This window comes from Rhizobium sp. BR 250 (assembly GCF_047445855.1).
Classification (GTDB): Bacteria; Pseudomonadota; Alphaproteobacteria; order Rhizobiales; family Rhizobiaceae; genus Agrobacterium; species Agrobacterium tumefaciens_I.
Genome location: NZ_JARWKW010000009.1, coordinates 169135 through 225606, shown reverse-complemented (window position 1 = coordinate 225606; position 56472 = coordinate 169135). Strand labels below are relative to the sequence as shown.

Below are 56472 nucleotides of genomic sequence, written 5' to 3'. Positions count from 1 at the left end.
ATCAACCCCGCCGCCAACAGCAATATTGCCGCGTGCAACGCCGTGGTGGATGGCGAGCGCTTCCTTCAGTTCGAAATTTTCCGGATCGCTGTACATCCAGGTGTCTGCCGCCGCATCGCGCATGGCCAGAAGCACGGAAGGGGCGGGGCCGAAGCCGCTTTCATTGGCGCCGATTCGCGCTTCCACCTTGAGGCCCCGGCTGCGCTCGATGGCTTCCGGGCCAACGAAAGGAACGGTTGAAGGAAGTGAGACGGCAAGCGGCGTGAGGCGAGAAAAGGCTGACATTGTTAAATCCGATATGCGGTTGGAAAGGCCGGTCCTGATCAAAGGCCCAGTTTGTCACAATGGGTCAGATTTCCGACGGTTTGGGAACCCCTGCATGCCGGAATTTGCGCCCCTGTTGTAGTGCCGCTGCGTGGAAAATCGAGCAGTTCGGCTGGAAGACCCTCGCGGGGAAGCGATCGACGGCGGTGATATTCCGTTCTTTCCGCAAAACCTTGTTGCAATTAATTCCTAATTGCAGAATATGAATCGGGTGATGATGTAATTATATTTTGCAAGTAATTCTTATTAGCAACAAGGCGAACGAAATCGTCGGTTTTCACGACACTCGCCGCCACAAGAGATAAACACGGAAAGAAAGTCCCAAATGGAGAAGAAGTCACCAACGCAACCCGTGAGCGAATTGGTCAGCCGCAGAGGGCTGCTTGCCGGTGGGCTGGTCGCCGCAAGCGGGGGAGCGTTTCTGGCAACGAACGCTTCCGGCCAGACAACGCATTCAGGCCACGCGACAAAGACGGCCTCCGCCGCGGCGAATGGCGCGACACCAGCCCACGGCGCGCATGGATCGATGATGACGGTCGGAGAGGTCGATCCGCAAACCAATGGTTTCGACCCTCACATTATGCTGGCGGATTGGGAGACCGGCACGGTGGAACGCACCGCCGACGGCCGCACCCTTCGCACCTTCGAGATTACTGGCGAAGACAAGGACATCGAGGTTGCGCCCGGTGTCGTTTTTCCGGCCTGGACCTATAATGGCCGTGTACCGGGGCCGACCCTGCGCGCCAAGGAGGGCGACCGTATCCGGGTGAATTTCAAGAATTACGGCTCCCACCCGCATTCCCTTCACTTTCACGGCATCCATTCGGCACGCATGGATGGCATTCCCGGCACGCCGGGTATGGTCGATCCGGGCGGCGAATTCACTTACGAATTCGACGCCAAACCCTTTGGTTGCCACCTTTATCATTGCCATAACGTGCCGCTGCGCCGGCACATGCACAAGGGCATGTATGGCGCCTTCATCATCGATCCGGATCCGGACCGGCATCCCGAACATGCCGATGTCGCACGCTCACGCCTGCTCGGCACGCCCGAAAATGCGGACTGGCAGGAAATGGTGATGGTGTCGAACGCATTCGACACCAATTTCGACGAGGAGAACGAGTTCTACGCCGTCAACACCGTCGCGCATGCCTATGCCAAAAAGCCGATCAAAATTCTCCGCTCAAAGCCGGTGCGCATCTATCTCATCAATGTGCTTGAATTCGATCCGATCAACTCGTTCCATCTCCATGGTAATTTCTTCAACTATTTCAATCAGGGAACGACGCTGACGCCGACATTGCGGACCGTCGACCTCATCACCCAGTGCCAGGCTGAACGTGGCATTCTGGAGTTTACCTTCGCCGAGCATGAGCCCGGTCTTTATATGTTCCACCCTCACCAGACTGAATTCACCGAACTCGGCTGGATGGGCATGTTCGACGTCGTGGAGTCGCTGTGATGAATGTCCTGGAAACGAATACAACCGCATCTGCCCGCTCCGGCCTCAATCTTGTCTGGATCATCCTGCCGCTTCTGGCGCTGGCCGCCGCCATCGCCTGGATTTTTACTGCCAATCCGGTGGCGCGGCTCAATAATGGCGCGCCCCCCATCGAAAATCTCACCTTCGAGCGCACCGTCATCAACGACAAGGGTCTACAATTGCTGGTTCGCGCCGGCGGTTCAGAGCCGATGACGATCGCCCAGATACAGGTGGACTCTGCCTACTGGACATTCACCCAGTCGCCTCCGGGGGAAATTCCAAGGGGTTCGACGGCCTGGCTCAATATCGATTTTCCGTGGAATCTCGCCGATACCCATGCCGTCACAGTCATGACCGGTTCGGGGGTAAGCTTTGAGCATGAAATCGCCGTGGCCGTACCCACTCCCACGGCGACAGCCGGACAATTGTGGGCACAGGCAATGGTCGGCATCATTGTCGGCGTCGTGCCCGTCGCCATCGGCTTGATGTTTTATCCTGCCCTGCGCAATGTCGGTCAGGGCGGCATGAATTTCCTCCTGGCGTTGACGATCGGCCTGCTGCTTTATCTTCTCATCGACATGACGGAAGAGGCGCTGGAAATCGCCGGTGCGACGGCCGCGCTGTTTCAGGGACGGGTGATGGTGGTGCTTGGGGCCTTTGCGGCCTTCCTGATCCTGATGGCGGTCGGCCGCCGGCACGGCACGCCCACGGGGCTGGCGCTCGCGACTTACATAGCACTCGGCATCGGCCTGCATAATTTCGGCGAGGGGCTGGCGATAGGCGCGGCCTTTGCCGCTGGCTCTGCGGGTCTCGGCGCTTTCCTCGTGCTCGGCTTTGCCATTCACAACATCACCGAAGGCATCGGCATTGCTGCGCCGATCCTGAAAAAGCGGCCATCATTGTGGGTATTCGCCGGATTGACCCTTCTGGCCGGCGGCCCGACGGTGCTTGGCATGTGGCTCGGCAGTCTCGCCTATGCGCCGCAATGGACGGCCTTCGCGCTGGCTATCGGGGCCGGAGCCATCCTCCAGGTGATCGTCGAGGTTTCGGCCTACATGGTTCGCACCAACGCGCGGAACTTCACATCTCTGTCCCTGTCTCCCGCAGTCCTTGGTGGCCTCGGAGCGGGAATAATGTTCATGTACGCCACCGCGACAATCGTGAAGTTATGATGGCGAACGCCCTCATCCTTTCGGCCTTTGGTGGAGATCGAAGTCAACCGGAAGAGCAGGGCGACAATCGATACAGCGAAGTGGCGGTTACGCCGCTTCGCATTCTCATTCCTCGAACCGCGGTTTTGTGGTGACCGTCACGATGTCTCGAAGCTGAGACGCCTTACATGGTGCAGGAATTCCGCATCGATCAGCATGTTGAAACCGATGGTGACCTTTTCTTCCTCCCGGCGGATCAGCGTGCAGCCGATCTCATCGCGAATGCCGAGAATCTCCAGATAGAAATTGGCCGGCATTTCCAGTTCGGGGTTCACATCCAGTTCCGCGCCATAGAGGGAAATGGTGCGCACCAGGCAGCGCATGGTGTTCCTGGCGCTGAGATGATGCCCGATGAAGGTGATCTTGCCGGGTCGGTCGATCTGAAATTTCTCGTACATCTCGTCCTGCGGGACGCTCTGACGGGGATCCATATGTAAAGCCATGACAACCTCCCGGATTGCCTCTCTTGGTGTCGATTTTAACGCGGCTTCCTTGCCAGTACATGAAGGAAATCCGCGCAATTCTCTCTAGTCTGTGTCGATCTCGACCAATCTTCCGTGGGGAAGCCGATGTTTCCACTCGTGAAAATGCGTTCGGCTCCCTGCGGTTGCAGCGGCGCCGCAGCCTATGCAGATAATGTGTCACGCTTGCACAGGGCTGGTGTCGCTGCGCGGTTGACTGGAGCCGTACTTGGCGTTACGCCTGATCCCTGCAATATGGCTTCGCGAAGTGCGGCAGGATCGGCGCTTCGTGATTCTTCTGGGAGTGGACTGTGACGGGAAGGCTGGTAATCGTCGGGGCGGGGCAGGCCGCTTTCGCGCTGGCGTCGAAGCTTCGGGCGCTGAAGGACGAGCGCCCCATCACCATCATCGGCTCCGAGGATGCCTATCCCTACCAGCGGCCGCCGCTCTCCAAAAAATACCTTCTCGGCGAGATGAGCTTCGACCGGCTGATGTTCCGCCCTGAAGAATGGTATGCGGAGCATAATGTCGATATCCGGCTCTCCACTTGGGTGGAGGAGATTGACCGTACTGCGAAAACCGTGCGCACGCAGGATGGCAGCACGCTTTCCTACGACAAGCTGGTGCTGGCGACCGGGGCGGCACCCCGTCTTTTGCCCGCCAGCATCGGTGGCGATCTGGAAGGGGTATTGACGGTTCGTGACAAGCGCGATGCCGACCGGCTGATGGAGGAGATGAAGCCGGGGCGCAGGCTGCTGGTGATCGGCGGCGGTTATATCGGCCTCGAGGCAGCGGCGGTTGCCCGCAAGCTCGGCCTTGAGGTGACGCTGATCGAAATGGCCGACCGAATTCTGCAGCGCGTGGCGGCGAAGGAAACCGCCGATATCATGCGCGCCATCCATCAGGCCCAGGGCGTCTCCATCCGCGAAAAGACCGGCCTCGTGCGCCTTGTCGGCATGGATGGCCGGGTGGCCGCTGCCGAACTTTCCGACGGTTCGACGCTTGATGTCGATTTTGTCATCGTCGGCATCGGCGTGACGCCGAATGACCGGCTTGCCCGCGAATCGGGCCTCGATGTCGGCAATGGCATCGTGGTGGACCACTATACCCGTACATCCGATCCAGACATTCATGCCGTCGGCGATTGCGCCATGTTGCCGTGGCGCGGCCAGCATGTACGTCTCGAATCGGTACAGAATGCCGTCGATCAGGCTGAGTGCACCGCTGCCGTGCTGGCCGGCACCGAAACCGCCTATGAGGCGAAACCCTGGTTCTGGTCGGATCAATATGACACGAAGCTGCAAATTGCCGGCTTCAACCTCGGTTATGACGAAACGATGCTGAGGCCCGGTGCGCGTGAAGGCAGCTGGTCCGTCTGGTATTTCCGCGACGGGCGATTCGTGGCGGTCGATGCCGTCAATGATGCCAAGGCCTATGTCGCCGGCAAAAAACTGCTCGATACCGGCGCGGAGCCGGATCGTGCCATCCTGGCGGACGCTACCGCCGATCTGAAATTACTGCTTTCCTGAGGATATCATGCCCGCTCCCGAAAACCGTTTCAAAACCGCCATCCATGCGGGCAAACCGCAGATTGGCCTCTGGCTCGACATGGGCGAGGCCATCACGGCGGAAATCGCCGGCACTGCGGGTTTCGACTGGCTGGTGATCGACGGGGAGCATGGGCCGAACGATCTGCGCAGCATCATCGACCAGCTGCGGGCGCTTGCCACGTCGCCGGCCGAGCCGGTGGTGCGCGTGCCCGTCGGTGAAAGCTGGATGATCAAGCAGCTGCTGGATGCGGGCGCACGCACGCTCCTCGTGCCGATGGTCGATTCGGCTGATGAGGCCAGAAATCTGGTCAGCGCCATGCATTATCCGCCGCGTGGCATTCGCGGCATGGGTGCTGCCGTGGCCCGCGCATCGGCGTTCAACACCATCGCCGATTATGCCGACAGCGCTTCCGATGGCGTCTGCCTGCTGGTGCAGGCCGAAACGCGGGCGGCGATCGATGATCTCGACAATATTCTTGCGGTGGATGGCGTGGACGGCGTTTTCATCGGCCCGGCCGATCTCGCCGCCGACATGGGGCATCTCGGCCGGATCGACGAGCCGGAGGTGCAGGCCGTGATCGAAGCAGCGATCGTCAAGATCGTCGCGGCTGGCAAGGCTGCCGGTATTCTGACCTTTAATGAAACCTATAATCGCCGTTATCTCGAGCTCGGCGCGTCCTTCGTGGCGGTCGGTGCCGATGTCACGGAATTCGCCAATACGCTTCGCGCGCTCTCGGCCCGTTACAAGGGCGGAGCGGCACCGCAGCCATCCCGGTCGGGTTATTGATTCAATCGTCGTTGCTGGCGTTCAGCTTTTCCGGCGGAATGCCTTCTTCGCCGGAGGCGAGATAGCCGGTGTTGATAAGGGCGGCGCGAATGATGCGCTGGATGGCTTCATCCCTGTCCAAGTCGTGATCTCTCGCAAAATCCGACAATGCCGTTTCAAGATCGTCACTGAACCGCATATCCACCCCCATTTTCATAGCGCTTCAAACCCATAGGCAAAGGCAAGGCAGGAATGACCCGCCTTGCCTGACTTTCAATCTATATGGCGATCAGCGCCAGCGATACAGGCTGCTGTTGGACGAGCTCTGCTGGGTGCTCGTGCCGACCGCATAACCGATCGCAAAACCGAGTGCGCCGACGATCGTCAGCAACGAAGTTGCCGTGCCCGGATTTTCCTTGACGGCTTCCACCACGTTCTGGCCCTGGGCGCGGACATTATGCGCGGCCTTGCGAACGCGGCCGCGTGCCTCGTCCAGAAATTCTGACGCATCCTCGCTGACGCCCTCCGCGCGGGCGGAGACGGATTTGGAGAGCGACGCAATTTGCGAGCGCAGCTCGGCAATCTGGTTTTCGATCGTGTCTTCGACAACATTCAGTTTGGTCTGAGCCATTAGAACACCTCTTTTGTTACCGAAGCCAGAACGCCCGGTGGGTGAAGAAGTTCCCGAAAGCCCGCAAAGTTTCACGGAACCATGTTCCGCCAACAGCTTTTTCGGCTTATTGGCGAAAAAGCCTTGCATTCATTTTTTTTACGCAATAATCAGGCCGCACCGGAGAGGTGGCCGAGTGGTCGAAGGCGCTCCCCTGCTAAGGGAGTATACGTCAAAAGCGTATCGTGGGTTCGAATCCCATCCTCTCCGCCACTTGCCAAGTTTATCCCCACAGATTGAAACACCACACGTCAGTAGCCCGGCCGCTGGCTTCCCCCGGCGACGTCGAATATGGCTCGACTGCGATGCCTTGTGGTGTCCGCGCGGTGGGTTTGCTGAAGGCAAATCAATTTGCCAAATCACCGATCTGTCCGGCCCGTCGAATCGTTGCCCGGTGAATCAGTCCGGGGCCGAAAGAGCTTTTCCCGCGGTTTCCTCGCATGCGCATCTGTGTTGTGCCTCGGGACGGGATAGATCAAAGCAAAAAATTCCCACATCTTCGAATGACAGAGCAAGGGATGGCCGAAAACGCCGGTAGTTTAGAAAGACCTTGTTAACTCAACTAACTAACGGATTTTCAAGGGAATTCTTAACACATTGTAAAAGCCGCAATCGGCCGGCGGGGCGCTGTGTGTTGTTTCCGCAACAAACCGAAATGAAGCATATACGTAAATGCTATTTATCGGATGTTGGCGATTGCAAGCGGCGAAACCTTTTGTATTTTCACCACCAGAAGCGAGGCGGTGGATCGTTTGGCTTCTAAGAACACGGGAATGGGGCAGGGAATGCTGTCCTTCAGCGAAAGTACCCAGACCCACTTAAAAACTTTGACTGGAGGTCAACCATGAACATCAAGAGCCTTCTGATCGGCTCCGCTGCGGCTCTCGCAGCAGTATCCGGCGCTCACGCTGCCGACGCTATCGTCGCTGCTGAGCCTGAGCCCCTGGAATACGTTCGCGTTTGCGACGCTTTCGGCACCGGCTTCTTCTACATCCCCGGCACCGAAACCTGCCTGAAGTTCGACGGTTACATCCGTTTCCAGACCGACTTCGGCCGCAACAAGTCCGGCACGTCTGACTGGGATTCGTTCACGCGCGCTCAGTTCAACATCGACACCCGCACCGACACCGAGCTCGGCGCTCTGCGCGGCTACATCGGTTTCCGCGGTCAGGCTGACAACGACAGCAACCGTGGCGTTGTTGTTGACCAGGCCTTCATCGAACTCGGCGGCCTGAAGGTCGGTTACTACTACAACTGGTGGGACGACGGTCTCTCCGGCGAAGTTGATAGCCTTTCTTCGAACGTTACCCGCCTGAACGCTATCCGTTACACCTACGACGCTGGCTCGTTCTACGTTGGCGTTGCTGTTGAAGAACTGGAAGGCCAGCGCGGCTCCTCCAACATCTCCAGCGACTTCGCAAAGGGCGGCTCGTTCGAAGGCCCGAACAACGTTGGCATCTCCGCTATCGTTGGTGCCAAGTTCGGCGGCGTAAACGCTAACATCCTCGGCGGTTACGACACCGACCAGGAAGAAGGCGCAATCCGTGGTATCGTAACGGCTGACATCGGCCCGGGCACCCTTGGCCTCTCCGGCGTTTGGGCTTCTGGCGCAAACAGCTACTACGAAGAGTCCGAGTGGACTGTTGCTGCTGAATACGCAATCAAGGCAACCGACAAGCTGACCATCACCCCCGGCTTCCAGTACTTCGGTACGATCGACATCGGTGCTGACAACCAGTTCGTTGGCGACCGCGACGCATGGCGCGCTGGTGTAGCTGTTGGCTACAAGATCACCCAGGGCCTCTCCACGCTCGTTTCGGTTAACTACCAGGACGTCGACGGCACCGAAGGTGTTGACACCGGCGCTGGCGACAGCTGGGTTGGTTTCGTTCGCCTTCAGCGCACGTTCTAATCTGATCTGACATTGTCAGTGATGGAAACCCCGGCAGAAATGCCGGGGTTTTTCTTTTGCAATGCCGACTATGGCGCAAAGCAGTATCGGCGCACGGATCGATGCTTCGCCCGGTTTTGCGATCTGGCTGCCGTTCGTCTGGTGATTCGCTATCAGGGGAAACTCACACTGGAAGCCGCAAGAGTTGCTCCGCGGATTGATTCTCTTGGTGTGGACGAAGGGCTGAGTCTCAGGCGCTGCAATCGTCTTTTGGACAATTTCTCATGGCCCGGTTGTGTCAGGATTTTGGAGAAGGGATTGGCTTTAGGCTGCCAGGCTAGCGGTTCTGCTCGTTAAGTGTTTGAAAAGCATTATTTATTAACGGTTTTTTAAGGAATGGGGTCCGGTCGATTAGAATTGTAGCTATTTCGCAACAATGAGAAACTAAGGACACCTTACTGTCTTCCTTCTGTCATGATTACGATTGCCTGTCCGGCCGGTTTTGGCTCTAATCATCTCCATAAGCGGCACGCATTTGTAAGTGCTTTCCCACCCGCTGCTTAGAAGATTAAGCGTTTGACTGGAGGTCAACCATGAACATCAAGAGCCTTCTCATCGGCTCCGCTGCAGCTCTCGCAGCAGTATCCGGCGCTCACGCTGCCGACGCTATCGTCGCTGCTGAGCCTGAGCCCCTGGAATACGTTCGCGTTTGCGACGCTTTCGGCACCGGCTTCTTCTACATCCCCGGCACCGAAACCTGCCTGAAGTTCGGCGGTTACATCCGTTTCCAGACCGACTTCGGCCGTAACCAGTCCGGCACGTCTGACTGGGATTCGTTCACGCGCGCTCAGTTCGAAATCGACACCCGCACCGACACCGAGCTCGGCGCTCTGCGTGGCTTCATCGGTCTGCGCGGTCAGGCTGACAACGACAGCAACCGTGGCGTCAACGTTGACCAGGCCTTCATCGAACTCGGCGGCCTGAAGGTCGGTTACATGTACACCTGGTGGGATGACGATCTCTCCGGCGAAACCGACATCCTGTCTTCGAACTCCACCCGTTCGAACGCTCTGCGTTACACCTACGATGCCGGCTCCTTCTATGCAGGTATCTCGGTTGAAGAACTGGAAACCGCGCTTGACAGCGTTTCGAACCTCGGCATTACCAAGGGTGGCTTCATCGAAGGCCCGAACAACGTTGGTATCAGCGGTATCATCGGTGCGAAGTTCGGTGCAGTTAGCGCAAACCTGCTTGGTTCTTACGACACGGACCAGGAAAACGGTGCAATCCGTGCAATCGTCACGGCTGACATCGGTCCGGGCACGTTCGGCCTTTCCGGCGCATGGGCTTCCGGTGCAAACTCTTACTACGAAGAGTCTGAGTGGACTGTTGCTGCTGAATACGCAATCAAGGCAACTGACAAGCTGACCATCACCCCCGGTGCACAGTACTTCGGTACGGTTGATATCGGCGCTGACAACGACTTCGTTGGCGATCGCGACGCATGGCGCGCTGGCGTAACGCTTGACTACCAGATCACGCAGGGCCTCGCTACCAAGGTTGCTGTTAACTACCAGGACGTTGACGGCACCGAAGGTGTTGACAGCGGCGCTGGCGACCAGTGGACCGGTTTCGTTCGCCTTCAGCGTTCGTTCTAATCTGATCTGACATTGTCAGTGATGGAAACCCCGGCAGAAATGCCGGGGTTTTTCTTTTGCAAGGCGGAAAGCTGCTTTGTCAGGTAATGACAATAAAAAAGCACCGGGCCAGCCGGTGCCTGAATGCTCTGACGATGATCGGACGGTGAGTTCCGGCCTTTACCCTGCGCGCCCGTGGCGCAGGTCATCGACGATGTCGGCCTGTTGTCCGAGCCGTGTCTTGTAGACCTGATAATTCTCCATCACCCGCTGCACGTAATTGCGTGTTTCAGGGAAGGGGATGCGCTCGATCCAGTCGACCACTTCATCGATCGGCTTGCCGCGCGGGTCGCCATAACGGGAGATCCATTCCGGCACGCGCTTTGGCCCGGCATTATAGGCGATGAAGGTGAGGATATAGGAACCGCCGAAGCTGTCGATCTGCTCACCGAGATAATGCGCGCCGAGCGTGGCGTTGTAGCCCGCATCCGTCGTCAGCATTGCCTGCGTGTAGGGCAGGCCGTGGCGTCCGGCTACGCCCTTGGCCGTTCCGGGCAGCAATTGCAGCAGGCCGCGGGCATTGGCGGCGGAGATGGCGGCCGGGTTGAAGGCGCTTTCCTGCCGGGCGATGGCATAAGCAAGCGCCTTGCCGGAGCCAGCAATATTGGCGCTGGCCGGAATGACGCCGAGCGGATAGGCGAGGGCTGCCGCATCGATGCCACGACTGAAGGCGGTCTTGCCGATCTGCAGCGAAACCTGGTGGTTGCCGGTACCTTCCGCACGTGCTGCCAGAATGGCAAGTTCGCCGGGGCTGTCGAGCTGTTCGGCAAGCGACCGGTAAAGGCTGTCGGCACGCCAGCCGTATCCAGCCGCCTCCAGCCGGTCGATGGCGCGCACCGCCTCGCGGCCGGCGAAACGGTCCCGGTCTTCATTGCTGGGGTTCGGGTAGGTCACATTCAGCGTTTTGGCGCCGATTCGCGCGGCGGCAAGCTGGCCATAAAATGTGCCGGGATGGGCTGCCGCCTTGGTGAAGAAATCACGGGCATTGCCGGGCCCGCCGGCTTCCGCCGTCCGACCGAGCCAATAATAGGCACGGGAAGCCGAAAGCGGGCGGTTCGAGGTTTGCAGCAATGTATTGAAGTGGCGCGAAGCGGCCGCCGGATCGCGCAGCGCCCGCAGCGCATACCAGCCTGCGTGGAACTCGGCATCGGCGATATCCACGGAAGAGGTGGCCGAATGATTGGCGACGATGCGATAGGCCTCGGCAAAATCGCCGAGATCGGCGACGCCGCGTGCGATGATGCGTCGTTCGTTCCACCATTCGCCGGGATTGAGAAGCCTGGCTGCCTCCTTCGGCGCCTGCCGGAGGAGGACGGCAGCTTCCGTGTATTTTTGCTGGTTGCGCAGGTTCTCGATGCGCGCGAAGAGATAGGTCGGATCGCTGCGCCAGGAGGCGTCGACCTTGCCGAGCAATGCGCCGGCATTGGCGGAGCGCTGCAGCACGGCCGCCCAGGCATTATAAAGCGACTGCGCCTTGCCGAGATCGCCGAAACGCTTCGCCTGGCTGATGCGGCTGCGGTACATCAGATAATCCATGCGCGCCTTGTGATCAGCGGGCGTCAGATAGGCAGGAAATTCGGCAAGCACACGGTCTTCCATGTCCTTGTCCATGCCTTCGCTGACCCAGAGCTGGCGAATGAGGTTCTGGGATTCTGCCATTTTACCGGAGGAGGCAAGCGCCTTGGCAAGCACGACGGTTCCTTCCGCCGTTTCCGGGCGACTGCTGCCGAAGGCTGAAAGCACCTGCGCGGCCGCCGGATCCTCGCGGTAGAGCGCTTTTTCGGAATTGGCTCGCAGGGTGGCCGCACCCGGCCAGCCGGAAAGCTCCCGCTGGGCGGCGGCGATCTCGGTGGAAGGCACATCCTTCTGGCCGGAAACGGCGATTGCCCAGGAGAGAATATGCCTGTCGAGGCTGCCGGTCGGCATGGTGTTGCGCAGGGCAATCGCCCGGGCCGCGTCGCGGCTGGAAAGCGCGTCGAGGCCGGCCTTCAACTGGCTGGTATCATCGGGGCGGTTGAGGCGCGGTATCGCGCCGGTGATCTCGGGCGAGGCCGGCATGAAGGCCGGAACGGTCGGCGCATTCGGCTTGACATAGGGAAGGGGCGCCGCACCCTCAGGCAGCGGCCCGGCCAGCGCATTCCACACTGTTGCGGCAAGACCCGCCGCCATCAATCCCCAGACTGTCTTTTTCATGCCGTTCTTCATCGTGTAATGGAGTTGCCGACTTTCTTGTAATATCGCTTCATTGCAGCGGGATTGCCGAAACGGTCGCAAGTCCCACCTGGAAATCTTGGGATTTCAGGCTTAATGAAATCTTAATGGCCGCCTTGCAATTCAATCAACTTTTATTCACCGGCCCGCGAGCGACGTTTCTTTTCGGCACTTGCTTTTCATGCCTGCCGATCACGGTGCAAAGACTGTCACACTTCCGACAATTTCGGACAAAATAGGCTGCCTTTGCGCTTGTCGGCGCCAAGGGCTGGCACTAATGTGTGCCGGTTTTAACCATCGAATGCGGCCGAAGCATGAACCGGCTCGGCGCCAGGAGCTTTGCATGTTCAAGGGATCTATTCCCGCCCTCATTACCCCGTTCACGGACAACGGCGCCGTGGACGAACAGGCCTTTGCCGCCCATGTGGAATGGCAGATCGCCGAAGGCAGCAACGGCCTTGTGCCCGTGGGCACGACGGGGGAATCCCCGACGCTTTCCCACGACGAACACAAACGGGTCGTTGAACTGTGCATCGAGGTAGCGGCGAAACGGGTTCCGGTCATCGCGGGTGCTGGCTCCAACAATACCGATGAAGCGATCGAGCTTGCCCTGCATGCGCAGGAAGCCGGCGCGGATGCGCTGCTGGTCGTCACCCCCTATTACAACAAGCCGACCCAGAAGGGCCTGTTTGCCCATTTTTCCGCGGTTGCCGAAGCGGTGAGACTGCCGATCGTCATCTACAATATCCCGCCGCGCTCGGTGGTGGATATGTCGCCGGAAACCATGGGCGCGCTGGTCAAGGCGCATAAGAACATTGTTGGCGTGAAGGATGCGACCGGCAAGCTCGACCGCGTTTCCGAACAGCGCATTTCCTGCGGCAAGGATTTCATCCAGCTTTCGGGCGAGGATGGCACGGCGCTCGGTTTCAACGCCCATGGTGGCGTTGGCTGCATTTCGGTCACCGCCAATGTCGCACCGCGCCTCTGTGCGGAATTCCAGGCGGCGATGCTGGCCGGTGATTACGCCAAGGCGCTGGATTATCAGGATCGCCTGATGCCGCTGCACAAGGCGATCTTCATGGAGCCCGGTGTCTGCGGCACGAAATATGCGCTGTCGAAGACGCGCGGCGGCAACCGCCGGGTTCGTTCGCCCCTGATGAGCACGCTGGAACCGGCAACGGAAGCGGCGATCGATGCGGCGCTGAAACATGCCGGCCTGATGAACTGAGACAGGCCTGAAAAGCCCTGAAGGCGCGCCATGGACCGCTTCGAGACAGAAGCCGTTCGGCGCGCCTTTTCTTTTTGCGGCGACGATACTAAATAGAGCATGTATCCCAAAAGTGAGCACCGGTTTTGGGATAAGGACATGCGGAAAAGCAAGAACGACATATCGAAAACCGCTCCGGCCGAAAGGCTGCGGGCGCAATAAGAAAAACAAGGGATTAAAAGATCATGGCCCCCAAAGGCAGCCAGCGCGTGGTGAACAAGATCGTTGCGGAAAACCGCAAGGCTCGCTTCAACTACGAAATCATCGACACCTATGAGGCGGGGCTGGTGCTGACCGGCACCGAGGTCAAGTCGCTGCGCGAAGGCAAGGCGAATATCGCCGAGTCCTATGCCTCGGACGAGGGCGATGAGATCTGGCTCATCAATTCCCACCTGCCGGAATATCTGCAGGCCAACCGCTTCAACCACGAGCCGCGCCGCCGCCGCAAGCTGCTTTTGAACAAGCGAGAGATCAACCGCCTGCGCGCCGGCATCAACCGCGAAGGCATGACGCTGGTGCCGCTGAAGGTCTACTTCAACGATAAGGGCCGTGCGAAGCTGGAACTGGCGCTCGCCAAGGGCAAGAAGCTGCACGACAAGCGCGAGACCGAGAAGGAACGCGACTGGAACCGGCAGAAGTCGCGGCTCTTGAAGGGTGGGGCGGCCTAAGTCGCAGTGAGTGGCGGGGAGGGGGKGTTACTGCGCTCTCGCATCTTCCCTCCGTCTGCCGGACTAGATCCGGCATCCAGTCACGGCGCGTCTGCGCCGTAAGAAGGGTTTATTCAGCCCAAGGACTTGGGCTGGCTGGATTCCGGCTCGAGGCCGGGATGACGAGGTGGATGTAGCCAGGTCGTCTTTCACGCCGCCCGGTACGTCCGCTCCACATGCGCCCTTGTTGCCGAAACGCTGAACCGGCTGACAAGTGCCGCCAGATTGGCGCTGACATCACTCAGATTATGCGTCGCCGCATTGGTTTCTTCCACCATGGCCGCATTCTTCTGGGTCAGATTATCCATGCTGTTGATCGCAGCACTGATTTCCTGAATGCCGACGGACTGTTCCTGCGCCGCCTTGGTCAGCGAGGCGATATGTTCCTGGATGTGATCCACCTTGTTGCCGATCGTATTCAAGGATTCACCCGTCTTGTTGACCAGTGAAACACCCTGCATCACATCTTCGGAAGACTTGGCGATCAGCGTCTTGATTTCCTTGGCGGCGGTGGCGGAGCGCTGTGCGAGTTCGCGCACTTCCTGGGCGACGACGGCAAAGCCCTTGCCGGCCTCTCCGGCACGCGCCGCTTCCACGCCGGCATTCAGCGCCAGAAGGTTGGTCTGGAACGAAATCTCGTCGATGACGGAAATGATCTGGGTGATCTTCTGCGACGATTCCTCGATGGCGCCCATGGCCTTCACCGCATCCGTCACCACATCGCGCGAGCGCGCGGCTTCGACGGCGGAGCTTTCGACGATGGCCTTGGCCTCTTCGGAGCGTTGCGCCGAGAGTTTGGAAATGGTGGTGATTTCCTCGACGGCGGCGGCGGTTTGCTCAAGGGCGGCCGCCTGCTGCTCGGTCCGGCGCGCCATGTCGTCGGTCGCGGAGGTGAGTTCACGCGTATTGCCTGAAACCTTGTTCGCTTCCTCGATGATCTGCGCGAAGGTGCCGGAGAGATTGCCGACGGCGGCGTTGAAATTGGCGATCAGCCCTTCGAATTGCGGGGCGGTCTTTTCGCTGATGCCGGTGGCGAGGTCGCCATCTGCCAGCCTGCCAAGGGCGCTGTTGAGCAGTTCCAGAACATGCTCCTGCTCCTTCTTCATCTGCGCCTGCTCGGCCTCCACCTTTTGCCGCTCAGTGGCAAGCACATCGAGATAGACGGAGATGGAATAATCCATGTCGAGAAGGGCGGCCTTGATGGTCGCGGACAGCGCATCCCTGGTTTTTCTGGCCTTCTTCTCCATGAAGATGCCCTTCACACCGGAATCGATGATGGCCTTGATGATGCCGTCCAATATCAGCGCGTAACCACCAATATACCATCTCGGCTCCAGACCCAGCCGCGCATGGGTGCGGCCGATGGTCGTCACCGCATTGGTGTAATCGGCGTTGAAGGTGCCGGAAGCGATTCGTTCCCAATGTTTGAGCTGCATGCTCTTGGCGTGCTGAATATGCGCTTCGTTGGCGAAGAACTTCGCCGTTTCCGGCACGGCACGCGCCTTTGCGTAGAAGCGATCGAGAGACGCATCGAGAGAGCCGACAATGACATCCTTCACATCCGAAAGATTTTGCCGTTGTTCCTGGCCAAGGCCCAGAAAATCCAGTCTTTCATTGAGTTGGTGGTCGGTTTTTGCTTGGCCGTGCATGTCTTGTCATCCTGCTTTGGCACCCAAATAACGTCTCTGGTACCGTTGCGTGATTTAGACACGTCTAAAATTAACCAAGGTATAATTTTGACTGGCCTGATTTGATGTTTGTTAATTTTAAAAGGAATTTTTGCCTTGCCGGAAAGGCTTCAAACAAAAACGCGCCCGTTTTCAGACGGGCGCGTCAGGGTAATGTCGGCGATCAGAAAAGCCGGATCAGACCGTCTCGGGGCCTTCGGCGTGACGAACAGGGCGCTCGTTCGGGTCGCGCCCGATTTCGGCCTTCAGTGTCATCAGATCGATGAAGTGGTCGGCCTGCCTGCGCAGATCGTCTGCAATCATGGCGGGTTGCGTTGCCATGGTGGAGACAACGGACACCTTGCGGCCCTTGCGCTGCAGCGCGTCCACCAGCGTGGTGAAATCGCCGTCGCCGGAAAACAGCACCAGATGATCGACGGTCTCGGATTGCTCCATGGCATCGACTGCCAGTTCGATATCCATGTTGCCCTTGATCTTGCGGCGGCCGAGCGCGTCGGTGAATTCCTTCGCCGGCTTCGTCACGACCTTGTAGCCGTTATAGTCCAGCCAATCGATCAGCGGGCGGATCGAGGAATATTCCTGATCTTCGATGAGTGCGGTATAATAATAGGCACGCAGCAGGTATCCACGCTTCTGAAACGCTTTCAGAAGCTTGCGGTAGTCGATATCGAATCCCAGGCTTTTCGATGCTGCATAAAGATTGGCTCCATCTATAAAGAGCGCAATTTTCTCCCGTGGATCGAACATTCCATCCCATTCCTTTTTTTGGAAAGGCCATTATCTGGCTTTTATATCCGGTCGATGACGCGAAAAATCATTGTCGTATCAACGAATTTCGCGCAAAGCCGTTGCGATTTAAGTAAGCTACCTTCCCCCGTATTCCAAGACAATTCTTCTGGACATTTTGTTCATCAGACGCCAAACATGGTGAATAAGGTGTCAAAAGACGCCAAAGACAGGAAAAACTTGAATTCCGCGGCCAATGGCTGTATCGGAAGCTGGAAAGCTTCGTCGCGAAAAATCGCAAGTGTTTTTCGCAAGGCACGAAGCGCAGATTCAATAGGTTAGAGCAACCCTTGTGCATCCTGAAGACCGCACGGCGCTCTGATCCACGACATTACGACCCGCAAAGGACAGGCAATGGCCCGCGTCACAGTTGAAGATTGCATTGATAAAGTAGACAACCGTTTCGAGCTCGTGCTTCTCGCCAGCCACCGTGCGCGCCAGATTTCCCAGGGCTCTTCCATCACGGTTGACCGCGATAACGACAAGAACCCGGTTGTGGCGCTGCGCGAAATCGCCGACGAGACGCTGTCTCCCGACGACCTGAAGGAAGACCTGATCCATTCGCTGCAGAAGCACGTGGAAGTTGACGAGCCCGAGCCCGATCCGGTCACGCTCGCTGCCTCCGCCATTGCCGATGGCGAAGACGACGACCAGCCGGAAACCGTCACTTTCGACCAGATGTCGGAAGAAGAACTGCTGGCCGGTATCGAAGGCCTTGTGCCGCCGGAAAAAAATGACGACTATTGATAGGATTTTATGATGCCTTTGGCAGGCGGCGGTTACCGTCTGTCAATAGTTGCCGTCATAATCTGATCCCTATTGATGCAGCATTGTGCGCCGACCCTCAGGTTGGCGCGCTTTCTTTTTGTGGAATATCGCATGATGCGGCAATACGAACTCGTTGAGCGGGTTCAAAAATATAAACCGGATGCGAATGAGGCCCTGCTGAACAAGGCCTATGTTTACGCGATGCAGAAGCATGGCCAGCAGAAGCGGGCCAATGGCGACCCCTATATTTCGCATCCGCTGGAAGTTGCCGCCATCCTCACCGAAATGCACCTCGACGAGTCGACCATCGCGGTGGCGCTGCTGCACGATACGATCGAGGACACCACCGCCACCCGCGCTGAAATCGATGAACTGTTCGGCGAAGACATCGGCAGGCTGGTGGAGGGGCTCACCAAGCTCAAGAAGCTCGATCTCGTCACCCGCAAGGCCAAGCAGGCCGAAAACCTGCGCAAGCTGCTGCTCGCCATTTCCGACGATGTGCGCGTTCTCCTGGTGAAGCTCGCCGACCGCCTGCACAATATGCGTACCATGGAATACATGCCGGCTGACAAGCGCAGCCGCATTTCCGAGGAGACGATGGAAATCTATGCGCCGCTTGCCGGCCGCATGGGCATGCAGGACATGCGCGACGAGCTGGAGGACCTGTCCTTCCGTTATCTCAATCCGGAAGCCTATGAGACGGTGACCAACCGCCTGCAGGAACTGGAAACGCGCAATGAGGGCCTGATCAAGAAGATCGAGGACGAGTTGCGCGAGCTGCTGGTGGCAAACGGCCTGCTCGGCGCCAATGTCAAGGGGCGGCAGAAGAAGCCCTATTCGGTGTTCCGCAAGATGCAGTCGAAGTCGCTCTCCTTCGAGCAGCTTTCCGATGTTTACGGTTTCCGCATTCTGGTGGACGACATTCCCTCCTGCTACCGGGCGCTGGGCATCGTGCACACACGCTGGCGCGTGGTGCCGGGCCGCTTCAAGGACTACATCTCCACCCCGAAGCAGAACGACTATCGTTCCATTCACACCACCATCGTCGGCCCGTCGCGCCAGCGTATCGAGCTGCAGATCCGCACCAAACGCATGCATGAGATCGCCGAATTCGGCATCGCCGCCCATGCGCTTTACAAGGATGGTGAAAACGGGGAGGGCGATCTGCTTTCGAAAGAAAGCAATGCCTATTCCTGGCTGCGCCACACCATTGAATCGCTGGCCGAAGGCGACAGCCCCGAAGAGTTCCTCGAGCATACCAAGCTCGAACTCTTCCAGGACCAGGTGTTCTGCTTCACGCCCAAGGGTAAGCTGATTGCCCTGCCGCGCGGTGCGACCCCCATCGATTTCGCCTATGCCGTTCACACCAATATCGGTGACACCACCGTTGGCGCCAAGATCAACGGGCGGATCATGCCGCTCGTGACCCGGCTCAACAATGGCGACGAGGTCGAGATCATCCGCTCCGGCGTGCAGGTGCCCCCTGCCGCGTGGGAAGAGGTGGTGGTGACGGGCAAGGCTCGCTCGGCCATTCGCCGCGCCACCCGCATGGCCATCCGCAAGCAATATTCCGGCCTCGGTTATCGTATTCTGGAGCGCACCTTCGAGCGCGCCGGCAAGGCCTTCTCCCGTGAAGCGCTGAAGCCCGTGCTGCATCGTCTGGCGCAGAAGGATGTGGAGGACGCCATCGCCGCCGTCGGCCGCGGCGAGGTTTCTTCGCTCGATGTGCTGCGTGCGGTCTATCCGGATTATCAGGATGAGCGCGTGACGGTGAAGATGACCGGCGACGATGGCTGGTTCAACATGCGCAGCGCCTCCGGCATGGTCTTCAAGATTCCCGGCAAGTCACGCTCCGCTCTGGAAGATGACGGTGCGGCCGAGATGCTGGATGGGCCGGACCCGCTGCCCATTCGTGGTCTTTCCGGCAATGTCGACGTGCATTTCGGTGCGGCTGGCGCCGTTCCGGGTGACCGCATCGTCGGCATCATGGAAAAGGGCAAGGGCATCACCATATATCCCATCCAGGCGCCGGCGCTGCAACGCTTCGACGACGAGCCGGAGCGCTGGATCGATGTGCGCTGGGACCTCGATGAGGCGAACAAATCTCGCTTCATGGCGCGGGTGATGATCAATGCGCTGAACGAGCCGGGCACGCTCGCCTCCGTGGCGCAATCGATCGCGACGCTGGATGTCAATATTCGTGGGCTCAACATGGTCCGCATCGGCACGGATTTCTCCGAGCTGGCGCTGGATGTCGAAGTCTGGGATTTGCGGCAGCTGAACCAGCTCCTGTCGCAGCTCAAGGACCTTGATTGCGTTTCGACCGTGACGCGTGCCTTCGATTGAGGCATTTTTGAGCGTTCATATATTCAGAAAGGCCGTTGTTATGCGTTGAGTGCATGGCAGCGGCCTTTTCCTGTCTCTGGTCGCAGGGGCGGTTTGCGACTATCTTCCTTTCAGAAATTGAAGAGAAGGAAACGCGGCGTGCCGGTGGATGAACACCGATGAGAAACGCCAGTTCCAAACCGAAAGGACCGAAAATCATGTTTACTCCGCTTCGCAAGATCGCCCGCGCCGTTCGTGGCAAGACCACCCAGGAACGCGAATTCGAATATCTCAGCGGCTCGGTATCGAATGTCGACCTCGAGTTCCGCCAGCGCGAAATCGACCGCGGCCTGTTCCGCCGGTAATGCGCTCAGCGCATGGCAGGTATTTGCAATGCGTATGGACTGAAAAGGTGCACGGCAACAGTCGTGCCTGTGCACCTGTGTCTCGTAAAACTATGTGAATGTGCGCTTCAGGCGGTTGTCCCGAACAGGTAGACAAATGTGCCGCAGAAAAACCGGCTCAGTCCCCTTCGTAACGTACGACACTAAATTGGGACTGATATCGAAGGTGCGATATCCACTGCATTCGTAATATCCCGCGTCCGTCATGCCGGACTTGATCCGGCATTCAGCCAGCCCAAGTCCTTGGGCTGAAAGAATTCCTCTCGCCGCGCGGACGCGCGTTGGCTGGATTCCGGCTTAAGGCCGGAATGACGGAAGAAAATGCGCCTGCAAAAGAATCCCTGCGTCGTCCACGATGCACTTGGCTCGGCCCGGGCGATGAAATAGACTGCCCTCCATGCCGTTTCGCCGCCGTGAACCCGTTGGTTTTTCAGAGAAGATTCGCGACCTCTTCTGGCCGCGCACGGGTTTTTCCCGTTCGCTGCGCTATATGAAGCTGCGTCTGCTCAGGCTGTCCGCCTCTCCGCATTCGGTTGCCGCCGGCGTTGCGCTCGGTGTCGGCGTGGCGTGGACACCGTTTCTCGGTGTTCATATCCTCATCGCCATGGCGCTCGGTTTTCTGATGCGCGTCAATCTCGTGGCGGCAGCACTCGGCACCACCTTCGCCAACCCGCTGACATTTCCCTTCATCTGGGCATCCACCTGGGAACTGGGGCATTTCATCCTTGGCCGGCAGAAGACGGAAAGTGCGGCGCATGTGGATTTCGTTGCGCTGTTCAGCCATCTCGAATTCCGGCAGATATGGACACCGGTTCTGGAACCCATGACCATCGGTGCGGTGTTTCCGGCTGCCATCAGCGCGGTCATCGCCTATATCGCCGTTTACGGCCTCATCAGCGGTTTCCAGCGGCGCAAGATGGAAAATCTCGCGCACCGCGCCGCCAACAAGAATGCTTCCCTGGAGATGTTGAAATGATCATTGGACTGGGCAGCGACCTGATCGATATCCGCCGCGTCGAAAAATCGATCGAACGTTTCGGCGAGCGCTTCACCCATCGCTGTTTCACCGATATCGAGCGGGCGAAATCGGATGGCCGGAAAAACCGCGCCGCTTCCTATGCCAAGCGTTTCGCCGCCAAGGAAGCCTGCTCAAAGGCGCTTGGAACCGGCCTTGCAAACGGCGTTTTCTGGAAGGATATGGGCGTCGTCAACCTGCCGGGCGGCAAGCCGACCATGATCCTGACCAATGGGGCAGGGCAGAGGCTGGCGGCCATGCTGCCCGCCGGCCACCGCGCCAATATCCATCTGACGATCACGGATGATTTCCCTTACGCTCAGGCATTTGTGATTATCGAGGCGGTTCCCGTGAACGGCTGAGACCCGGTGAGGCCGCATTGGCGCTCTATTTGCGGGCGTATGACAGAAGCGCTTCCCTTCGGGCTGGAAAGGTTCTAGAGAAGTCGCAGAAATATGAAAGCGTTGCCGGCTGCGTGAAACCGCTTCACCCGCCGCAGGCGCGACAAACAACGGCCCGGCGAGCTTCGTGAAGCCGAAGAAGCCGGGAAACACAATCAGGCAGGTCTATAAGTGTCGGAAAAAGCTGAGAAGAAGCAGAACGCCCTCTGGGAGAACGTCAAGGTCATCATTCAGGCGCTGCTGCTGGCCATGGTCATCCGCACCGTGCTGTTTCAGCCCTTCACGATCCCGTCGGGCTCGATGATGCCGACGCTTCTGGTTGGCGACTATCTTTTCGTCAACAAGTTCTCCTACGGCTATTCGAAATATTCGCTGCCCTTTTCGCCGAACCTGTTCTCCGGCCGCATTCTTGAATTCAGCAAGCCGAAGCGTGGCGATGTCGTGGTCTTCCGCCTGCCGCCCAATCCTGAAGTGGATTACATCAAGCGCCTCGTAGGCCTGCCCGGTGACCGCATCCAGGTGACGAACGGCGTGCTGTTCATCAACGGCCAGCCGGTTCCAAAGCAGCCGGACGGCGCCTTCACCTCGGATTACCGTGCGGATCCGGGCACCAATGTGCCGGTCTTCCGCGAAACGCTCGACAATGGCGTAACCTACGACACGCTCGACCAGTCGCCCGACTCGCGCGGCGACAACACCCGCGAATTCGTGGTGCCGGAAGGCCATTATTTCATGATGGGCGACAATCGCGACAATTCGCTCGACAGCCGCTTCGACGTCGGTTTCGTGCCGGAAGAAAACCTGATCGGCCGCGCCAGCGTCATCTTCTTCTCGCTGGGCAACGACACGCCGTTCAGCCGCATTTGGGAATGGCCGGCCAACATGCGTTGGGACCGCCTGTTCAAGGTTGTGGGATGAGCAAGAGCAAGCCGCTTTCGGCGGACGAGATTTCCCGTCTGGAAGCGTTGATCGGATATGAATTCAAGGACAAGGCCCGGCTCGACCGGGCCTTGACCCATGCCAGTGCGCGCTCTGCCGCGGCCGGCAATTACGAGCGGCTGGAATTTCTGGGCGATCGCGTTCTCGGCCTCTGCGTTGCCGAATTGTTGTTCTCCATCTTTCGCAACGCCACCGAAGGCGAGCTTTCCGTTCGCCTGAACCAGCTTGTCAGCGCCGAATCCTGTGCTTCGATCGGCGACGAGATGGGTTTGCATAATTTCATCCGCACCGGATCGGACGTGAAGAAGCTCACCGGCAAGGCGATGCTCAACGTGCGCGCCGATGTGGTCGAAAGCCTGATCGCCACCATCTATCTGGATGGCGGGCTGGAAGCATCGCGCAAATTCATTCTGAAATACTGGCAGAGCCGTGCGACAAGCGTGGATGCCGGGCGGCGCGACGCCAAGACGGAATTGCAGGAATGGGCGCATGCGAGATTTGCGACCACGCCCTCTTATCGGGTTGACGATCGCTCCGGACCGGATCACGATCCACGCTTCACCGTGACGGTGGAAATTCCCGGCGTGAAGCCGGAAACCGGTGTCGAGCGCTCCAAGCGCGCGGCCGAGCAGGTGGCGGCAACCAGATTGCTGGAACGCGAAGGCGTCTGGCAGAAGTCCTCCACCTGAGACTGAGCGCCCGGCGACGACCGGGTGCTGACAATCGAGCGCATGGCGGACCCTTTGGCCGCATGTTGAATACCTCTGACCTTGAATGGATACCATGACCGATCACGAAAACCCCGCCGTAACAGGCGAAGATGCCGCCCTTCCGACCCGCTCCGGCTTTGTGGCCCTTATCGGCCCGACCAATGCCGGCAAGTCGACGCTGGTCAACCGGCTGGTGGGCGCCAAGGTGTCGATCGTCAGCCACAAGGTGCAGACGACGCGCGCTGTGATGCGCGGTATCGCCATTCACGACAATGCACAGATCGTCTTCATGGACACGCCCGGCATCTTCAAGCCGCGCCGCCGGCTCGACCGTGCCATGGTCACCTCCGCCTGGGGTGGCGCCAAGGATGCCGATCTCATCCTGCTTCTGATCGATAGCGAGCGCGGGCTGAAGGGCGATGCGGAAACCATTCTGGAAGGCCTGAAGGACGTTCCGCAGAAGAAGATCCTCTGCCTCAACAAGATCGACCAGGTGAAACGCGAAGACCTTCTGAAGCTTGCCGCCGCCGCCAATGAAACGGTTGCTTTCGACCGTACCTTCATGATCTCGGCCACCAATGGCTCGGGCTGTGAAGACCTGATGAACTATCTGGCCGCCGAACTGCCGGAAGGCCCGTGGTATTATCCGGAAGACCAGATTTCCGATCTGCCGATGCGCCAGCTCGCCGCCGAAATCACCCGCGAAAAACTCTTCCTGCGCCTGCATCAGGAACTGCCCTATGCCTCGCATGTCGAGACGGAAAAGTGGGAGGAGCGCAAGGACGGCTCGGTGCGCATCGAGCAGGTGATCTATGTCGAGCGCGACAGCCAGAAGAAGATTGCGCTCGGCAAGAATGGCGATGCGATCAAGGCCATTTCCACCGCCTCGCGCAAGGAACTGTCGGAAATCCTCGAGCAGCCGGTGCATCTCTTCCTGTTCGTCAAGGTGCGCGAAAACTGGGGCGACGACCCCGAGCGCTTCCGCGAAATGGGGCTGGAGTTCCCGCGGGGTTAAATTGGCCTCGCACTGAAAATTGCCGGATAGGCGCAGAGCAACGGCGGATCGCCGACACAACCGTCATACCGGCCTTGAGCCGGTATCCGGCCGGCCCAGATCCTTGGGCTGAAAAGGACCCTCCGGCGCGCGCCGGCTGTATTCCGGCTCAGGGCCGGAATGACGGCGGGAAGCGTTTGGAGCCGATGCAGGCGGTGTGGCTATCCTCAAATACTGCTTTTGCGTCCTATCTCGCGGGTAGATATCGGGATTTCCGAACGATCTGAATATCTTCACCCCTCATCGGGAACCGAATACCCTTCGGGCGGGTTGTTCCAAAACAATTGGGCGCAACCTTTTTCGATGACGGATATTCATGTCGCCAAAAAAACCGAACGGAATTTCCACCACACCGTGCCAGCACTGTCCCCTGCGTGACTTGCCGCATTTCCGGGACTTTTCCTCTTCCGAGCTCGATTTCGTCTCGCGTTTCAAGACCGGAGAACTTGCGGTGGAAAGCGGCTCGGTCATCCTGATGGAAGGTTCGCACAGCGCCCATCTTTATACCGTCCTGCAGGGCTGGGCCTTCCGTTACAAGACGCTGGAGGACGGCCGGCGGCAGATCCTCAATTATGTCATGCCGGGTGACCTCGTCGGTCTGCAGGGCACGGTGATGGGGGAAATGCAGCATTCGGTGGAGGCGCTCTCACCGGTAACCCTGTGTGTCTTCGAGCGCTCGCGCCTCAACAACCTTTTCACTGATCATCCGAGCCTTGCTTATGACCTGACCTGGATCGCGGCAAGCGAGGAACGCATGCTCGACAGCCATCTCCTCAGCATCGGCCGGCGCACCGCGCTCGAGCGTGCGGCCTATCTCATCGCATTCCTGTATAGCAAGGCGAAGGCGGTTAATCTCGTGCGCGGCGAAACGCCTATCCCCGTCACCCAGCAGCATGTGGCAGATACGCTTGGCCTTTCCATCGTGCACACCAACAAGACCTTGAGAAAGCTGGTCGATCGCGACCTGATCCGCTGGACGGACAAGGGCTGTCTGGTGCTGGATAACGCCGGGCTGGCCAATGTGGCCGGCTGGGAAAGCGACGAGAAGCGTCAAAGACCCTTCATCTGATTTTGTTTCGACATGTCTTTTTTAAATGACGGTGGGGCCCTAATTTGCGACTCCTGTGGTGATATCTCATTGGAGAATCATTTCGGAGACGCGGCTCAAGCCCGGCGGCTCCCTCATTTAGGAAGAAGAAAACATATGGTGCCACAACGGGTTATCATCGTTGAGGATGAATATCTGGTGGCGCTTGATGTCGAAGCGGTTCTCCAGTCCATGGGTGTGGAAATCGTCGTCATCGCCACCACGCTGGCACAGGCCAGGCAGGCCGTGGAAGAGGACAGCGCCGACTGTGTGCTTCTCGATGTCAGCCTGACGGACGGCAAGAGCTTCGATTTCGCGCGGGGGCTACGCGAGGCGGGCATCGCCTTCGGTTTCGTCAGCGGCTACGGCGATACGACGGGTTTTCCGGAAGATCTCCTGCACACGCCCTTGCTCAGCAAGCCTTTCGGTGAAAACGAAGTCATCGGTTTTGTCCTCAGCCTCGTCGGCGTCACCGGAAATGCCGTAAAAGAATAACGTTTCGCCGCCAGATCGGTTATGATCGGGCTTGAATCGAAATTCGGACAGGTTTCATGCAGTGGCAGGATGAGGCGATCATTCTCGGCGTAAAACGCCATGGCGAGACGAGTGTCATCGCCGAGGTGATGACGCCTTCGCGCGGCCGCCATCTGGGAATGGTGCGCTCCGGCCGGTCTCGCACAATGCAGCCGGTGCTGCAGGCGGGAAACCGGGTGGATGTCATCTGGCGGGCGCGGCTTCATGACCATCTCGGTGAATTCCGCATCGAGCCGCTGCAATTGCGCGCAGCACAGCTGATGGAGACGGCGACCGCCGTTTTTGGCGTGCAGGCCATGGGCGCTCTGCTCAGGCTTCTGCCGGAGCGTGATCCGCATCCGCATCTTTACCAGGCGCTCGATATCATTCTCGACAATCTCCACGATCCCGTCGACGCCGGCGAACTCTTCGTGCGCTTCGAACTGGCGGTGCTGAACGAGCTCGGTTTCGGCCTTGATCTTACCGAATGTGCGGCAACGGGGCTGCGCACCGATCTCATCTATGTCTCGCCGAAGACGGGCAGGGCGGTGTGCCGCACGGCGGGCGCACCCTATGCGGAGAGGATGCTTGCGCTTCCCGCCTTTCTCGGCGAGGGGCAATCCAAGGCGGCCGATCGCGAGAGCCTCGCGGCCGCCTTCCGGCTGACGGCTCACTTCCTCAACCGGCATGTCTACGATCCGCGTGGCCTCAATGAAAACGCCGCCCGCGACGGTTTCGTGCAGGCGGCGCTGAAGGCGCTGGAAGGCAGGGCGTCACCGCCCGCGCTCGATAAGGCCGGATAGGCCTTTCCAAAAGTGAAAGCGCTCTGATCTCAGGCCATTGCCGGGCGCGGCGCCGGCCGCTCCTGAATGGGCCAGTGCACGATGGCCGCAAAAATTCCCATGCCGACGCCGAGCCACCAGACGATATCGTAGGTGCCGAACCTGTCGTAGAGGAAACCGCCCAGCCAGACGCCGAGGAACGAGCCGATCTGGTGGGTGAGGAAAACCACACCGCCCAGCATGCCGAGATGGCGCGTGCCGAACATGATCGCCACCAGCGCATTGGTGGGCGGCACGGTGGAAAGCCACAGAACGCCCATGACGGAGGCGAAGAGGATGACCGAAAGCGGGGATTGCGGCAGCAGCAGGAAGGCCGTGACCACGACCGAACGGGCGATATAGATATAGGCCAGCAGATAGGGTTTCGAATAACGCTGGGCGATAACCCCGGCGGCGAGCGACCCGATGACATTAAAGAAGCCGATCAGCGCCATGGCAATGACGGCGTAACGCGGTTCGATGCCGATATCGCCGAGATAGGCCGGGAAATGCGCGGTGATGAAGGCCACCTGAAAGCCGCAGACGAAAAAGCCGGTGGTCAGAAGCAGATAGCTCTTGTGGCCAAGCGCTTCCTTCAGCGCTTCACCAGCGGTCTGCTGGAACTGCGCCTGCGACTGGCTGCCGGAGGAGGCATTGCCGCGCATGGGAAAAGCAAGCAGTGGCACCAGCATCATCATGGCGGCCAGCCAGACGAGGCTGTCCGACCAGCCATAGGCGGAAATCAGTCCCTGGCTGATGGGCGCAAACAGGAACATGCCGGCCGAACCCGCCGCCGTGCCGATGCCGAAGGCGAGTGAACGCTGCTGCGGCGTGACATGACGCGCAAAGGCGGAGAGAATGACGCTGAAGGAACCGGCGGCAATGCCAAGCCCGACAAGCACGCCACCGCCGAAATGCAGCCAGAAGGGCGAGGTGCCGAAGGACATGCAGATGAGGCCGGCGGCATAAAGGATGCCGGAAAGCACCAGCACGCGGCCCGTGCCATATTTATCCGCGATTGCGCCGAAGAACGGCTGGCCAAGGCCCCAGAACAGGTTCTGCAGGGCCATGGCGAGACCGAAGGTGGAGCGATCCCAGCCGGTATCGGCAAGCATCGGCAACTGGAAGAAGCCCATGGCCGAGCGGGGACCGAAGGCCATGACCGCAATCAGCGACCCGGCTGCGATGATCAGCCAGGGCATGGTCTGGCGTGTGGCTTGCGACATGAACATTCCCCCATCGCAGCGCCGTGCCCAAAAGAAAGGGCCATGGCTTGCTGCGGATTCCTCTATGATGGGATGAATATTATCTTTTGTCAGCCAGCCCCACTAGCGACTTTTCTTGACGGCACTATTCGTGATGCTGATGGGACGGCGTCTTCAATACATCTTGTTTATCAGCGCGCCATTGCGGTTGAGAATTCCTTCAAGGCTCTGCTGCCGTTTCTGGATATCGTCGAGAAGCGTATCGGAATTGTTGATTGACGTGCCCAGATTTTGCTGAACAACCGACCAGTCTACCTGAGGCACAAAGGAATTGTTGGAGCCGAGCGACGGCTCTTTTGCAAAGGTCCTGACAACAGTATCAAGTGCTGCGAGACCGAGCTTGAGTTCTTCTATCGCCTTTGTTTGTTGCGCAACCGAAGCCGCCAGCTTGGTGTTGACTTCCTGGCTGTTCGTCAGAATTTCCAGCCCGTCCTTATTGACCTTCATGCTGGTGATAAAGGGTAGCGCGGTGAAAACCGCGCCGACGAGTGCAAGCACCACGCCATGGGTTTTGCCTGCGGAAAAGAAGCATAAAAGTAAGCCCGCCAGGCACATCAATATCCCTATCGTGGCAACGACAGATATGTGATTATTCGAAATGGCGTTGAGAAAATCGATCATGGCATTATCTCCGAAAATATAACCTATGATTGATTTTTATTTTTTAGAAATCAACTTATAATTTCACTCCGCCTACCGCCGCTTGATCTCCCAGCCCTCTGGCCGTTCCTCCACCACCTTTGCCACATCGCCGACCGAGAGCCTGCCCTGACCGCGCGGCGTCACGTTCCAGCCGAACAGCGGGCCCGGCACGCGCCGGTCTCCGGACATGCGGATGCGGCCCATGGCCTTCATGGGGGAGGGCACGTCGCGGGAGCCGGTCATCTGGTCCTGCGTGGTCATGATGCAGCGGGCGCAGGGCTTGACGAGATCGAAACGAATGCCGCCGATCTCGATGGCCGCCCAGCGATCCTCCGCCCATGCTTCGTCCGTATCCAGCACGATATTCGGCCGGAACCGTTCCATACCCACGGCGTCCTCGCCATTGTCGCGCATATTGTCGTTCAGTGCGGCAAGCGAGGCGGTGGTGGTGACGAGGATCTGATAGCCATCGGCAAAGGTGACGGGCGTTTCATTGCCCGTCCATTCAAGGCTTGCAATGCGGTTGGAGGCATCGTCGAAAAAGGCGAGCTTCACCTCGCGCCCGAGCCATGCCGAAAGCGTGTCGTTGGTGTCGTCATCGGCGATATTGGCGCTGACGATCGATTTCCACACGGCCACATCCATGCGCTGCCCGGAGGGGCGTGCGAAAATCTCACCGTTCTTCTCGCGCGAAAGCGCCATGCCGCCATCCACATGCCGCGCCAGCACGGTGGCGATATCCGGCAATTCACGCTGGGTGATGAAATGGCCGGAAGGGTCGGTCAGCATGGCGCGGCGGTCGCCCGGCAGGCCTTCTGCCGAAACGTGGCTTTCGGAGAGGGCGATGCCGCGCGCGCTTTTCAGCGGATAGATGTTGAGTTCGGTCACACGCATTTTCGGTCTCCTCAAATCTCATCGAGAAACAGGTCCAGCACCTGTTTCAACCGCTCATGGCGGGCTTCTGCCATCTGCCGTCCCGTTTCGGTGCGAAAGCCGTCGGCCAGTTTGAACAGCTTGGTTTCGAAATGGTCGATGGCGAAGGCGCGGTCGTCCAGCGGCCGTTCCTTCGCCAGCGGATCGGCCGGATCATAAAGCGCCGAGCCCATGCGCCCGGCAATATAAAAGCAGCGCGCCGCCCCGACCATGCCGATGGCATCCAGCCGGTCGGCATCCTGAAGGATTTTCGCTTCCAGCGTCTGCGGCTCGATATTGGCGGAAAAGCTGTGGGTGGTGATGGCATGCGCGGCGGCGTCGATATCCTGCCGTTGCCAGCCGAGCCCGTCCAGAATGCCCGAGGCTTTTTCCGCCGCCAGCCGCGAGGCCTGCGCGCGCAAGGGCGAGTTCTTCTCCACGGCCACGCAATCATGCAAAAGCACGCTCGCCGCCAGCACGGTGCCATTGCCACCTTCCTGCTCATGGATGCGCATGGCGTTGCGGAAGACGCGATGAATATGGGCGAGATCGTGCGAGCCGTCGCCGCTATCCGCGGCATGCGGTATCAGGGCTTCGGCAAGCGATTCATAAGGCGCGAAAGATTGGGCCTGCATTGCTACTCCATCGGCTTTGGCAATGCTGTTTAGAGGCGGAATCGCGCCCGCGCAATTGACATCATGTATCGGCTTGTCGCGGGTCGCGAAGGGCAGGCTTCCGGGTGAGGATTTTCTGGTAGAACAGGCCAATGCCGATCAGCACCGCGCCAAGCCCGATGAAGGACAGTGCTCTCAGCACACCTTCCAGATTGCTCATGTCGATCAGGAAGGCCTTGGCGACGGAGATCAGCACGAAGGCGGCCGATGCCAGACGCAGGCTGCGGGCATTAAAGCGCGAGCCGAGCACGAGCAGCAGCACACCGATCAGCAGCCAGACCACCGAATAGCTGTAGGTCTCGCCCTGCAGGAAGCCCTTCCAGTCGGCGATGTTTTCGCCCTGCCAGAAACGGCGCACCGAAAGCGTGGCCCAGGCAAAACCGAGTGCGGCACCCGCCACCGCCAGCATGCTGACATAGGGCGGCGGACGTTTTCCCCGCGCATAATAGGCAAGGCCGCCATAGGCGAGCGCCGGCAACAGGTAACCGATGAGCAGCAGGTTGAGGACCGGGATGCGGCCGGTATTCTCGCCCGTGAAATAGGGGTTGAGCGTGAAGAAATGCATCGTCAGCACGTTGATGACGGCAATCACGCCGGCCATCATCGAACCGTAACGGAAGACGGGGCTGGGGCTCTTGAGATCGAGCGTCATCAAGACACCTGAGAAGCCAATGGTCAGCAGCGTATAGATCGACTGTTCGCCAAGTGTCGGTACGCTGTCATCCAGCGTGCCGCCATTCATCGCATGGCGGATGAGGATGGCCACAGCCAGAAGGCCCATGACGCTGGCAATCGCCTGCAGGAAGTTCTTGGCGCGGACACCCGGCCAGTCACGCAGCAGCCAGGCAGAGGCGACGGCCAGAAGGGCGGGAATGCCATAACCCGGCAGAAGCGCGTTGAAGACCGGCGTGGTGCCGAGATTTTGCGGCCCGACGATGGTGGGTTCCCAGGCGATGCGGCCGAGAACGGCAACGCTTGCCACCGCCATCACCCAGGGCAGAACCTCCCAGTTGCGCTGGCGGCTCGCCAGCACATAGGCGAAGCCAATGACGGAAAGCAGCACGGTTGTCACAAGCCCTTCCGTCAGCGTGTGCAGGCAAAGCGCGAAGGCGGCGAAGGAGCCGAGCACGAGAATGTTGAGCGACTTGCGGTAGGTCTCGTTGTCCTGCCGGTGCAGCCATTCGGCACCTGCGATCAGCATGAAGCCGAGGCCGAGGCCATAAGCAGCGTGCAGCCAGTCACGGCCGAGATTGCCATATTCGACGAAGCTTGCCGTGGCGAGCCAGACCGGGAAAAGTGCTGCGATGCCGGCCCAGAGCTGGGCGAAATCCGCATCTTCGGCGCCCTTGCGTTTCAGGAAGGAGAAGGCGCACAGCACCAGGATCGCACCGAGGCCGAGTGCCATGGCTATTTCCGCGGTGTAACCTGTTCCGACGGGCGGAAGCGTTACGCCGGTATCATTGATGAGACCGATGAAGTCGATGCCCTGCCGCGACATCAGCGATACCGCAGCCTGCGCGCCGAGCGCGGCGATGATGGCGGGCCAGACCGCATAGTGGCGGGCAGCGCCAAGGGCGGCAAGTGCAGCTATGAGCGCCGAAACGACCACAGCCGGATGGGTGTCGATGCTGCCCTCGGCAAAGAGGACGCCGATGGCCGGCAGGATCACGGCCATGGATACCGTGAGATTGATGGCGAGCGACGGACGCAGCAGAAGCCGCATGATACGAACCGCGCGCCGCTCGGGAACTGCTGTTTCGGCCGTTTCTGCGGGCGGGGTGTCGAGCTGTTTTCCGGGCCAGAGGAAGATCGTGCCGGCCAGCATGATGAGCAGGGCAAGTGTCGGCGGTTCGGCACTGATCGTATCGGAAAACCCGATATAGCCGAGCGCCCAGAGGCCGAGGCCGGCATTGCCAAGCGACGGAACCACGGTCCAGCCCTGCCGGCGTGCGGCCGCTGCCGTGGCAAGCCACGCGACCGTCAGGAAGACGAAAAGCGCCCAGATATTCGGCGTCTCGGTGGAAATCAGCGCTGGCGTCAGCATCGAACCGAGAAGGCCGAGACCGGCCAGCGCCTGTCCGTGCAGCAACGACAGGCCGATGGTGGCGAAGGCGACGAGGCCAAGCAGGATAAATGCCGTGCCCGGGCCGATATAGTCGTAAATGCCATAGGCTGCATAAACCACGCCGAACAGCGTCAATGCGCCGGCCGCCGTCAGCACGCCCGGTATCATGGCGTTGGAATAGGTGGTGGCGATGCCGGGCACCGCCTTGCGGCGGATCGCCTCGCCGGCAAGCCCGAGCACGAGGCCAAAAATGGCGGCGAGCGACAGCCGGACCGCCGGGCTCAGGAGACCCGATTCGATCGAATATTTGACGAGGAAAATACCGCCAAGCGCCAGCGCCAGTCCACCGGCCCAAACCGCCCAGCGCGCGCCGAGCAGGCTTTCGAAGCTTTCCTTCGCCGCCGGTGCTTCAACGGCCGTTGCGGCAAGCGCAGGCTGGGCTTCGTCTCGCACGACCTCTTCCGGTGCTGCCGTAGCTGCGGCTTCTTCCTGCTCGGATGCATATTCAGCCTGGAAGGCTGTTGCTTCCGGCGCGGCTTCGCTTTCCGTTTCCGCGGTTTCCGCGCTCTCCACCCGCGCCATCACAGGAGCCGCAACGCCTGCGGCCATCAGCCGCTTGAGGCTGTGAACCTCCCGCTCCAGAGACTTGATTCGGCTTGAATTGCGGATGCTCGCGACCAGCGTGTAGATGAAGGCCGCGACAAGGGCGAGGATAAACAGCGGGATGTCCAAACGGGCTCTCCAATTACCAAGCTGTTTTTAAAGCTCTTTTGGGGAGTTTATGCAAGGCCCGGTTGATGGAGGTGTGGGTAACGGGGAGAGCGAGCGAGTGCCGCGTTCTTCTCCCCGGCGGGGAGAAGAACGCAAGGCGCATTCGCTCGACCCCATGCGCACTCCAATCAGGAAACATCCGCCAGCCAGTGCCGCGCCGCCTCGATATCGGTAAGCCCCAGCTCGTGCCCGTCCTCGACCGTTTTCATCTCGGCCCTTGCGCCGCTTGCCGCAAGCCTGCCCTGCAACTCGCCCGCCTTGTCGCGATATTTGTCGCGTTCTCCCGCAACAAGCAGGAAATCGCGGCCGGAAAGATCGGCCTCCGGCCATGTGTCGAGAACCGGCATCGGGCGATAGAGCAGGGCGTTGCCGGCAAGCTCCGGATAAAGCGCCGCAAAGGCCGCGTAGAAGTTCGCGCCATTGGAATGGCCGATAAACCGCAGTTTCGAGCGATCGAGACCATAGGCGCGGATTGCTCCTTCCACGAAGGCGGCGAAGGCCTCCGCTTCTGAGACGATATCCTTCTGGTCAAAGCTGAAATCCGGGAAGCGTCGGAACCAGCGGGCGATATCCTCTTCCGTGCTGCGGCCGCGCACGCCGAGAAGGGTGGCGCCGGGTGCCGCCCGGTGCGCCAGCGGCATCAGGCTCGTTTCACTGCCGCCGGAACCGTGCAGCAGGATGATGGTGCTGCCGTCAGGTTCTTCGGGCGTATAAAAACGGTGCACGAAGGGCAGGTCGCGATAAACGATCCGCTCTTCACCCGGCATTGCAAATTGCGGCAGGGCGACGCGCACATCCGCCTCATCCTTCATGAAAAGCGGCGGAATGAACAATTCTTTGCCGAGCGTTGCCAGCGGTTCGTCCACCGTCATGCCGGGCCCATCGGTCGCCATTTCAATCAGCACGCCGCCCGGTTCGCGGACGTAGAGCGAGTGGAAATATTTCCGGTCATGGGCGTTGGTGGTGCTGGAATTCAGCGATTTCAACCCGGTGAGAACCGAGTTCAGCTCATCCATGTCCTTTGCACGGAAGGCGATGTGGTCGACCGTGCCGGTGCCGGGCGCGCTGGACCAGAAACCGGTCGCGTCGCGCACGTCGATAATGTCGCCGCTGTCGGAGGTAAGCCGGCGGATCGCGCCCGCCTGGCTTTCCTGCCGGTAACCGAAGTGTTTTTCAAGAAACGCCACGGTTTCTTCCGGCACCTCGCTCAGCATGGTTGCGCCATAGATCCGGCGAATGGCGTCTTCGGCGGAGATATCGGCCGTCACATGCGGCGTCGCATCGGCAAAGGCATGGGTGCCGACAAGCTTCACAATCAGGCCATCAGGGTCTTTCAGCCGGATGACGGGGGCGCCGAATTCATCCGACGGACCTTCGGCGCGCATGCCGAATTTCAGCGCCCGCGTCAGCCAGAAACCGATTGCGGCGGGATCGATCGCCACGGAGATTTCCAATGTCTGTCCGTACCCGACGCGGCCCTGGCCGCCATCTTCCCAGACCAGAAAGGTCAGCAGCGAACCGGGCGAGGCGGTGTCATCGCCGTAAAGCAGGTGCAGCTGCATGGCGTCTTCGAAACCCGCCGTCCGCTTGACGAGCCGCAGCCCCAGGAAACCGGCGTAAAAATCCACATTCGCCTGCACCTTCCGGGTGATCATGGTGATGTGGTGTATGCCAAGTGCAGAATTCATGTCGCCGTCCCGCCGTTTCGCCTGCTGTTTGAGGCCCTATTTGTCTCACGCTGCCCCTGATCCGCAACCCCGGCAAATGAGAACGATGTGTTCTCTGTGTGAACGATATTTCCGCGCCTTCGTTGCACGCGGGATGAGCAGAATCTCCGCCTTTTTGCCCGCATATCGATCATTGGTGCGCATAAAATAAGCATACAAAATAATGGCTATTTTGTATGCAATTTTATCTTGCCTTGGGGGTTGGAATTGGGTCTTATGCAACCAATCCAGCAAAACCATCAGGGGGAATAGATGATTTTAACGCGCAGGTTGTTGTCGAAGACGCTCGCCATTGCCGCCATCGGTGCGGTCACGGGCGTTTCGCTGCCGGTAACGGGTGCTCGTGCCGAAACGCCGGTGAAATTCACGCTCGACTGGAAATTCGAGGGGCCGGCTGCCGGTTTCCTGCTGGCGCTGGACAAGGGGTATTTCAAGGCCGAAGGGCTGGATGTCACCATCGATAGCGGCAACGGCTCGGTCGAGGCCATCCCGCGTGTTGCGACCGGTGCCTACCAGATGGGTTTCGGAGATATCAACTCGGTGATGAAGTTCCTCGACGAAGATCCGAGCCAGAAAATCAAGGCCGTTTATATGGTCTATGAGCGCCCGACATTTGCCGTGGTTGGCCGCAAGTCGCTCGGTGTCACCGGCGATCCGAAGTCACTGGAAGGCAAGAAACTCGGCGCACCGCCGCCGGATGGCGCTTTTGCACAATGGCCGGCCTTCAAGCAGGTTGCTGGCCTTGATGACAGCAAGATCAAGATCGAATCGATCGGTTTTCCGGTGCGTGAACCGATGCTCGCCAAGGGCGATGTCGATGCTGTTTTCGGCTTTGCCTTTTCGGTGATCCTCAATCTCAAGAAACAGGGCATTGCCGATGACGATATCTCGACCATCCTGATGGCCGAGCACGGCTTGAATCTCTATGGCAATGCGGTGCTGGTAAACACTGATTTCGCTGAGAAAAATCCTGATGCCGTGAAGGGTTTCCTGAAGGCGCTGGCCAAGGGCTTCGCCGATTCCGTCAAGATCCCGGAAGAGGGCGTGGCGGCGGTGCTGAAGCGCAACGAGACGCTCGACAGCACCATTGAGCTCGAACGCCTCAATATGGCCAACAGCATGAATATCAAGACGCCCTATGTGGTGGAAAACGGTATGGGCGGCGTTGATCCGGCCCGGCTTGCGGCCTCCATCGAGACGCTGAAGGTTTCGCTTGGTCTGAAGGGCAACGTCAAGGCGGAGCAGGTCTTCGACGCGACCTACCTGCCGGCCAAGGGAGAGCGCATGCTTCCCTGAGGGGCGGTGCAGATGGAACGGGCGGGCACTGCGAGTTTCTTCTCCCCGCCGCGGAGAAGTCCGCGGCAGCGGGATGAGGGGGCAAACTCTCCGCACATCTCCGCCGTCGCCCCCTTATCAGACCCTTCGGGCCACCTTCTCCCCGGCGGGGAGAAGAAACAAGCGGCAAGGCCGGTATAGCTGGCAGCCTTGGAAATGGGCAGGAAAAACGAAGGCCACAAGCGCCCGTTCCCGCCGAAGACATAGGGGACTGCGATGTCACATCTCGTGGAAATAGACAGTGTCGATATGCGCTATGGCGGCTCCGCCGGCACGCTTGCCGTATCCGGCCTGAACCTGACCGTCGACAAGGGTGAATTCGCAGCGGTCGTCGGCCCATCGGGCTGCGGCAAGTCCACCCTGATGAAGCTGGTGACGGGGCTGCATATTCCACAAAAGGGCAATGTCATCGTTGCCGGGCGACAGGTCACCGAACCGGTCTCCATCGTCGGCATGGCCTTTCAGAACCCGACGATGCTGCCCTGGCGCACGACACTTGAGAATATCCTGCTGCCGCTCGAAATCGTCGAGAAACACCGTCGCCGGCTGCGCGTCCACAAGGCCGAATATGTCGCGAAAGCCGAGCGACTGCTGGAAATCGTTGGCCTGAAGGGCTTTGGTTCCAAATATCCATGGCAGCTTTCCGGCGGCATGCAGCAGCGCGCCAATCTCTGCCGCGCGCTGATCCACGAACCGGAACTGCTGATGCTGGACGAGCCTTTCGGCGCGCTCGATGCCTTCACCCGCGAGGAGTTGTGGTGCGTCATCCGCGATCTGCACGCCGCGCAGCGCGTCACCATCATCCTCGTGACCCATGATCTGCGCGAAGCGACCTTTCTGGCCGACAAGATTTTCGTCATGAGCGCAAGGCCCGGCCGAGTGCTCGTGGAACACCGCGTGCCGTTTGCCCGCCCGCGCCAGCTCGATATCATGTATGACAAGGGTTTCAACGACATGGTGCAGGAACTGCATGGCGAAATCGCGCAGGCGAGGGTGGCGGCATGAGCGCGATCATGGAAAGCACCGTGACGGCCGAACCGCGCAAGCCACTGATTGCCCGGGTCAACTGGGTGAAGGCCGCGCCGTGGCTCTATACGCTGGCACTTTTCGTGCTGTGGGAACTGCTCGTCTATGCGCTGAAAATGCCGCCCACAATTCTGCCATCGCCGGTCAGGGTCGGGCAGGCCATCGTGCAATATTGGTCGCCGATCTGGAAAAATTCGCTGCAGACGCTTTACACCACGACGCTGGGTTTCGCCATTGCCGTCGCCGCTGGTCTCGCCATCGGCCTGTTCATCGGCTGGTCGAAAACCATCTATGCGGGTCTTTATCCGCTGATGATCGGCTTTAACGCCATTCCGAAGGTGGCGCTGGTGCCCATCCTCGTCATCTGGTTCGGCATCGGCACGGTTCCCGCCGTTCTGACCGCCTTCCTGATTTCCTTCTTTCCCATCGTCGTTAATGTCGCCACCGGCCTTGCCACGATCGAGCCGGAAACGGAGGATGTGTTGCGCGCGCTTGGCGCAAAGAAGATGGACATCATGCTGAAGGTCGGCATTCCGCGGTCCATGCCCTATTTCTTCGGCTCGCTGAAAATCGCCATCACGCTCGCCTTCGTCGGCTCGGTCGTCTCGGAAACCGTCGCCTCCAATTACGGCCTCGGCAATATGATGAGTTCGGCGCAGAGCCAGTTCAACGTGCCGCTGGTCTTTGCCGGGCTGCTGATGCTCGCGGTGGAAGGTATTGCCATGTATGCGGTCATGGCCTGGCTGGAAAAGCGCATGACCGGCTGGGCGCATCGTTCGACCATGGGGCAATAAGGAATACAGCACGGGCACGAGAAATGTGCCCGTGCTGGAACGTCCAGTGCGAACTTAATGCGCCGCCATTTCCTTCACGATGTCGGCTCCATCCATCAGGAAGGGATAATAGGTCGGCCAATTGGTGACTTCATCCAGCAGCGCCTTGCGATCATTGCCCCAATAAAGATGGTAATGGCCGGCCTTGACCGGGGCGATGGAGTGGTCGCTGAACTGGATGAATTGCGGCGCGGCCTCGTCGCCGGCGGTCTTCTTGAAGATATAGCGTACGCCGCGGTTGCCCTTCTTGTAGGTCAGGATTTCGCGGCCATCGCTGACATAGGTGCCTTCAGCGGGCTTGCCGTCCTTGTAGAATGCTACGCTGTCGGCCTTGATGACGATGCGGTTGACGTCGGTCTTGTAGCCGATCTCGTAATAGGCGCGATATTCAGCCGCCGTCTTGTCGCCATGTGCGGCCTTTTCGGCCATGACGCTGTCGAGCGAGCCGTTCAGCAGATAGGGATAGACGGATTGCCAGTCGCCTTCCCAGTCGGAAAGCGCGCGTGGTTTCACCTGGGCATCCTCGAAATAACCCTTGTAAATTTGCTTTTCCGCCTCGGTCATCTGATGACCATGGTCATGGCTGTGGGCAGCGGATTTGTCGCCGCCGGCAGCGGTTGCCGCGGCAGCCGCCAGCAGCATGGAACCAAGTGCGAGCGCGCCGGTGACGCGGGTCAGTGTCTTCTGCATTGTTTCGGCCCTCTTCAGTCTGCGATCAAAAACAAGTAACGTAATAACATTACGTGTCGACCTATAGAGGCGTCTTTGGCGGGACGCAAGGGCGCATGTTGACGTAGCGTCATGAAAAAGCGCGATGGCTGGTCAGCCACCGCGCTTGAAAAATGTGCGGCAAGGGTGAGCGGTCACGCCTCAGGCGGGCTGTGCGCTCACCTCGGCCTTCCGTTCGTCAAAGGCGAGCTTCATCGCTTTCGTCACGTCGCGGGTCGTTGCGAAATAGCTGTCGCTGCGCACCCAATAACGCAACTTGACGGTGGCGCTGTCGACGCTGACGGAATCGACGAAGGTTACAGGGGCAGGGTCCAGCAGCACCCGGCTTTCGGAGCGCACCACGCGCATCAACATGTCCTGCGCAGAAGAAAGATCCTCGTCGTTCTTGACCGTCAGGCTCAGTTCGTGACGACGCGAAGGGAAGCGGCTGTAATTGGTGATCGGCACGTTCCAGAGGGTGGAGTTCGGAGCGAGGCGATAAAGCCCGTCACTGGTCTTGAGTTCGGTGGCGAACAGCCCGATTTCAATGATCGTACCGCTGACGGAGCCGGTCTCGATATATTCGCCCACCCGGAACGGGCGCAGCACAAGCAGCATGATGCCGGCGGCGATGTTCTGCAGCGTGCCTTGCAGGGCAAGACCGATGGCGAGGCCGGCAGCGCCGAGGGCGGCGAGAATGGAAGCCGTCTGCACCCCGAACTGGCCAAGCACCATGACGATGACCAGAATGAGCACGACATAACGAATGGCACCCGCGAAGAAACCGGCAAGCGTCGCATCGAAACCGCGAATGCGCGACAGGCCCTGGAAGGCCCAGCGCTGCAGGAAGGTGGCGGCCAGCCAGCCAATGATCAGCAGCAGCAGCGCACCGATGACCGAAAAGGAATATTGCACCGCCAGCGCGCTCGCCTGCCGCACGGCCGTCTGCGATGCGACGATGATATCCGTTGCCTGTTGTTCCATGAATTATCCCGTGATTTTATTGTCGTTCAGGGTTGGTAACGAATGGGTGCCGCAGCGGTTCCGCCCAAAATCGGGCCTCAACCGGCAAGCGGCAGCACGAAAGGCACGTTACCATCGGTATCCGCCCCCCGGCCGATCGCCTTGATCGCCTTGACAAGCCGGCCCTCGCGCCCCAGCAGCCGGTCGCCGATGGCGATGATACGGGCATTGGGCGTGACATAGGGTGAAACAGTGCGCAGACGTTGCGCAAGCTCGTCCTCATCCTGATCAGGATAAAGACTGAGGGCGGCGATGACGGCAGCGGCCGGCGAGCGCGAAATCCCCATCCAGCAATGGATGAGCAGCGGTGCGGATTGATCCCATTCCCGCGCGAAATCGATCAGCTTCAGCACATGCGCATCATCAGGCGCAATGAGATCGCCGGTGCCCTTGAAGGCGATGTCGTTCATGGCAAGCGTCAAATGCCGCTCGGCGGCAATGACGGCCGGGCGGTGAAAGCTCTGCTCCCTGGCGATCAGCGTCACCATTTCGCGGGCCTTGTGTTTTACGGCCATTTCGGCGATCCGCGACAGCGGCGATACCACGATGGCCGTCATGTCGCGCTCCCGGTTTTGGCCACTCGCAGCGTCTCGATCGCCTCGAAGCGCGCGATGAACAGTCTTTGCGCCTCCGTCGAAGGAAGTGGCGTGATATCGAACATGTCACGGGTGATGCCGCGCGGCAGGCCGAAGAATTTCTGGGCTTCGGCGGTGGAAAAACCGGCAAGTTCCGTCGCTTCGAAAAAGGCGGCCACCGTATCGGCCTTCTTGATGCGGTCCTTCAATTCACGGGATGCATGCGGCGGCAGGCTGAAACGCAGATGCACGGCGGCCTCCAGCCGCTTTTCCACCGTCTTGTAACCACCGCCGACCACGGATTTGAACGGCGAGATCATGTCGCCGATCACATATTCCGGTGCGTCGTGCAGAAGCGCCATCTGCATCTCGTCAGGCGTGGCACTCGCGCACATGCGGCAGAAAATGGTCTCGACGATGAGGCAATGTTGGGCGACCGAAAACGCGTGGTCACCGCGCGTCTGGCCGTTCCAGCGGGCAACGCGGGCAAGGCCGTGGGCGATATCGACGATTTCCACATCGAGCGGGGAGGGGTCGAGCAGGTCGAGCCGCCGTCCCGACAGCATGCGCTGCCAGGCGCGCGGACTTTTTGCGGGTGCCACTCTCAGTCCTCCGCCCGCGCCGCCGGATCGGCTGCCGGGAAGGAGAGCCCGCTCCACACCGGCAGGGCTACACTCACTACAACATTGTCCGCAAGGAGCGGCGTGCCAGCGGCGAGCGCATCGGCAATTCGGTCGGTCCGCACGATGGCAAGCGCCCTGTTGCCGCAAACGGTTCCCAGCGCGCCGACTGGTTTTCCATCGGCGATGATCTCCGTCCCGCTGACGGGAAGTGTGCCTTCGGCGGAAACGGTCACCACACGCCGTCTTGCCGTACCGCGATGTTTCATGCGCGAGACGACTTCCTGGCCAACGAAGCAGCCCTTCTTGAAAGAAACCCCGTCATTCACATCCATCAGCACATCATGGGGAAAGGCATCCTGAAGCGCATAATCCCGGCCGGATTCGGCAATGCCGTGCTCGACGCGCAGCGCCTCATAGGCTGCAGCCTCACCGGAGGCCGATACGCCGGGCACACGCCAGAGATCGACACCCGCCTTGGCGAAACGGCCATCCCGCACGCCTGCCTCCGGCGCGCTCCCGCCCCAGAAAACGCTGATGCCTTCCACGGTCTCGGCTTTCAGATCGACGGGCGCGCGCAGCTTGTACATGGTCAGGCGGCGCAGCAGCGCATCCTGTTCGGCAGCGCCCGTCTCGATCAGATAATCCCCGCTATCGCGCCAGATCAGGAAATCGAACAGGATCTTGCCCTGCGGCGTGAGAAGCGCGGATGCGCGAGCTTCGCCTTCCGGCAGATTTTCGATATCGGCCGTGATCAGATTGTTCAGAAACTCTTCGGCGCCGGTGCCGGAAACCCGGATCAGGCGGCGGTCGGCAAGAAAGGCGGAAGACATGGCGTCACCGTTCGGTTCATCGAGGCTATGTGAATATCAGGCAAGTGCAGATGCACTTTGCCGGAATGCTCATTCCGCACAGTTAGGATTTTTGCAAAAGAACGGCAAGCACCGGGATGCGATCAATCGCCCGCGGTGAAGAACTTCCATTTGCCATCCGGCGAAATGCCGACGCGGTAGAAGCTGTAATTGCCATATTCCTGCATGTCGGCCAGATCGCCCGCCGTGATGATGCGCAGCAGCTCCACTTTTTCCGGCGCAGTCAGCGTATTCAGCGGCTTTCCGGCGAAATAGGGGAAGACATAGGCTTCGTCAGGCGTGCCGGCATCGACATGGGCATAACCGGTGGACAGCAGGTCGATGATGATCGCCAGCACTTCCAGCCCGTCCGGATCACCGGAATAGCTTTTCAGCGCCGCGATCGGGTCTTCGCTGTCACTGCCGTCGATGCGGAACTGATTCTGCCCGGCGGCGATGAAGGGCCGCAGTTTCTCGATGTCACCTGATGCGGCGGCATCGATGATCTGCTGGCGCAGCTTGCGCACGGGCTCCGGCGCCTTGGAAACATCGTGCTCGATGACAACGGACATTTCCGGCGTTGTGTCGGGTTTGGCGGATTGCTGGTTCGCCTTGCCGGCGGAACGGTCGACCAGCGGGTCGGGCAGGGGAATGCCTTCCGAATCGCCTTCGACTTCGTCGGGTTCCGCAGGCTGCGCCTGCTGGGGCTGTTCGCCGTTCTGTGCCTGCGGTTCGCTTTCGCTCTTCTGCGCCGGCTTCAGCTCGGAAAGGGCAAAGGCTTTATCCGGCAGGCCAATCGGACCTGCGGTGAGCGCAAGCAGGATGGACAGCAGGGCGGAAGAGCGCAAAAGCCCCTTGCTCAGGCAAGACATGATAGACTCCGGCTTTACTGTATCACCCGCTGCGGCGAAAATTCGCCCTGAAGCATGCGCTGGCGCAGCGATTCCAGCATTGCTTCCGCGCCGGCCTCGCCGTGAATACGGATGGTTTCGCGCATGGCCAGAGCGATGGCGGCATCGGCGATGATCTCAGGCTCGATGCCGTCGGCCATGCCGTCAGCCCATGCCTCGTTCTGGTGTTCCAGAGCGACCTGCATCTTTTCATGCACGATCATATCGTCGATTTCGTTACGGCTTGTCTGCATCTTTCATCCTCGACAGGGTGAGCAAGTCCTTACCACCCTGTTAACAACACTAGCAGCCTTTTATCAAAACGGCACGGGCTGCGGCGAAAAGAGGTTAATAAACCTTTAATTTCCGAACCTGGACGCGATTTCCTGCGCGAGTGTTGCCCCTTCGTTACGGTAGTTCTCTTCTGCCATGATGGCGGCGCGTGTGCAACTGGTGTGGATGGCCGCAAAGGAGCGGTATCCACGGTTGAATGCAGCCGTCATGCGCTGGCGTCGTTCGGGTTCATTGGCCGTGTCCGCAGCCAGAAGGTCACTCATCGATTTGCGCCAGTCCTCCGGTCCGGAGGAGGGGCACAATGTTCTCAGATATTGCACCGCGCCCAATATTTCCGAAAGCCGCGCCAGCTTGTCGTCATATGGAGCAGGTTTGGGCGGTGCCGCTTCCGCGGGACGTGCCTCGGAAACGGGTTTTGAAGGCTGCGCATAAGCGATGCCTTCCTGCCCGATGGAAGCAAGCATTGTCAGAAAAAGAGACAGGAAGATGGTTGGCCGTATCAAAATTCTATTCTGCCCCACACATACTCGTGAACATCCGGCGGGCGGATCACCCCTAGATAATGCCGATTCTAGCCGGCTGGCAATCATGCAAGCAGGCGCTCGGCGCATTCGATGACGCTTTCCGGCGCCGGCAGAAGGCGAATCTCCGCCAGCGTGTACCAACCCGCATCCGCTGCATCGTCACCCACCGTCACCAGCGGATCGGCATCCGTTTCCACGGTGAAGACGGAGAGGAAATAATGGCTTGTCAGCACACCTTCAGCGTCACGGGAGGGAAGATCGTAGGTGGCAAAAAGCTGTGGCCTGCGGGCGATTATTCCGGTTTCCTCGTGCAGCTCGCGCAGCGCCGTCTCCGCCGGCGTTTCCCCTTCTTCGGCCCGTCCGCCGGGAAAGGCGAACATGTCCTTGGACGGCGGGTTGATGCGGCGCACGAGAAGCAGCCGGTCTTCGTTCCTGACGATGGCGGAGGAGGCGGCGCGGGGCTTGATACGAAGGGTCATGAATGGTTTCGCTTGTTTCAGCCGTCTTGGGCCTGTCTATAGTGGTATTGTGGTCTCTAATAATCGATTCCGGTGTCCGGGCCGATACATAGTCCCGAATTGGCGCGATTGTGCACGCAGAAGACGGTGGAATGAAGGTCTATCTTATTTATGCATTGGCGGCCGTTGCCGAAATCGCCGGCTGTTTCTCCTTTTGGGCCTGGCTGAAACTCGGCAAGACCGGGTGGGTATTGCTGCCCGGCATGGTGGCGCTGGCGGCTTTTGCGTGGCTTCTGACGCTGGTTCCGATGGAGGCGGCGGGAAGGGCCTATGCCGCCTATGGCGGGATTTATATTGCTGCTTCGCTGTTCTGGCTCTGGGGCGTGGAAGGGCATGCGCCGGACAGGTGGGATATTTCCGGCGGCGTCGTCTGCCTTGCCGGCACCGCCATCATCCTGTTCGGGCCAAGGGCGTAAGGAGAAGGCCATGTGCGGACGTTTCGTGCTGAAGGCGACGCCCGAAGAGATCGCCGACTATCTCGATCTGATCGGCCTTGAGGATTTTCCCGCCCGTTTCAACATCGCGCCGACCCAACCCATATTGATCGTCATGGAAGGCGAGCGGCAGGAGCGCGGCAGCAACCTGCCCAACCGCCGGGCCGTGCTGGTGCGCTGGGGCTTTCTGCCGGGCTGGGTGAAGGATCCGAAGGATTTTCCCCTCCTCATCAACGCCCGTTCGGAAACCGCCATCGGCAAGGCCTCCTTCCGCGCCGCCATGCGCCATCGCCGCGTGCTCGTTCCGGCAACGGGTTTTTACGAATGGCGACGCCCGCCGAAGGAGGAGGGCGGCAAACCGCAGCCCTATTTCATCCGCCCGAAAAACGGCGGCATCGTCGCTTTCGCAGGTCTCATGGAAACCTGGTCTTCCGCCGATGGCTCGGAAGTCGATACCGGCGCGATCCTCACCACCGCTGCCAATGCCGCGATCGGCCGCATCCACGACCGCATGCCCGTGGTCATTGCGCCGGAAGATTTCAGCCGCTGGCTGGACTGCAAGACCCAGGAGCCACGCGAGGTCGCCGATCTGATGCGGCCGGTTCAGGATGATTTTTTCGAGATGATTCCGGTCTCGGACAAGGTCAACAAGGTCGCCAATGTCGGGGCGGATCTCATCGATCCGGTGCCGGAAAGCGCGCCGCTGGCGAAGATCAGGCCGGCGAAGGATGACGGGCAGATGTCTCTGTTTTGATCTGATTTACGAGGGATTCGAGGCCAGCCATCGTCGCAGGCGTTGCCGCGTATTTCTTCTCCCCCTCGGGGAGAAGAAACAAGTGGCGCATGCTCGGTCCCATAGAGGACTTCAGAAAAGCTCAGCCGTTCAGCCCGATCTTCTGCAGGCCTTCCTGGATCATGATGTCGGAGTAAACGCGGTTGCGACCGTTTGCCTTGGCGAGATAGAGCAGCTGATCCGCCGCATTCAGCTGGTTGTCGAAAGGCTCGCCCTTTTCGATTTCCACGACGCCGAGGGAAATCGTCAGCGCCAGGCTGCTGCCGCTCAGCTGCCGGCCGTTCTTTTCCACCTGTTCGCGCAGTTCCTCGCAGAAGGCATAGGCAGCCCGCGCATCCAGCCCGCGCAGGAACACGGCAAATTCCTCGCCGCCCAGACGCGCGGGAATATGGCGTTGCTCGTCGCACATGCCATGCAGCAGTTCGGCCAGCTTCTTCAGCGCCCTGTCGCCGGCATCGTGCCCCAGCGTGTCGTTGATTTTCTTGAAATGGTCGATGTCGAGAATGGCGACGGCGCCGCTCTCGTCATTGTCATTGATGACATCCATCAGCGCCCGCGTGCGCTCGAAGAAGGAGCGGCGATTGGGCAGGCCGGTAAGGTGGTCGCGTTCGGCCAGTTCGCGCAGGCGTTTGAGCTGCTTCAGCGTCTCGATATTGTTGTCGATGCGGCACTGCAATTCTTCCGGCACGAAGGGGCGGTAAACGAAATCCGACGCGCCGGCCTTGAGGAAGCTTGCCGAAAGCAGCCGGTCCGTGGAGGAGGATACGCCGATCACCCGCAGATCCTCGGATGAGCGGCTGTCGCGGATGCGCCGCGTCAGCTCGTAACCATCCATGTCAGGCATATGGTAATCGGTAATGACAAGCTGGATCGACCGGTCCTGCGAGAGTATTTCCAGCGCCTGTTTGCCCGAATGAGCCTCGCTGACCTTGAAGTTCTGCCGCTCCAGAATTTCCACGAGACCGGAGCGTGCCGTCCGCACGTCATCGACCACCAGAACGGAGAAAAGCTTGTTGCTCAAGATCCGGTCGACCGTCTTGACCACCGCATCGACGGTGCGGTGACCGTCCTTGACGATGTAGTCGATGATCTTCTTCTCGGCGTAGCGCTTGCGCGCCTCCTCATCCACCGTGGCGGTGAAAACGATCGCCGGCACCTTGCGCTCGGATAAAAGTGCAAGAATCTCGCCCTTCGGCGCATCGGGAAGATTGAGACCCGTCAGCGCCAGCGTGAAACTATTGGCCTGCATAAGGGCATCGGCATCGGCCATGCTGTCGCAATGAACGACCTCGGCTTCCGTTTCCTCCGAAAGCCGCGTCTTCAGCAGCATGGAAAGCGCAACGGAATCTTCTATCAGAAGGATTTTGTCCTGCATGGCCGTTCCCAAGCCCCCCTGGCCTGTCTCCACAGTCTTTCCTCAACGCCGAATATTCGTCATCCGCGTGTCCGCGGATTCGAAAGACGGCTTATGCTTTGTTGTGGAAAAAAATGCGGAATAGAAAAGTTCTTTTGTATTCACTAATCTATACGTTGACGCGCGTATAGCCTTCCTGTGGAAGGCCGGCTTTTTACTACGCTTTCGTTGCAGCTTCGTTACAGAAGTCTGCCAATTCTGTGAATGACGGGCGATCCGTAATATTCGGAAACAGAAACGGCGCCTGGAAAAGGCGCCGCGTGACTGGTGATCTTCCGTCAGGAGCTCTCCGTTTTCCGGAAAATCCCCAATATTCGCCGACATCAAAAAAGTGAATGTTTTCAGGCAGTTTTGGCGGCGGGCTTGCGCTTCAGCATCAGGGCTGCGGCCGCAACGGCCTTCAGTCCGAGCGGGCGGTAGTTGCTCTTGAGGTCGGGCTTGGCCTGCGGCTGTGCCTTCGTCTCGTTCGTCATTTCTCTCTCTCCACAATTCACGCCAATCGCCGTTGCGATGCGTGTGAGCCCCTTCTTTCGAGGCTAATCTTGACGGATTCGAGGCGAAAGAGACGAAGCCGGCTTTTCAGGCTGCGACATTTTGCGTCACATCCTGCGCCGGCCTGGGTGGGAAAAGATAAACCTGTGGTTTTAAATGCCGCGATCGAGGCCGTTGCCGCCGTTCACATCATCCTGCCCGTCTTCCTCGATGGTCAGCGTGCCATAACGGCGATGCCAGAGGCGGGCGCTGATGGGAATGAAGACGAGATAGGCCGCTACCGTCAGAACCAGAACTTCCCAGGTGAAGCTCATCAGCATCGCCACGTAAAGCACGACGACAAGGATCATCGGCAGCACCAGATCACGGCGGATGCGCGTGCTGGACTTACCCGACCAGACCGGCAGGCGGCTGATGAGAAGATATCCGATCAGGACCGTATAGGCGGCGGCGACATAAGCGAAGGGCTTGTCCGGCTCCACGCCGAGGAAACCGAGATAGACCGGCAGAAGCACCAGCATGGCGCCCATCGGCGCCGGCACGCCCACGAAGAATTCGTTCTGCCAGGGCGCCTTTACCGGCCGCTCGATCATGACGTTGAAGCGCGCCAGGCGCAGGCCGGCGGCAATGACATAGATGAGGGCGCCGATCCAGCCGATCGAACGCGCCTGATCGAGCAGATAGATATAGACGACAAGGGCAGGGGCGACACCGAAATTGACGATGTCGGCAAGCGAATCCATCTGTTCGCCGAATTTGGAGGTCGCCTTCATCATGCGGGCAATGCGCCCGTCGATACCGTCGAGGAAGGCGGCGAGCAGCACCATGCCGACGGCCAGCTCGAAGCGGCCCTCGATGGCGAGGCGCACGCCGCTCAGGCCCGCGCAGATGGCGAGAACAGTGATGAGATTGGGCACAACGAGGCGAAAGGGAATTTCTCTCAGGCGCGGCCCACGGCCGCTATCGTTGCGGCCCTCATGTTTTCCGTTCTGCTGTGACTCTGCTGCCGGCGTTTCCATGCGCATGCCCTTCCTGTTTGTCCTCAGCCGCGGCGGCTAAGGACCGGACCCTTGGCCGAGCCGAATTCGGCAAGCACGGTTTCACCGGCAATGGCCGTCTGGCCCACCGATACACGCGGCTCGAAACCAGCGGGAAGGAAGATATCGAGGCGCGAACCGAAACGGATAAGGCCGAAACGCTCACCGGCATCAACCGGTTCATTCGGCTTTACCCAGCAGACGATGCGCCGCGCAACCATACCGGCGATCTGCACGACGCCGACCTTGCCATGCGAGGTCTCGATGACGAGGCCGTTGCGTTCATTGTCCTCGGAAGCCTTGTCGACTTCGGCATTGAGGAAGAGGCCGGGACGGTAGGCGACATTAACGATGCGGCCGCGCACCGGCGCACGGTTCACATGGCAGTTGAACACGTTCATGAACACCGAAATGCGCACCAGCGGTTCCTTGCCGAGTTCCAGTTCCAGCGGCGGAACGACGCTCTGCACGGCGGAAACCTTGCCGTCGGCCGGGCTGATGATGAGGTCGTCATCCTGCGGGGTGACGCGCTCGGGATCGCGGAAGAAATAGGCGCACCAGGCCGTCAGCACGAGACCGACCCAGAAGAGCGGTTCGGCGATCCAGCCGAGCACCAGCGATGCGACAAAGAAGGCCGCCACGAAGACATATCCTTCCTTGTGGATCGGCACGATGGTGTTGCGAATGGTGTCGAACAGATTCATGAGATTCCTTGCTCCGGTTTCCGTCTGTCGCTTTATATGTCGTGATACGACACGATCCATACGGCAATGCGACAAATTTTGCCTAGCTGGTTACAGCCAAACGACCCGCCCGGCAATGGCCCGACGGGTCTGCCACCCCCGTTCCCCGGGGTTTATGCCTGTCAATGCGCCGGTTCGCCGCGTTCCACGACACCCAGATCGTCGGTTTCGCGCGCATGACGCAGCATTTCTTCGGCCCGGATCGCTTCGCGCTGACGGCTCCACATCGAGGCATAGAGACCGTTCTGGGCCATCAGCGAGGCGTGTGTTCCGCGCTCGGCGATCAGCCCTTCCTTCAGCACGATGATCTCATCCGCGCCGATGACGGTGGAGAGGCGGTGGGCGATGACCAGCGTGGTGCGGTTTTTCGAGACGATATCGAGCGCGCTCTGGATTTCCTGTTCCGTATGCGTATCGAGCGCCGAGGTCGCCTCGTCGAGAATCAGGATCGGCGGAGCCTTGAGGATCGTGCGGGCAATCGCTACGCGCTGCTTTTCACCACCCGAAAGTTTCAAACCGCGTTCGCCGACCATGGTGGCGTAACCCTCCGGCAGCTTGCCGATGAAGGCGCTGATCTGCGCCGCATCCGCCGCTGCCCGCAGTTCTTCTTCGGTGGCAGAAGGGCGGCCGTAGCGGATATTGTAGGAGAGCGTGTCGTTGAACAGCACCGTATCCTGCGGCACCATGCCGATCACCGAGCGCAGGCTCTTTTGCGTCACGTCGCGAATATCCTGTCCGTCAACGGTGACGGAACCTTCCTGAATATCGTAGAAACGGTAAAGCAGCCGCGAGATCGTCGATTTTCCGGCACCCGAGGGACCGACGATCGCGACCGTCTTGCCCGCCGGCACGTCGAAGGAAACGCCCTTCAGGATCGGCCTTTCCGGATCATAAGCGAAATGCACGTCGCGGAAGGAGATGGCGCCGGGGCCTGCCGCAAGCGGTTTTGCATCTGGCCTGTCGGTGACCTCGGCCTCCACCTCGAGAAGATCGAACATCTGTTCGATATCGGTCAGGCCCTGGCGGATTTCGCGATAAACGAATCCGATGAAATTGAGCGGCACGGAAAGCTGCAGCAGCAGCGCATTGACGAACACGAAATCGCCGATGGTCTGTTCGCCGCGCTGCACGGCAAGTGCCGACATCACCATCATCACCGTCGAGCCGATGCCGAAAATCACGCCCTGGCCGAAGTTCAGCCAGCCGAGCGAGGTCCAGATCGAGATAGCCGATTTTTCGTAACGCTCCATGGCGATATCGAAACGCCGCGCCTCCATGTCCTCATTGCCGAAATATTTGACGGTCTCGAAGTTGAGCAGCGAATCGATCGCCTTGGTATTGGCGTCGGTATCGCTGTCATTCATGGCGCGGCGGATGCCGATACGCCAGTTGCTGGCCCTGACCGTGAACCAGATATAGGCCCAGACCGTGATGACCGTGACCAGCACATAGGAAAAACCATAGGACGCCCAGAAGATGATGGCCGTCAGCAGGAATTCGATGAAGGTCGGTGCGGTGTTGAGAATGGTGAAACGGACAATGGTTTCGATGCCCTTGGTGCCACGCTCGATGACCCGCGAAAGCCCGCCGGTCTTGCGCTCCAGATGGAAACGCAGGGAAAGCCGGTGCATATGCACAAAGGTGCGATAGGCGAGCTGGCGCACCGCATGCTGGCCGACGCTGGCAAAGAGGGAATCACGCAGCTGGTTGAGCCCGACCTGGATCAGCCGCGTCAGATTATAGGCGATGACGAGTGCTACCGCGCCGAGCAGGAAGGCCGGAACCAACCCCGCCATGTCGAGCTTGCCGTTCAGCGCGTCAGTTGCCCATTTGAAAAAATAGGGAACCGAGATCAGCACCAGCTTGGCGACGATGAGGAACACGGTGGCCCAGACCACCCGCATCTTCAGGTCCCACCGGCCCTCAGGCCACATATAGGGCCAGAGATTGATAAGGGTCTGGGTCGGATTGCTGGAATCCGCCGAAATGGTTTTTTTCTTCGTGGCCATCATTCTCTCCGGTCACTGCCGGAAGCCGACAGCAGGACGGCGGCTTTGGTCAAGCCGCCGCGCGTGTCACAGATAGGGTTGTTGCGGGTTCACCGCAACGTCTTCACATAGTCAGGAGCCGCTCTTCAGCCGCTTGCGGTGGAGTTCCTCCGCATTTGGCAGCGCCTCTTTCGGCACGCCGAAAATCTGGCCGGGCTCGATCAGATCAGGGTTTTTTATCTGGTCCTCATTGGCGAGGTAGATCGTCGTATACCGAACGCCCTGTCCGTAAACGCGACGGGAAATCTGCCACAGCGTATCGCCGCGGCGGATGATGACGCTGTTCTGGCTTTCGGCCAGCGGTGCCTGCTCGAAGGTCTGCGGGCCGGCAGGGGCCTGCGGCGCGGGGGCAGGCGGAGCGACGATGTGCAGTTCGGCGAGGCGGCTCGCGAGCGAGGCGATGCCCTTGCCGATGGCTGCCACATCATTCGGCCAGGCTTCGACCGTTGCGAGCAGCTGACGCGCCTTGGCGGTGATCTCGCCGGCAAAGGCGGTGAAGGCCGGCTCGGTGGCGGCGGCGGTGCGGAATTCCGAAAGCGATTTCAGGGCGATCACCACGGCGGAGCGGCCGGCAATGGCCTGATCGAGCGCCGGCGTCGCCTGATCCTTGTAGAGATTGGACAGGATGCCGAAGGCCTTGGCGACATCGGTGCGCAGTTTTTCAAATGCGGCGCGGTCGCTTGCCGTGCTCTGGTTTTCGGCCGGGGCCGTTGTCGTGGTGGCGGAAGATGAGGCCGACGGGGCCTGCATGGCAACGGTTGCCTGATCGGTCTGCGGCCGCTCGAAGGGAACGCGCACGCGCACCTTCGCCGTGCCGTCGGCATTCAGTTCCTCGACGGTGACGATATGGCTGCCGACGGCCAGATCGACATCGCCTTCGATGACAAAATGACCGGAGGCTTCCGTCGTGCTCTTGCCGACTTCCTTGTCATCGACCAGCCCGCGAACGGTCGAACCGGCGGGCGCGGAACCCGCAACGAAGATCTTCGAGCCCTCGAATTCGACGGCGGTGACCTGAACGCTCGACGTGAGCGGAGCGCCGGCCGCCGATGCGGCCGCGGAGGGGGCCACAGTGCCGGAAGAGGTCGCGGGCGCGTTGTTGGCGGTGGTTTCGGATGTCGCAGGCTGTTGCGACGGCACGGCATGTTGCGGCTGAAGCGCCGGGGGGACCGCCTCCGGCATGGCCAGCACTCGGCTTGCCTTGCCCGGCTTGGAAACCATGGCCAGGAGTTCGCCCTTCTTGCCGTCGGGCACGGAAACGGTTGCCACTTCTTCGGATTGCGTCGCCTTGCCGTTGGTATCGGTCGAGCGCAGCACCAGCTCATGATCGCCGGGCGGCAGGGGATTGTCGAAAACGGCGGCGAAATCGCCACTGCCATCGATATTCGTCTGGGCGATCACCTTGCCGTTGCTCAGAATTTCAAGCTTCGCGCCGGGCTGCGCCTTGCCGGCGATCACGGCCGAACCATCGGGCTCGACGCGCAGCACGTCGAAGGTCGGCGCGGTAGGGGAGGAGACCTGCGCCGCATCGGCAGGCGCGGTGGCCGGTTTTGCGGCTTCGGGTGCGCCATCGTCGGTGCCGGCGAAGACGCCGGCCAGACGACGGACCTGTGCTGCCGCCGCAGCGGCGCTGTCAGGCAGGCCGCGCAGGAAGGCCGTGGTGCGTTCGGCGGCGGCGCGCGCCGTGGTGATGAGCCGCGACGTGGTTTCGTCCAGCGACTCCGGAATGTCGATATTGGTCAGTTCCTTCAGCGAAGCCTCGACCTTCTTGCGGGCGGCTGCGAAATCGGCGTCGGACGGAACCTTGTTATCGGCGAAAAGCGAGGCCATGTCCTTGATCGACTGGGTTGCGGAAGCCGCCAGACGTCCGACCTTGTCGGCAATGTTGGCTGTTTCCTCGGCCGCGTCGGAGAGGATGTCGCCCGCCTTGTCGCCGCCCATTTCAACGCTGTTCTTCACGGCGTTGCCCGCTTCATTGATGGCGTCGCCAATCGGTTTGCCGTCGTTGGAAATTCGCGGCAGGACGAAAAAGATCATGAGCAGGGACGCAATGCCCAGCACGATCAGCGCCAGCAAACCGGCCTTATTGTTTTTCATCCTGGAATCTCCGGGTATTTCAAGCTTTTCACACGAGTTGAGATTGCTAGCGTCTTACCTTGCGCCAGACAAGCGGCGAGTGGCCAAAAGGCCATATTTGCAAGGGATTTCCCAAATTTTCTTGACGTGCCGCATCGCACATAGTTCCTTCCCTCCATGACGGACAAAAATACAGCGATTCGATCCATCTGCGTTTATTGCGGCTCCCAGCCCGGACGTGATCCGGCACACATGGAAGCAGGCCGCGCGCTTGGGAAATCCATTGCCGAAAACGGCATTCGCCTCGTTTATGGCGGCGGCACCAAGGGCATCATGGGTGCGGTTGCCAGCGGCGTTCTTTCCAATGGCGGCGAAGTGACCGGCATCATACCGGAATTTCTGGTCGATATGGAGGCAACGCGCCATTCTCTCGGACAATTGAACGAGCTTGTCATCACCAAGGACATGCATGAGCGCAAACACATGATGTTCGAGCGCTCGGACGCCTTCGTGACCCTGCCCGGCGGCGTCGGTACGCTGGAGGAGATCGTCGAGATCATGACCTGGGCGCAGCTCGGCCGCCACGCCAAGCCGATGGTCTTTGCCAATATCAACGGCTTCTGGAACCCGATGCTGGAGCTGGTGCAGCACATGCGCGATCAGGGCTTCATCCACCGCGCCCATCTCTTGAACCCGCTCATCGTCGACGAGGTGAAGGACATCGTGCCCGCCATCATCGACCGGGCGCTGGCCCAGCAGAACCCGGAAGGCGATCCTTCGGTGATCTCCCGCCTCTAAAGCGCTTCACGGCCCTGTTTCTACGCCCGTCTCCTTCTCAAAACCGCTGCGCATTTTTGGCAGACAAGCGACAGGCGTAACGATTGTTAACGGCCGTCTGGCGGCTCGTTACAATTTTAAATGTATATTAATACAGATTTAACAGCGGCATCGCGCCGCCCGCTCTTTTCATGGCCCCGCGACTGATCCTGTGCCAGCCTCATCCGAGGCGTTGGCGTCGCGGAATTCCGTTCTGTCGCCATGAGAGTGGGTGTCATCAGAAATGATTGCTTTTGTGGTGCGGCTCAAGAGCCGGGCGCATTTCATTATTCAGAGAAATGCCGGGCGGGGCGGTGATGCGATCCTCGGTTCCGCCGCGCGTCGCCGGGTGGATTCAAGGATGAGGCTCGGTATCCTGATCGCCGCCTTTGCCGTGATCTATGTCATCGTCGGCGCACGTCTCGTCCAATATGGCCTTGCCGAACCGGTGGCGACGGCATGGATCAATACCGGGGCGACGGCGGTTGCCTCGAGGCCGGATATTGTCGACCGCAACGGCACATTGCTGGCCACCGATCTCAACATGGTCTCGCTTTATGCGGATCCGCGCCGCGTGGTCGATCCTGATGAGGTGGTGGAGAAGCTCGCAACCGTCATCCCCAATCTCGACTGGCGCGAAACACATCGCCGCCTGCGCTCGGATACCGGCTTCCAGTGGCTGCGGCGCCAGCTGACGCCAAGGCAGCAGGCGGATATTCTCAATCTCGGCATACCCGGCATCGGTTTCAGGCCGGAAAAACGACGGTTTTATCCGGGTGGGCCGACCGCTTCGCATATTGTCGGCCACGTCAATGTCGATAATCAGGGGCTTGCCGGCATGGAGCGTTATCTCGACCAGCAGGGGCTGGCCGATCTGCGCGCCGTCGGCCTTGCCAGCGGCGCGCCGCTGGAACCGGTGAGGCTCTCGATCGATCTGCGGGTCCAGAACATCGTCCGCGAGGTCGTCGTGAAGGCGAAGAGCGCCTATCAGGCGGAAGCCGCCGGTTCGGTGATCCTCGATGTGGAGACCGGCGAGGTGCTGGCCATGGCCTCGGTGCCGGATTACGACCCCAACGAACCCTCCCGCACGCTTGCCGATGGCAGCATCGACAAGGAGTATGAAAAGGGCTGGTTCAACCGCATGAGCAATGCCACCTTCGAAATGGGTTCCACCTTCAAGAGCTTCACGCTGGCCATGGGGCTGGATGCGGGGGCGATCACCCTCAATTCGGTGGTGGATGCATCGCGGCCGATCCGCATGGGCGGCTTCACCATCAAGGACTTCAAGGGAAAGAACCGCCCATTGTCCATCCCGGAAGTGTTTCAATATTCATCGAATATCGGCACGGCGGCGGTGGCCGACAAGGTCGGTGTCGAAGGCCACCAGCAGTTCCTGACGAAACTCGGACTGCTGACGAAAATGGACACGGAAATGCCGGGTGTCGCCACGCCGACCCAGCCGAGGGTGTGGAAGAAGATCAATTCCGTCACCATCTCCTTCGGCCACGGCGTTGCCACCACGCCGCTGCAGACGGCGGTGGCGGCCGCAGCCCTCATCAATGGCGGCAACCTCATTTCGCCGACTTTCCTGCCGCGTTCAAAAGAGGCTGCGACCTCGCTTTCACGCAGCGTCATCAATCAGAAGACGAGCGCCGATATCCGTTATCTTTTCAACTGGAACGGCATCAAGGGCTCCGGCCGCGGCGCGCAGGTGGAGGGATTTCATGTGGGCGGCAAGACCGGAACCGCCGATAAGGTCATCAACGGCCGCTACGCGAAGAACATCAATTTCAACGCCTTTGTTGCCGGTTTTCCGATGCACAAGCCGAAATATGTCGTGCTGACGATGATCGACGCGCCGAAGACGGGTGTGAATGGCGGGCGCACGGCGGCCTCCACCGCAGCGCCGATGACCCGCGAGATCATCGCCCAGACGGCGGGGCTGCTCGGCGTCAAACCGCGTTTCGGCTACGACGCGGTGCCGCAATTGCTGGTGGATTATTGAGCCTTGCCTTCCTCATTCCCGTGACGAGCACAGGAATGAGGGGAGGAGCCAAGATTACCGCTTGAGTCGCATCAGGCTGGAGCCGGTATAGATCGCCAGCGCCACCCAGATCATTGCAAAGGCTGCCATCCGCACCGTGTCGAAGGGTTCCCGGAAGATGAAGATGGCGATGAGGAAGATCATCGTCGGCGCGATATATTGCATGATCCCGATGGTCGACAGCCGCAGCAGTTTCGCGCCGTTGCCGTAAAGGATGAGCGGAACGGCGGTGACGAGGCCACTTGCCGCCAGAAGCCAGGTATCGGTGGAATTGCCACCCATGAAATGCGCCTGTCCACTGGCGGTAAGCCAGGCCATCACCAGCACGGCGGGGATTGACAACAGCATGACTTCCAGCAGGAAGCCCTGTGTCGCGCCGATCGGCAAAGTCTTGCGGAAGAAGGCGTAAAAACCCCAGGATACGGTGAGCGCGATGGAGACCCAGGGCAGGCTGCCCGCATGCCAGGTGAGGATCGCCACGGCCAGCGCCACGAGGCTGATGGCGGCGATCTGCGCCGGGTAGAGTTTTTCCTTCAGAAGCACCGCGCCGAGGAAGATGCTGAAGAGCGG

Annotated in this window: 55 protein-coding genes and 1 tRNA gene (2 of these 56 cut by a window edge); 27 read left to right on the top strand and 29 right to left on the bottom strand. The window is 59.8% G+C overall.

Annotation, left to right across the window (positions count from 1 at the left end; translation table 11 throughout):
* Positions 1-285 carry the start of a pyridoxal phosphate-dependent aminotransferase gene (locus QD336_RS16340; RefSeq protein ID WP_499171374.1) on the bottom strand. It extends 828 nt beyond the left edge of the window, so the window shows 285 of its 1113 coding nt (coding positions 1-285); the start codon lies at positions 283-285; its stop codon lies off the left edge, out of view.
* Positions 286-649: 364 nt separating this feature from the next.
* Between QD336_RS16340 and QD336_RS16335 the strand changes: the two genes are divergently transcribed.
* Both QD336_RS16335 and QD336_RS16330 read left to right on the top strand, forming a co-directional pair.
* Positions 650-1789 carry a multicopper oxidase domain-containing protein gene (locus QD336_RS16335; protein WP_269344166.1) on the top strand — a complete coding sequence of 380 codons (1140 nt, stop codon included), beginning with the start codon at positions 650-652 and terminating at the stop codon, positions 1787-1789.
* Positions 1789-2982, top strand: a complete 1194-nt coding sequence (locus QD336_RS16330; protein ID WP_499171373.1) for a ZIP family metal transporter — start codon at positions 1789-1791, stop codon at positions 2980-2982. The genes QD336_RS16335 and QD336_RS16330 overlap by 1 nt, the downstream gene beginning before the upstream one ends.
* 137 nt (positions 2983-3119) lie before the next feature.
* Here QD336_RS16330 and QD336_RS16325 read toward each other — a convergent pair whose 3' ends face one another.
* Complete coding sequence (locus QD336_RS16325) at positions 3120-3464, bottom strand: hypothetical protein (RefSeq protein ID WP_269344163.1); 345 nt, start codon at positions 3462-3464, stop codon at positions 3120-3122.
* 329 nt (positions 3465-3793) lie between these two features.
* On the opposite strand from QD336_RS16325, the gene QD336_RS16320 reads away from it, so the two are divergent.
* On the top strand, positions 3794-5011 hold the full coding sequence (locus QD336_RS16320) for an NAD(P)/FAD-dependent oxidoreductase (RefSeq protein ID WP_499171372.1): 1218 nt from the start codon (positions 3794-3796) through the stop codon (positions 5009-5011).
* A gap of 7 nt (positions 5012-5018) precedes the next feature.
* On the top strand, positions 5019-5819 hold the full coding sequence (locus tag QD336_RS16315; protein ID WP_499171371.1) for an aldolase/citrate lyase family protein: 801 nt from the start codon (positions 5019-5021) through the stop codon (positions 5817-5819).
* A 1-nt stretch (position 5820) separates the two neighbouring features.
* On the opposite strand, the gene QD336_RS16310 is transcribed toward QD336_RS16315, so the two are convergent.
* Together QD336_RS16310 and QD336_RS16305 are read right to left on the bottom strand one after the other, a co-directional pair.
* A complete protein-coding gene (locus tag QD336_RS16310) occupies positions 5821-5997 on the bottom strand; it encodes a hypothetical protein (RefSeq protein ID WP_499171370.1) in 177 nt (58 codons plus the stop codon).
* Between the two features lie 90 nt (positions 5998-6087).
* Entirely contained in the window at positions 6088-6429 is a 342-nt protein-coding gene (locus QD336_RS16305; RefSeq protein ID WP_269344157.1) for a hypothetical protein, read from the bottom strand.
* Between the two features lie 161 nt (positions 6430-6590).
* On the opposite strand from QD336_RS16305, the gene QD336_RS16300 reads away from it, so the two are divergent.
* The 3 genes from QD336_RS16300 (at position 6591) to QD336_RS16290 (ending at position 10017) form a co-directional block, all read left to right on the top strand.
* Positions 6591-6681 (top strand) — tRNA-Ser (locus QD336_RS16300).
* 631 nt (positions 6682-7312) lie between these two features.
* The gene (locus tag QD336_RS16295; RefSeq protein WP_269344156.1) at positions 7313-8380 is read left to right on the top strand and encodes a porin; all 1068 of its coding nucleotides are present in this window, start codon (positions 7313-7315) and stop codon (positions 8378-8380) included.
* 572 nt (positions 8381-8952) lie between these two features.
* The gene (locus QD336_RS16290) at positions 8953-10017 is read left to right on the top strand and encodes a porin (protein WP_499171369.1); all 1065 of its coding nucleotides are present in this window, start codon (positions 8953-8955) and stop codon (positions 10015-10017) included.
* A 159-nt stretch (positions 10018-10176) separates the two neighbouring features.
* Here QD336_RS16290 and QD336_RS16285 read toward each other — a convergent pair whose 3' ends face one another.
* A complete protein-coding gene (locus QD336_RS16285) occupies positions 10177-12249 on the bottom strand; it encodes a lytic transglycosylase domain-containing protein (RefSeq protein WP_499171368.1) in 2073 nt (690 codons plus the stop codon).
* A 361-nt stretch (positions 12250-12610) separates the two neighbouring features.
* On the opposite strand from QD336_RS16285, the gene dapA reads away from it, so the two are divergent.
* Positions 12611-13495, top strand: coding sequence for a 4-hydroxy-tetrahydrodipicolinate synthase (gene dapA / locus QD336_RS16280; RefSeq protein ID WP_269344153.1), 885 nt, complete (start codon positions 12611-12613; stop codon positions 13493-13495).
* A gap of 224 nt (positions 13496-13719) precedes the next feature.
* Positions 13720-14202: an SsrA-binding protein SmpB gene (gene smpB, locus QD336_RS16275; RefSeq protein WP_269344152.1), complete on the top strand. Its 483-nt coding sequence runs from the start codon at positions 13720-13722 to the stop codon at positions 14200-14202.
* A gap of 188 nt (positions 14203-14390) precedes the next feature.
* Here smpB and QD336_RS16270 read toward each other — a convergent pair whose 3' ends face one another.
* Together QD336_RS16270 and QD336_RS16265 are read right to left on the bottom strand one after the other, a co-directional pair.
* Positions 14391-15890 carry a methyl-accepting chemotaxis protein gene (locus tag QD336_RS16270; RefSeq protein WP_499171367.1) on the bottom strand — a complete coding sequence of 500 codons (1500 nt, stop codon included), beginning with the start codon at positions 15888-15890 and terminating at the stop codon, positions 14391-14393.
* Positions 15891-16106: 216 nt separating this feature from the next.
* Positions 16107-16676 (bottom strand): LabA-like NYN domain-containing protein, encoded by a 570-nt coding sequence (locus tag QD336_RS16265; protein WP_003509957.1) that lies wholly within the window; start codon positions 16674-16676, stop codon positions 16107-16109.
* A gap of 393 nt (positions 16677-17069) precedes the next feature.
* Between QD336_RS16265 and rpoZ the strand changes: the two genes are divergently transcribed.
* The 11 genes from rpoZ (at position 17070) to recO (ending at position 26734) form a co-directional block, all read left to right on the top strand.
* Positions 17070-17462, top strand: coding sequence for a DNA-directed RNA polymerase subunit omega (gene rpoZ, locus QD336_RS16260; protein ID WP_020009554.1), 393 nt, complete (start codon positions 17070-17072; stop codon positions 17460-17462).
* Positions 17463-17594: 132 nt separating this feature from the next.
* Positions 17595-19829 (top strand): RelA/SpoT family protein, encoded by a 2235-nt coding sequence (locus QD336_RS16255; RefSeq protein WP_269344149.1) that lies wholly within the window; start codon positions 17595-17597, stop codon positions 19827-19829.
* 197 nt (positions 19830-20026) lie between these two features.
* On the top strand, positions 20027-20173 hold the full coding sequence (locus tag QD336_RS16250; protein ID WP_003496944.1) for a hypothetical protein: 147 nt from the start codon (positions 20027-20029) through the stop codon (positions 20171-20173).
* A gap of 436 nt (positions 20174-20609) precedes the next feature.
* Positions 20610-21188: a DUF2062 domain-containing protein gene (locus QD336_RS16245; RefSeq protein WP_269344145.1), complete on the top strand. Its 579-nt coding sequence runs from the start codon at positions 20610-20612 to the stop codon at positions 21186-21188.
* On the top strand, positions 21185-21589 hold the full coding sequence (gene acpS, locus QD336_RS16240) for a holo-ACP synthase (protein WP_269344143.1): 405 nt from the start codon (positions 21185-21187) through the stop codon (positions 21587-21589). The genes QD336_RS16245 and acpS overlap by 4 nt, the downstream gene beginning before the upstream one ends.
* A 210-nt stretch (positions 21590-21799) precedes the next feature.
* Positions 21800-22546 carry a signal peptidase I gene (gene lepB / locus QD336_RS16235; protein WP_269344141.1) on the top strand — a complete coding sequence of 249 codons (747 nt, stop codon included), beginning with the start codon at positions 21800-21802 and terminating at the stop codon, positions 22544-22546.
* Positions 22543-23256 carry a ribonuclease III gene (gene rnc / locus QD336_RS16230; RefSeq protein WP_269344139.1) on the top strand — a complete coding sequence of 238 codons (714 nt, stop codon included), beginning with the start codon at positions 22543-22545 and terminating at the stop codon, positions 23254-23256. Before lepB ends, rnc begins: the two co-directional genes overlap by 4 nt.
* Positions 23257-23341: 85 nt before the next feature.
* A complete protein-coding gene (era, locus tag QD336_RS16225) occupies positions 23342-24292 on the top strand; it encodes a GTPase Era (protein ID WP_442864921.1) in 951 nt (316 codons plus the stop codon).
* 355 nt (positions 24293-24647) lie between these two features.
* Complete coding sequence (locus tag QD336_RS16220; protein ID WP_269344136.1) at positions 24648-25400, top strand: Crp/Fnr family transcriptional regulator; 753 nt, start codon at positions 24648-24650, stop codon at positions 25398-25400.
* A gap of 135 nt (positions 25401-25535) precedes the next feature.
* Positions 25536-25913 carry a response regulator gene (locus QD336_RS16215; RefSeq protein WP_269344135.1) on the top strand — a complete coding sequence of 126 codons (378 nt, stop codon included), beginning with the start codon at positions 25536-25538 and terminating at the stop codon, positions 25911-25913.
* A 56-nt stretch (positions 25914-25969) separates the two neighbouring features.
* Positions 25970-26734 carry a DNA repair protein RecO gene (recO, locus tag QD336_RS16210; RefSeq protein ID WP_269344134.1) on the top strand — a complete coding sequence of 255 codons (765 nt, stop codon included), beginning with the start codon at positions 25970-25972 and terminating at the stop codon, positions 26732-26734.
* 29 nt (positions 26735-26763) lie between these two features.
* On the opposite strand, the gene QD336_RS16205 is transcribed toward recO, so the two are convergent.
* The 6 genes from QD336_RS16205 to QD336_RS16180 form a co-directional block, all read right to left on the bottom strand.
* Positions 26764-27978, bottom strand: a complete 1215-nt coding sequence (locus QD336_RS16205; RefSeq protein ID WP_499171366.1) for an MFS transporter — start codon at positions 27976-27978, stop codon at positions 26764-26766.
* A 153-nt stretch (positions 27979-28131) separates the two neighbouring features.
* Positions 28132-28638: a hypothetical protein gene (locus QD336_RS16200; RefSeq protein ID WP_499171365.1), complete on the bottom strand. Its 507-nt coding sequence runs from the start codon at positions 28636-28638 to the stop codon at positions 28132-28134.
* Positions 28639-28710: 72 nt separating this feature from the next.
* Positions 28711-29553 carry an MOSC domain-containing protein gene (locus QD336_RS16195; protein WP_499171364.1) on the bottom strand — a complete coding sequence of 281 codons (843 nt, stop codon included), beginning with the start codon at positions 29551-29553 and terminating at the stop codon, positions 28711-28713.
* Between the two features lie 11 nt (positions 29554-29564).
* Complete coding sequence (locus QD336_RS16190) at positions 29565-30206, bottom strand: HD domain-containing protein (protein ID WP_499171363.1); 642 nt, start codon at positions 30204-30206, stop codon at positions 29565-29567.
* Between the two features lie 61 nt (positions 30207-30267).
* The gene (locus tag QD336_RS16185; RefSeq protein WP_499171362.1) at positions 30268-33042 is read right to left on the bottom strand and encodes a DUF2339 domain-containing protein; all 2775 of its coding nucleotides are present in this window, start codon (positions 33040-33042) and stop codon (positions 30268-30270) included.
* A gap of 167 nt (positions 33043-33209) precedes the next feature.
* A complete protein-coding gene (locus QD336_RS16180; protein WP_499171361.1) occupies positions 33210-34769 on the bottom strand; it encodes a VOC family protein in 1560 nt (519 codons plus the stop codon).
* A gap of 291 nt (positions 34770-35060) precedes the next feature.
* Between QD336_RS16180 and QD336_RS16175 the strand changes: the two genes are divergently transcribed.
* The 3 genes from QD336_RS16175 to QD336_RS16165 all read left to right on the top strand — a co-directional run bounded on the left by QD336_RS16175 (position 35061) and on the right by QD336_RS16165 (position 37963).
* A complete protein-coding gene (locus QD336_RS16175; RefSeq protein ID WP_499171360.1) occupies positions 35061-36104 on the top strand; it encodes an ABC transporter substrate-binding protein in 1044 nt (347 codons plus the stop codon).
* A gap of 255 nt (positions 36105-36359) precedes the next feature.
* Positions 36360-37148, top strand: coding sequence for an ABC transporter ATP-binding protein (locus QD336_RS16170; protein WP_499171359.1), 789 nt, complete (start codon positions 36360-36362; stop codon positions 37146-37148).
* Positions 37145-37963, top strand: coding sequence for an ABC transporter permease (locus tag QD336_RS16165; protein ID WP_499171358.1), 819 nt, complete (start codon positions 37145-37147; stop codon positions 37961-37963). The genes QD336_RS16170 and QD336_RS16165 overlap by 4 nt, the downstream gene beginning before the upstream one ends.
* Positions 37964-38017: 54 nt before the next feature.
* Here QD336_RS16165 and QD336_RS16160 read toward each other — a convergent pair whose 3' ends face one another.
* The 9 genes from QD336_RS16160 to QD336_RS16120 all read right to left on the bottom strand — a co-directional run bounded on the left by QD336_RS16160 (position 38018) and on the right by QD336_RS16120 (position 43966).
* Complete coding sequence (locus QD336_RS16160) at positions 38018-38692, bottom strand: ZinT family metal-binding protein (protein WP_499171357.1); 675 nt, start codon at positions 38690-38692, stop codon at positions 38018-38020.
* A gap of 180 nt (positions 38693-38872) precedes the next feature.
* Positions 38873-39694, bottom strand: a complete 822-nt coding sequence (locus QD336_RS16155; RefSeq protein ID WP_269344114.1) for a mechanosensitive ion channel family protein — start codon at positions 39692-39694, stop codon at positions 38873-38875.
* A 77-nt stretch (positions 39695-39771) separates the two neighbouring features.
* Positions 39772-40290 (bottom strand): tyrosine phosphatase family protein, encoded by a 519-nt coding sequence (locus tag QD336_RS16150; protein WP_269344112.1) that lies wholly within the window; start codon positions 40288-40290, stop codon positions 39772-39774.
* Entirely contained in the window at positions 40287-40910 is a 624-nt protein-coding gene (locus tag QD336_RS16145; RefSeq protein ID WP_499171356.1) for a YfbR-like 5'-deoxynucleotidase, read from the bottom strand. Before QD336_RS16145 ends, QD336_RS16150 begins: the two co-directional genes overlap by 4 nt.
* Positions 40911-40912: 2 nt before the next feature.
* Positions 40913-41761, bottom strand: a complete 849-nt coding sequence (gene ygfZ / locus QD336_RS16140) for a CAF17-like 4Fe-4S cluster assembly/insertion protein YgfZ (protein ID WP_499171355.1) — start codon at positions 41759-41761, stop codon at positions 40913-40915.
* A gap of 122 nt (positions 41762-41883) precedes the next feature.
* A complete protein-coding gene (locus tag QD336_RS16135; protein ID WP_269344109.1) occupies positions 41884-42651 on the bottom strand; it encodes a hypothetical protein in 768 nt (255 codons plus the stop codon).
* A gap of 14 nt (positions 42652-42665) precedes the next feature.
* Positions 42666-42923, bottom strand: a complete 258-nt coding sequence (locus QD336_RS16130; protein ID WP_003501987.1) for a hypothetical protein — start codon at positions 42921-42923, stop codon at positions 42666-42668.
* Between the two features lie 105 nt (positions 42924-43028).
* A complete protein-coding gene (locus tag QD336_RS16125) occupies positions 43029-43466 on the bottom strand; it encodes a TIGR02301 family protein (protein WP_269344108.1) in 438 nt (145 codons plus the stop codon).
* A gap of 83 nt (positions 43467-43549) precedes the next feature.
* The gene (locus QD336_RS16120) at positions 43550-43966 is read right to left on the bottom strand and encodes an NUDIX hydrolase (RefSeq protein WP_269344107.1); all 417 of its coding nucleotides are present in this window, start codon (positions 43964-43966) and stop codon (positions 43550-43552) included.
* Positions 43967-44097: 131 nt separating this feature from the next.
* Between QD336_RS16120 and QD336_RS16115 the strand changes: the two genes are divergently transcribed.
* Entirely contained in the window at positions 44098-44421 is a 324-nt protein-coding gene (locus tag QD336_RS16115; RefSeq protein WP_499171354.1) for a YnfA family protein, read from the top strand.
* A 10-nt stretch (positions 44422-44431) separates the two neighbouring features.
* A complete protein-coding gene (locus QD336_RS16110) occupies positions 44432-45193 on the top strand; it encodes an SOS response-associated peptidase (RefSeq protein ID WP_499171353.1) in 762 nt (253 codons plus the stop codon).
* 121 nt (positions 45194-45314) lie between these two features.
* Here QD336_RS16110 and QD336_RS16105 read toward each other — a convergent pair whose 3' ends face one another.
* The 6 genes from QD336_RS16105 to QD336_RS16080 all read right to left on the bottom strand — a co-directional run bounded on the left by QD336_RS16105 (position 45315) and on the right by QD336_RS16080 (position 53063).
* Complete coding sequence (locus QD336_RS16105) at positions 45315-46607, bottom strand: GGDEF domain-containing response regulator (RefSeq protein ID WP_269344104.1); 1293 nt, start codon at positions 46605-46607, stop codon at positions 45315-45317.
* 380 nt (positions 46608-46987) lie between these two features.
* On the bottom strand, positions 46988-47119 hold the full coding sequence (locus tag QD336_RS16100) for a hypothetical protein (RefSeq protein WP_269344103.1): 132 nt from the start codon (positions 47117-47119) through the stop codon (positions 46988-46990).
* A gap of 171 nt (positions 47120-47290) precedes the next feature.
* Complete coding sequence (gene pssA, locus QD336_RS16095; RefSeq protein ID WP_269344102.1) at positions 47291-48157, bottom strand: CDP-diacylglycerol--serine O-phosphatidyltransferase; 867 nt, start codon at positions 48155-48157, stop codon at positions 47291-47293.
* 23 nt (positions 48158-48180) lie between these two features.
* Complete coding sequence (locus QD336_RS16090) at positions 48181-48939, bottom strand: phosphatidylserine decarboxylase (protein ID WP_269344101.1); 759 nt, start codon at positions 48937-48939, stop codon at positions 48181-48183.
* Positions 48940-49040: 101 nt separating this feature from the next.
* On the bottom strand, positions 49041-50927 hold the full coding sequence (locus tag QD336_RS16085; RefSeq protein ID WP_499171352.1) for an ABCB family ABC transporter ATP-binding protein/permease: 1887 nt from the start codon (positions 50925-50927) through the stop codon (positions 49041-49043).
* A 111-nt stretch (positions 50928-51038) separates the two neighbouring features.
* Positions 51039-53063 (bottom strand): LysM peptidoglycan-binding domain-containing protein, encoded by a 2025-nt coding sequence (locus tag QD336_RS16080; RefSeq protein ID WP_499171351.1) that lies wholly within the window; start codon positions 53061-53063, stop codon positions 51039-51041.
* 156 nt (positions 53064-53219) lie between these two features.
* Here QD336_RS16080 and QD336_RS16075 point away from each other — a divergent pair, with 156 nt between their 5' ends.
* The gene (locus QD336_RS16075) at positions 53220-53840 is read left to right on the top strand and encodes an LOG family protein (RefSeq protein WP_080817300.1); all 621 of its coding nucleotides are present in this window, start codon (positions 53220-53222) and stop codon (positions 53838-53840) included.
* A gap of 262 nt (positions 53841-54102) precedes the next feature.
* Positions 54103-55863: a peptidoglycan D,D-transpeptidase FtsI family protein gene (locus QD336_RS16070; RefSeq protein WP_269344098.1), complete on the top strand. Its 1761-nt coding sequence runs from the start codon at positions 54103-54105 to the stop codon at positions 55861-55863.
* Positions 55864-55917: 54 nt separating this feature from the next.
* Here QD336_RS16070 and rarD read toward each other — a convergent pair whose 3' ends face one another.
* Positions 55918-56472, bottom strand: the 3' portion of a protein-coding gene (gene rarD / locus QD336_RS16065) for an EamA family transporter RarD (RefSeq protein ID WP_499171350.1). The gene runs 354 nt beyond the window's last position; the window shows 555 of its 909 coding nt (coding positions 355-909); the start codon falls outside the window, past its right edge — the gene reads right to left on this strand; its stop codon occupies positions 55918-55920.

What these genes read in the sequence shown, in the direction of transcription:
- QD336_RS16335 (WP_269344166.1), top strand. Translation starts at nt 650, where the DNA reads ATGGAGAAGAAGTCACCAACGCAACCCGTGAGCGAATTGGTCAGCCGC.
- QD336_RS16330 (WP_499171373.1), top strand. Translation starts at nt 1,789, where the DNA reads ATGAATGTCCTGGAAACGAATACAACCGCATCTGCCCGCTCCGGCCTC.
- QD336_RS16325 (WP_269344163.1), bottom strand. Translation starts at nt 3,464, where the DNA reads ATGGCTTTACATATGGATCCCCGTCAGAGCGTCCCGCAGGACGAGATG.
- QD336_RS16315 (WP_499171371.1), top strand. Translation starts at nt 5,019, where the DNA reads ATGCCCGCTCCCGAAAACCGTTTCAAAACCGCCATCCATGCGGGCAAA.
- QD336_RS16310 (WP_499171370.1), bottom strand. Translation starts at nt 5,997, where the DNA reads ATGCGGTTCAGTGACGATCTTGAAACGGCATTGTCGGATTTTGCGAGA.
- QD336_RS16305 (WP_269344157.1), bottom strand. Translation starts at nt 6,429, where the DNA reads ATGGCTCAGACCAAACTGAATGTTGTCGAAGACACGATCGAAAACCAG.
- QD336_RS16295 (WP_269344156.1), top strand. Translation starts at nt 7,313, where the DNA reads ATGAACATCAAGAGCCTTCTGATCGGCTCCGCTGCGGCTCTCGCAGCA.
- QD336_RS16290 (WP_499171369.1), top strand. Translation starts at nt 8,953, where the DNA reads ATGAACATCAAGAGCCTTCTCATCGGCTCCGCTGCAGCTCTCGCAGCA.
- QD336_RS16285 (WP_499171368.1), bottom strand. Translation starts at nt 12,249, where the DNA reads ATGAAAAAGACAGTCTGGGGATTGATGGCGGCGGGTCTTGCCGCAACA.
- dapA (WP_269344153.1), top strand. Translation starts at nt 12,611, where the DNA reads ATGTTCAAGGGATCTATTCCCGCCCTCATTACCCCGTTCACGGACAAC.
- smpB (WP_269344152.1), top strand. Translation starts at nt 13,720, where the DNA reads ATGGCCCCCAAAGGCAGCCAGCGCGTGGTGAACAAGATCGTTGCGGAA.
- QD336_RS16270 (WP_499171367.1), bottom strand. Translation starts at nt 15,890, where the DNA reads ATGCACGGCCAAGCAAAAACCGACCACCAACTCAATGAAAGACTGGAT.
- QD336_RS16265 (WP_003509957.1), bottom strand. Translation starts at nt 16,676, where the DNA reads ATGTTCGATCCACGGGAGAAAATTGCGCTCTTTATAGATGGAGCCAAT.
- rpoZ (WP_020009554.1), top strand. Translation starts at nt 17,070, where the DNA reads ATGGCCCGCGTCACAGTTGAAGATTGCATTGATAAAGTAGACAACCGT.
- QD336_RS16255 (WP_269344149.1), top strand. Translation starts at nt 17,595, where the DNA reads ATGATGCGGCAATACGAACTCGTTGAGCGGGTTCAAAAATATAAACCG.
- QD336_RS16250 (WP_003496944.1), top strand. Translation starts at nt 20,027, where the DNA reads ATGTTTACTCCGCTTCGCAAGATCGCCCGCGCCGTTCGTGGCAAGACC.
- QD336_RS16245 (WP_269344145.1), top strand. Translation starts at nt 20,610, where the DNA reads ATGCCGTTTCGCCGCCGTGAACCCGTTGGTTTTTCAGAGAAGATTCGC.
- acpS (WP_269344143.1), top strand. Translation starts at nt 21,185, where the DNA reads ATGATCATTGGACTGGGCAGCGACCTGATCGATATCCGCCGCGTCGAA.
- rnc (WP_269344139.1), top strand. Translation starts at nt 22,543, where the DNA reads ATGAGCAAGAGCAAGCCGCTTTCGGCGGACGAGATTTCCCGTCTGGAA.
- era (WP_442864921.1), top strand. Translation starts at nt 23,342, where the DNA reads ATGGATACCATGACCGATCACGAAAACCCCGCCGTAACAGGCGAAGAT.
- QD336_RS16220 (WP_269344136.1), top strand. Translation starts at nt 24,648, where the DNA reads ATGTCGCCAAAAAAACCGAACGGAATTTCCACCACACCGTGCCAGCAC.
- QD336_RS16215 (WP_269344135.1), top strand. Translation starts at nt 25,536, where the DNA reads ATGGTGCCACAACGGGTTATCATCGTTGAGGATGAATATCTGGTGGCG.
- recO (WP_269344134.1), top strand. Translation starts at nt 25,970, where the DNA reads ATGCAGTGGCAGGATGAGGCGATCATTCTCGGCGTAAAACGCCATGGC.
- QD336_RS16205 (WP_499171366.1), bottom strand. Translation starts at nt 27,978, where the DNA reads ATGTCGCAAGCCACACGCCAGACCATGCCCTGGCTGATCATCGCAGCC.
- QD336_RS16200 (WP_499171365.1), bottom strand. Translation starts at nt 28,638, where the DNA reads ATGATCGATTTTCTCAACGCCATTTCGAATAATCACATATCTGTCGTT.
- QD336_RS16195 (WP_499171364.1), bottom strand. Translation starts at nt 29,553, where the DNA reads ATGCGTGTGACCGAACTCAACATCTATCCGCTGAAAAGCGCGCGCGGC.
- QD336_RS16190 (WP_499171363.1), bottom strand. Translation starts at nt 30,206, where the DNA reads ATGCAGGCCCAATCTTTCGCGCCTTATGAATCGCTTGCCGAAGCCCTG.
- QD336_RS16180 (WP_499171361.1), bottom strand. Translation starts at nt 34,769, where the DNA reads ATGAATTCTGCACTTGGCATACACCACATCACCATGATCACCCGGAAG.
- QD336_RS16175 (WP_499171360.1), top strand. Translation starts at nt 35,061, where the DNA reads ATGATTTTAACGCGCAGGTTGTTGTCGAAGACGCTCGCCATTGCCGCC.
- QD336_RS16170 (WP_499171359.1), top strand. Translation starts at nt 36,360, where the DNA reads ATGTCACATCTCGTGGAAATAGACAGTGTCGATATGCGCTATGGCGGC.
- QD336_RS16165 (WP_499171358.1), top strand. Translation starts at nt 37,145, where the DNA reads ATGAGCGCGATCATGGAAAGCACCGTGACGGCCGAACCGCGCAAGCCA.
- QD336_RS16160 (WP_499171357.1), bottom strand. Translation starts at nt 38,692, where the DNA reads ATGCAGAAGACACTGACCCGCGTCACCGGCGCGCTCGCACTTGGTTCC.
- QD336_RS16155 (WP_269344114.1), bottom strand. Translation starts at nt 39,694, where the DNA reads ATGGAACAACAGGCAACGGATATCATCGTCGCATCGCAGACGGCCGTG.
- QD336_RS16150 (WP_269344112.1), bottom strand. Translation starts at nt 40,290, where the DNA reads ATGACGGCCATCGTGGTATCGCCGCTGTCGCGGATCGCCGAAATGGCC.
- ygfZ (WP_499171355.1), bottom strand. Translation starts at nt 41,761, where the DNA reads ATGTCTTCCGCCTTTCTTGCCGACCGCCGCCTGATCCGGGTTTCCGGC.
- QD336_RS16135 (WP_269344109.1), bottom strand. Translation starts at nt 42,651, where the DNA reads ATGTCTTGCCTGAGCAAGGGGCTTTTGCGCTCTTCCGCCCTGCTGTCC.
- QD336_RS16130 (WP_003501987.1), bottom strand. Translation starts at nt 42,923, where the DNA reads ATGCAGACAAGCCGTAACGAAATCGACGATATGATCGTGCATGAAAAG.
- QD336_RS16120 (WP_269344107.1), bottom strand. Translation starts at nt 43,966, where the DNA reads ATGACCCTTCGTATCAAGCCCCGCGCCGCCTCCTCCGCCATCGTCAGG.
- QD336_RS16115 (WP_499171354.1), top strand. Translation starts at nt 44,098, where the DNA reads ATGAAGGTCTATCTTATTTATGCATTGGCGGCCGTTGCCGAAATCGCC.
- QD336_RS16110 (WP_499171353.1), top strand. Translation starts at nt 44,432, where the DNA reads ATGTGCGGACGTTTCGTGCTGAAGGCGACGCCCGAAGAGATCGCCGAC.
- QD336_RS16105 (WP_269344104.1), bottom strand. Translation starts at nt 46,607, where the DNA reads ATGCAGGACAAAATCCTTCTGATAGAAGATTCCGTTGCGCTTTCCATG.
- QD336_RS16100 (WP_269344103.1), bottom strand. Translation starts at nt 47,119, where the DNA reads ATGACGAACGAGACGAAGGCACAGCCGCAGGCCAAGCCCGACCTCAAG.
- pssA (WP_269344102.1), bottom strand. Translation starts at nt 48,157, where the DNA reads ATGGAAACGCCGGCAGCAGAGTCACAGCAGAACGGAAAACATGAGGGC.
- QD336_RS16090 (WP_269344101.1), bottom strand. Translation starts at nt 48,939, where the DNA reads ATGGATCGTGTCGTATCACGACATATAAAGCGACAGACGGAAACCGGA.
- QD336_RS16085 (WP_499171352.1), bottom strand. Translation starts at nt 50,927, where the DNA reads ATGGCCACGAAGAAAAAAACCATTTCGGCGGATTCCAGCAATCCGACC.
- QD336_RS16080 (WP_499171351.1), bottom strand. Translation starts at nt 53,063, where the DNA reads ATGAAAAACAATAAGGCCGGTTTGCTGGCGCTGATCGTGCTGGGCATT.
- QD336_RS16075 (WP_080817300.1), top strand. Translation starts at nt 53,220, where the DNA reads ATGACGGACAAAAATACAGCGATTCGATCCATCTGCGTTTATTGCGGC.
- QD336_RS16070 (WP_269344098.1), top strand. Translation starts at nt 54,103, where the DNA reads ATGATTGCTTTTGTGGTGCGGCTCAAGAGCCGGGCGCATTTCATTATT.